Below are 55,462 nucleotides of genomic sequence, written 5' to 3'. Positions count from 1 at the left end.
GTCTCCTGACGCCGTCGTCCGTTCGATGCCTTCGAGGCCGGGAATGCCCTCGACACCCATCGATGCCAGTTCGCGTTTGAGTTCCTGTTCGTCCTCGACGTTCTGGGACAGTTCCATCGACTGCGCGAAGTTCTTCACCAGACCACAGTTCGGTCCCTCCGGCGTTTCGGACGGGCCGATACGTCCCCACTGGGTCGCGTGCAGGTCCCGCGCTTCGAAGTGTGGCTGCGACCGTGAGAGCGGACTCCGAAGTCGTCGCAGGTGGCTGAGCACACCCATGAAGTCGGTCCGATCCACTAGCTGGGAGACCCCGGAGCGACCTCCGACCCAGTTCCCCGTTGCGATCGGATGCTCGAGCCGTTCGGTGAGGACGTCCGAGCGGACGACCGTGTTCACCGAAAGCTGCCGATTGCGCATGTTCGCTCGCTCGAGCTGATACTTGACGTCCCGTGCGAGCTTATTCAGCGCAGTCCGGAACAGGTCTTTCATCAGGTCGCCGCTGACCTTCAGCCGCTTGTTCGCGTAGTGGTCCTTGTCGTCGGATTCGCGGCGGCCAAGCGCGAGTTCGAAACAGGCCTCCGCCATCCGACAGAGGTAATGGGCCTTGTTGATCCGAACGTCTTCCTCCTCGACACCGTCTTCGTGGAGGTGCGGAAGGAGATAGCGGTCGATGACGTAGTTGGCACGCTTGAGCTGGTAATTCTTCCCCTGGCCGGAGGCGACGCGCTTACCGAGCGCCTCGATGGCTTGCTCTTCGGTCTGGACGTCTGCTTCCTCCAGGTTCTCGAGCATGTACTTGACGACCTCGGGATCGTTCGAGACCTTGTGGACGATTTCTTCGTCGCTCTCGAGTCCGAGGGCACGAACCAGCGTCACGAAGTTGATCGAACCCGATACCGAGGGGAACGAAACTTCGAGCAGGCCGTCACGAGTGCGCTCACACAGCACCAGTGCGCGGTAGCCACGTCGTTGCGAGAAGGTCTTTGCGACCTGAATCTCGTCGCCGTATTTGGTGTCGTACTCCGCGAGGATCTTGTTCGGCGCGAGGTCCTCGCTGGTCATCAGTACTCGCTCCGAGCCGTTGACGATGAAGTAGCCGCCGGGATCGGCGGGGTCCTCGCCGATTTCGATCAGTTCCTCGTCTGAGAAGCCGGCGATGTTACACTTTTCGGAGCCGACCATGATCGGCATCCGGCCGATTTTCGTCTCCGTCGAGTCGACGACCCGCTGGTCGCCCTCCTCGCCTTTCACGATGGACATCTCCATGAAGACCGGCGCGGAGTAAGTGATGTTGCGAAGGCGGGCCTCCTGTGGATAGAGCAGTTCTTCGGAGCCGTCCGCTTCTCGAACTCGCGGGGTGACGACGCGGACGTCGCCCAGTTCGACATGGACCGGTTCTTCGCCTTCTTTGTCGCCGATGTCCGTGTCGATCGTTTCCTTCTCGTCGACGACTTCTTGCATTCCTCGATTGAGGAAGGCGTTGAACGAGCGGTAGTGGTGTTCGGCGATTCGTTCCTTCGAGAAGTATTCGCGCGAGATTTCTCGCCGTTCGTCGCGGTTCAGTTCCATTGCCATTTATTCTACCACGAGCCGGTATACGATTGCTTGATCAGTTGTACGTGAATCCCGGACGATCTTGATGACGTCGCCGATCTCAGCCTCGTCCGGGAGGGCGGGATCGTTGCGTTTGATCTTCGGTAAATCTGTACGGTCGATATCGTATTCCGCGAGCACGTCCGCGAGGACATCCTCCTCGAGAACGGTGTGCTCGGGAACCAGGTCGTGTTGGCTTACATCTACCATGGATTGGTGTGGGTGTGCGTGTTGGCTATCGGGAGAGAAGCGGCTGTCACGAGATACTACAGGCAGATAGCGGCGGCAGGCATTTAACGGTTACTAAGTCGGCGCACAAGCAGAGCTATCCGGCCGGGGCGAACCTGACCGGGACGAACGATCACACACGAGAGTATCCGGTTCTCAGTTATATTCCTTGTGGACCGTGCGAAATTGTACCACGATGGAGCAGGGGGCAGTGCTCGAGTCGAGTCCGTGTCCCGATTGACCGTACCACACGGGACCCGATTGAAAAGCCTTAATACTACCACCGGGCAACGATGAGTCGGAAGCCCGGGTGGTGTAGTGGCCCATCATACGACCCTGTCACGGTCGTGACGCGGGTTCAAATCCCGCCTCGGGCGCTTCTACGAATTTTGGTTCCGTGAGGGAACGCATTGTGTATCCCGGCCACGTCGAGACCGACGAGTGATGTGTCCGGAACTTGAAGAAGAAGATACCAAATGCAACGAGCAAGGTAACTGTAGTTCAAACCGCTTCAGTTGGTCTCTTTCGATTCGAAAGTAGACCGTTGACTACAGATATCAGAGACTGAGAGGCGAACACCACCAATGTGTGACTGGGCGGTGACGCTATTTGCGAGTAATTGCTACGGAGAACGTATTCTGTCACGGAAAAACACAATCGAAGAGGGAGCAAAACCCTTAATACCGTCACCCGGAAACGAGGAGTTGCGAGCCCGGGTGGTGTAGTGGCCCATCATACGACCCTGTCACGGTCGTGACGCGGGTTCAAATCCCGCCTCGGGCGTTTTCTGGACTCTGTACTTTCGAGCAGTTGCCGGCAGGTATTCCGATTTCGAAAAGCTACACAGAGTGGTTGGACAGAGGGTAAAACTCTGTATACCTCTGGTGAAAGCTCCGTGGACTCAGACGGGTTCGCGTTTCTATTTTCTCCAAGCACTGATCATTGGTAGTGAGAGGAAGGACATATAAAGACGGTTCCGAATGCATTCATGATAAGTCTATTTAAATGAATACTAAACAGGTCGGTGACGAAACCGAAGCGCGGATTATCACAGCACTCATCGCAGAGGGCTATTCCGTCTCGCTCCCGTTCGGTGACAACGATAAGTATGATCTCGTTTTAGATACTGGGAAGAGATTTCTTCGAGTACAGTGTAAAACTGGATGGGTAGAAGGTAACGTTGTTCGCTTCAAGACGGCTAGCAAAACGACTACCGATGGAGATATGACGATGGAAGACTACGATGGGGAGATTGACGCGTTCGCCGTACGATGCAAAGAAAACAACGAGCTGTACTGGGTACCGATTGAAGACTGTGGAAAGAAAAGTACGTACCTGCGATTGACCGAACCGAAGATTGACCATCCAAACGTCAACCATGCAGAGACGTACCGATTCGAGGTTCGGCTGCCGTAATCGTCTTCAAGGCGTCGGTTGAATATCGGCGTTCTACAGTATAGCAACTGTGAGAATCTATCTATGACCACAGTTCAAATATCGACTGTCTGGCGTTCCCTCGTATAAACAATTAGTGGATACAGGACATATATCCTAATATATTAGTACTATCGCGTTGTCAAGTTATATAAGCCGACGATCACGTGAACTGATGCCCGTCCCAAACAACGATTCGTCGGTTACGCGGACCATGGCACAACCGATAACCGTACTCGTCGTCGACAACGAACCGGATTTCGCCGCTCTCGCTGGAGAGATGCTCGAGCGCGAGCACAAGTCGATCGTCACCGTCGGGGCGACGGACGCCACGGAAGCGCTCGAGGTACTCGAGCGGCGGGAGGTCGATTGTATCGTCAGCGATTACGAGATGCCGGAGATGACCGGACTGGAGTTGCTCGAGGCGATCCGTGAGGATGATCCCGAATTCCCGTTTATTCTGTTTACGGGGCGCGGATCCGAAGAGATTGCTAGCGAAGCGATTGCAGCGGGGGTAACCCAGTATCTCCAGAAAGGGTCAGGGAAGGAGCAGTACGCACTGCTCGCGAATCAAATCACGAACGCCGTCTCCCAGTACCGCACGGAAACGGAACTGCGAGAGAGCGAGCGACGCTACGAGCGGACGCTCACGACGTTGCACGAGACGACTCGGGATCTCATGCGAGGAGAAACGAAAGAAGAGATCTATCGCTCCGCGGTCGAGACAGCGGGCGACATTCTCGACGTGGCAGTCGCCGCGGCCTACGCGTTCGAGCCGACGGCCGGGATGCTCGAGCACGTCTCGTCGACGCAGCAGTCCCCCAATCGGGTCGATCCGGAGATGACGTTCGATCGGGGAGAGGGGCTCGTCTGGGACGTGTTCTCGGAAGGCGAAAGCGTGTATTACGAGGACGTGACGCGAGAGGACAGCGAGGGGGTGGATAGCGCGCGAGCAGACGGCGAAGCCGTCGACGGCGTCGAAGCGACGGCGGGTGCAGTAAGCCGGTGTGAACTAATCGTCCCGCTCGGAACTCATGGCGTGCTGGTCGCAGGAACGGGCGACGTCGACGGGTTCGATGAGACGATGACGGAGCTGGTACACATTCTGGCGGCCAATACTGAGGCCGCACTGGATCGGGCCGAACGCGAGCAGTTGCTTCGGGATCACGACCGGACGCTTACACAACAAAACGAGGAATTGACCCGTCTCAACCACACAAACGAGATCGTTCGCGAGATCAACCACGGTGTTGCACAGGCGTCGACGCGCGAAGCGATCGAGGAAACAGTGTGCGAACGCCTCGCCGACACGGATCGATATCGGTTCGCATGGATCGCGGCAAGCGACGACGAACCGCCTGTACCGACTGCGTGGGCCGGAATCGATGCGGCCTACATCGACCGTATCCGCGAGGATAGTGGCCGCGCTCCCGAGGTCGAACTGGTTCGCGACATACTCGAGTCGGGGGATGTCGTGTTGATTCCCGACGTTCTCGAGGCAACGGAGTGGCAATCGCGGCGCAAAGAAGCATTGACATACGGATATCAAACGGTACTCGGCGTCCCGCTCGTTGCCGACGAGCGACAGTACGGTGTACTGGGTGTTCACGTCGCGGGAGCTGATTCGATGGGCGAAAGCGAGCGCGAAGTGCTCATAGAACTCGGGGAAACGATCGGCCACGCGATTCGATCCGTCGAACGAACTCGAGCCATGGTGACAGACAGCCGGATCGAGCTCGAACTCGCCGTCGGTGGCTCGCGACTGTTGCTCAATCGCCTCTCGGATTACATTACAGGAACCGATCCGATCACGCTCGAGGGGGTCGTCGATCGCGGAGAGGACGGAATCGTGCTGTTCGTGAGTGCGCCAACGACAGCGGATCTCACCTCGCTCGAGGCAGCGTGGGCCTCGATTCAGACGCTGTCGGTAGTTTCGGAAGGGGACGACGAAACGCTGTTCGAGTTGACTGTTGCGACGACGCCGTTTCTCGACGTTTTGCAAACATATGACGTGCAAGTCCGAATGGCGTCAGCCGAACGTGGCACGTCGACGCTCGTTCTCGAGGTCCCACAGCGTGTCGAAACGCGATCGTTAGTCGAAGCGATCAGGGAAGAATATCCGGAGACAGAACTGGTAGCAAAACGGGAGACGACCCATACGCGGACGGCGCGACAACTCGATACGTATCTCGCGGAGCAACTCACCGACAAGCAGTTCGAAGCCCTCCAGGCCGCACACTATAGCGGGTTCTTCGAATGGCCGCGAGAGAGTACCGGCGAGGACCTCGCAGACGCACTCGACGTCTCACCGCCGACGTATCACTATCACCTTCGGGCAGCAGAGCGAAAGCTCGTCGCACTGGCTTTCGACAGAGATCCTAATTAATTAGTATGGTATTGCGTCGCTATGTAACTGGTTAGAAGCTATACTTAATCAGTAACCATCCATACGTTTAGTTGGCGATCTGAAATAGACAGTCGCCACCCCCCCAATCCCCCACCCCCTTTCCTAGGAGTGTGCGTTGCACTGATAGAGTATGGTACGATCGTTCGGCTGGTGACATCCTCTCGCCGTAAACAGCGAAGGTTCCTCGAAGAGGACATCGAGATTGCGCATTTTCTCGGGAGCGAGGGACGCTTTCGCGTCCACCACATGGTCGCCATCCAATTATGACCGAGGACCTGCTTTGCAGCGCGTGGAGCCGTGTCAAAGCGGTCTCCCCACCCATCTGCAATAGGCGTTCCACCGGGACGGAATACTGACCGTCCCTCCGCGACACGGGAGTCAGCCTGCTGGGCACCACGGCAGGTCCAGTTTCGGCAACGTGTACGAGTCGAGTCCCCATCACCGTTCGTCACACGTGAACCGATTAATGCACCGCTTGCAGCCGATCCCGTACAACCGAGGGTGTTCCCTTGTTTCCGACAGGATCTCATATGCTAACATGCGCTGACTTTCGTGAAGGGGTATCGACATCGGTCGTAGCGGATAGACATTCAGTATCGCTATTGCGTCCTTCGATACTAATCATATAGAACATAACGGAGAGAATCACTAAACAATTATAGATCATATTTAACCAGCCGTGGCTCGTACCAGTAATTGGCGATCTGAGATAGATTGTCGCCACCCCCCCAATCCCCCCATCCCCCCTTTCAGTACTTCCCCCACCCCTTTCCGTACTTCACATTGTATAGGGGTGTTCGTCGAAAATCGGTAGTAGCCGCTTTTCCAGTCGTCACCGGCGGTGAAAAAGCAACGGCTCAACTCGACGAGAGGCGACCGTCTACGGAGGCGTGTGAGATGATACCTCTCGTACTCAGAACGCAACGCGTACCGGTGTGCGTACGGAGTTCGAATCCCCTCGCAACGCTGGAAACCGACAGAGTCGACCCAGGGAAGGGTGACTGGGACGGCCACACGGCCGTCTACCGTGAGCGGCTGCGCCGTGACTGCGGGTCCGTCGCCTCGTCCCACTCGATCCAGTGTTGTTCCCAACCGCGGTGAGATTCGGCGCGTCGCTGGGCTCGTTCCCGATCTTCTCGCGTCATCCGATTTCGTTCGACCGCACCCGACTGCTCGCCCTCGACCAGCAGCGGATCGAACGAAACGGCGTCGAACCGATCAGCCTCACCGTCGGCTGAGATAGCCTCGAGGTGCTGTTTCTGGGTGCCACGCGGCAGGACCAATCGACCGCCATCCGCTAACTGTTCGAGCAGCGCCCGAGGCGGCTCGACTGCTGCTGCCTCGAGCAGAATACGGTCGAATGGCGCGTACTCCGGGAATCCGTTTGCGCCGTCGCGACAATCGACGAGAACGCCGTCGTATCCGGCCTCTGCGAGGTTCTGTCGGGATTCGACGACCAGCGGCCGGGAGATGTCGACGGCGTGAACGTTCGTCTCACCGACGAGTTCGGCAATAACGGCAGCCGTATAGCCGACGCCGACGCCGACGATAAGAACGGATTCATCGTCCTCGAGGGCGAGCGCCTGTATCAAGCGAGCAACTGTCCGCGGAGCGAGGACGCGAGTGCCGAGCGCCTCGTGCTCGCGGTCCGCGTAGGCCGTTCGTTCGTCGTCGACAAACGCGTGACGGGGGACGTCACGCATCGCGACGGCCACGTTCTCGTCGACGAGAACGTTTTTCGGCGCGGACTCGAGGCCATCGACCATATCCTCGCGCAGTACCGCGGGGTCCATACGCCAGCTATCGCACCGGCCATTATCAATGGCGCGCTTGCGCGGTCAACCGTCAACCGACCCACGCATCTGAACGAAGCGAACGCCGCCACGATCGTTCCGGTCGAGCGAGCCGTCCGATCGCTTGGTTGCGTCGACGAGCGTCTGCCGGCCGGTTCCAACCGGAGCGAGCAACTGTCCGCCTGGTCGGAGCTGATCCACGACAGACGCTGGAAGCTCCGCCGTCCCACAGGTGACGTACGCAGCATCGTACGGTGCGTGCTCGGCCCAGCCCTCGCGACCGTCACCGGTACGAACGGAGACGCCGTCGTAGCTCAGTTTCGCAAGTCGATCGCGGGCTTGCTGGGCGAGGTCGGCGCTGTACTCGACGCTGTAGACGTTTTCGTCGCCGACCAGCTCAGCCGTAACCGCGGCATGATACCCACAGCCGGTACCGATCTCGAGGACGTCGTCGCCGGGTTCGGCGTCGAGCAGATCGACCATTATCGCTACCATGTGCGGGGCACTGATCGTCTGACCGTCGCCGATCGGAAGCGGTCGGTCGGCGTATGCGCTGTCCCGTCTGTCCGGCGGGATGAACTCGTGGCGCGGGACCGAAGCCAGCGCGTCGAGGACGCGGTCGTCATCGACGCGCGGTGAGACGGTCTCGACCATTCGCCGTCGTGATGGATCGTCGCTATCGAACACGGTTCGGGTTCGGTAACGCGCTCGAGTGTAGTAGAGAATGGGGTAGCGAATACTGGGCGATCATCGGTGCTCACGCCCGGTCCGTTACCAGGCAGACCAGGCGCTACTCTGCTCGTCGTACGCGTAGACGCGCTTTAGGTCCTTGGCGAATGCGGTATCGCCCTCGACTTCGAAGCGGTCTCGCTGGTATCCGGCGGCGTCGTCACGAACGACGAACGCGTCGATTTCGAACTCGTCGTCGCCGAATGACTCGATCGCGCCGACCTCGAACTCGTAGTCACCGGGAACGTGGACGGTAACGCTCCGACTGTCGTCTCGTGACCCGTCTTGTGGGTGGACGGTGACGTTGACCGCAACGTTGTCGACCTCGCGAGTCCAGACGGTTTGGATTTCGTCGGCGGGAGCTTCATCGACGCGCCGCTGGCCACCGAGTTCGACGCTCGTCACGCGAACGGTCGACAGCACTTCCTCGGTCTCGAGGATGAACTCGTCGCCCACCTCGATCGATTCGTCTTCGGGTGTGGTGACGTTCGCCGTGAAGGACTCGCCGCCCTGGGAAACCACCACGTCGAGGGTGACCTCGCGCTCGCTATCCGGCTGAATTTTGTGGACGTGACTACACTCGCTGCATCGAACGGTCACGGTGCCGCCGCCTGTCGTGAGCACCTCGTGGACCGTCTCGAGATCCGGCGAACAGGATGGACAGGGCGTCGGGACCCGATCCGGTGTCTCGGTCATAGAACACGGTATACGCTACGCACCTAAAAGGCGATTGAACCCGTCGGAGTCCCGATCCAGATATGGACTACCGGGCCGACGTGCGTACACTCGAGTACACTCGGCGCTCAGACTCCGGACGGAACGGGCGTCGTATCCATCCCGATTCGACTTACGCGCCTGGTCGCCGCCATCGATCGCCGTATCCGATGCTGCAAGAAGCGATGCTGGGAGATACTAATTGCCCTGAATCGCGTCGATCACCATCGCAGCCGCTACGATCGGCTCTTTTGGAACGGAACTGGCGTCGTCGATGGCGATTTCGTAGCGATCCCGCAGGGAAAACTGTCCGCTGATGGAACCGACGTGTGCGCTATCCTGATCAGAAATTTCGTACTTGTGTGGAATCCAGCCGCCGAACGGAACGACGTTCCGAGCCAACGTTATCATCGCACCTCGAGAGTTGATTTCCGCCAGTTTCACCTCGGAGGTCGCATCGCGGATCTTCCATGTGTCCTGGAAGATCGAATAATCGTTGTCCAAGATAACGAGATCCTCGCCGGTCTGGGCGTCCGATAGAACGTAATTCCCCGCAATATCAAGGACTCCGCCGGCATTTACCGTGAACACCGTGTTTCCCTCAGCATCGACGAAGGGAAACTCCTCTTTCATCTTGAATCGCTTCTGTTTCCCCCTGAGAACGACGTTTCCATCGGCGTCGAGCGCCCTGTACTTGCTCCGAATGAGCCCCTGTTCGACCGTGTAACGGTCGTCAGTGAGTTCGATCCCCTCGATATCGTATGATCGAGTAGCGGTCATCAGACATTATCTCACACGCCACGCACTTGAAACTAGTATGTGGATAAATGACAATAGAGGAGGAATCGCCCCGAGAATACGGATAACGCGAGTGTACTGGTACCGGCGGTCGACCCACGGTCGCGAAAACAGATGTTCCCAGCTCGACGTATCAGTCCGCTGTCGGAAGGTCGATCGGAGTGCCGTCGGCGAAGACAGTCGGCTCTCGGATGATCCCATCGAGATGGATCGGCGCATCCGTGTCACCGCCGATCCCCGCATCATCGCCGATCGCGATATGAACTGTCCCGGCGGCCTTCTCGTCTAGCAGAACCGAACCGACCAGTTCTGTGACCGCGACGTTCGTTCCGATACCGAGTTCGGCAAGGTTGTATGCAGCATCGCCGACTGCATCGGCTGCATCTTCGATCTCCTCACGAATGTCGTCGTCGGAGACGTCGGTGACGTATCCATCCTCGACCTCGAACGAGAGAGTTCGACCGTTCTCGAGCAGTCCGTGGGGCATCATCGTCCCATCGACGACGAACGTCCCGTCGGCAGTTTCCGGGCTAATGAACACCTCACCGGCGGGTAGGTTCGACATCGCGCCCGAGTCGTGGACGATTCCGGTATCCGAGAGCCACGATCGGCGGCCGAGGCCAAATGTGATGTCCGTTCCGGCCGCGGACGTCACGCGGATTTCGTCGGCCCCGTCGACCTGCTCGCGTACGGCCTCGCAGTGAGCCGCGATCGACTCGTAGTCGGTATCCAGCCCCGTCGTGAAGACGTCCTCGGTGATCCCGGGAAGCGTCGCAACTCGGGTCCCGGCCTCGTTTGCCTCGGTCCGGGCACGGGTATGACTCAGGCTCTTGGTCGTCGGCGCGAGGACGACGTCGGCACCAGCCATCGCCGCCGCAACGGGGTCGGGCGGTTCGCCGCCGTGGGTCTCGCCAGGCGGATACCTGACGATCACCGCAGCATCGGTGACCTCGCCGGCAACCGCGTACAATGCCTCGCCGATCGGTTCGCGCTCGTCGTCAGTGACGATCGCACACGACTCCCCCGGATCGAGACCGAGACACTGTTTGACAGCCGTCTCCGCCGCGGCTCGAAGTTCGGTCATACGTGACCGTGCGGAGAGCGAACCGATATGTCTTGCCTTCGGGTCGACTCGCGACCCCTCTTTCAATCTTTACCGCCTATCGAGTCGGTGCGGAGAGACGAACAGGATTATACGATAGGTGTGAACGAATAGCTAGACGGCCTCGAGAGGGATCGAAAACTCCGATTCGAGTAAAAATCGGCTGAAAGACCTCGAAACGATTATCCCGCTCGGTGGATCACTCCGAGTACATGCAACAGGTCGCCATCAACGGCTATGGCACGATCGGTAAACGCGTCGCGGACGCCGTCCGACAGCAACCCGATATGGAAGTGCTGGGCGTCGCGAAAACGCGGCCGAATTTCGAGGCCGAAACAGCGATCGAAAAGGGGTTTTCCCTCTACGCCGCCGTCGAAGACCGGGCCGACCAGTTCGGCGAAGCCGGCCTCGAGATCGCTGGCCCCGTCGAGGATCTCGTGGAGGCCGCCGACGTCGTCGTCGATGCAACGCCCTCGGGAATCGGCGCTCGAAACAAGGAACTATACGAGGAGTACGAGACGCCCGCGCTCTACCAGGGCGGCGAGGACGCAGACGTCGCCGACGTGAGCTTCAACGCACGCTCGAACTTCGAAAACGCCACCGACGCCGATCACGTGCGCGTCGTCTCCTGTAACACCACCGGCCTCTCCCGAGTTATCGCCCCGCTTCAGGAAGCCTACGGCGTCGAAAAGGTCCGCGCGACGCTCGTTCGACGCGGCGGCGACCCCGGTCAAACCGACCGCGGCCCGATCAACGACATCCTCCCGGATCCGGTGACGGTTCCGTCCCACCACGGTCCCGACGTCGAAACTATCTTCCCAGACCTCGATATCGATACCCTCGGGATGAAGGTGCCCGCTACGCTGATGCACATGCACAGTCTGAACGTCACCCTCGAGGAGGAAGTCGACCCATCGGACGTTCGCGAACTGTTCGCCGACGAGTCGCGTCTGTTCTTGATCCCCGAGCGGATGAACATCGACGGGAGCGGCAAGCTCAAGGAGTACGCGCTGGACGCGGGCCGACCCCGCGGCGATCTCTGGGAGAACTGCATCTGGGAAAAATCCGTCTCGACAGTGGGCACCGACCTCTATCTGTTCCAGGGCATTCACCAGGAGTCGGACGTGGTACCGGAGAACATCGATGCAATTCGAGCCGTGACCGGCGCCGCCGACGCGGAAGAGAGTATCGAGACGACCAACGAGACGTTAGGGATCGGCCTCTAGCGCCGTGACGGGGCGACAGACCGATACCGCGGTCGGAAGATCGTTCGTATAGTAACGACAGAAAGTTTTTGCCAGCGGATACCCTAAGTCCCCCCATGCGCCGAGACGACCGCGACGAACCCTTCGACGACCTGTTCCGCGAAATCGAGCGGATGATGAACGAGATGATGAACGGTGCCGACCCAAACGTCGATTTCGACTCCTCGAATTCTATCGACAGCGGGTTCGGGATGGACACGCACGTAGACATCCACGAAACCGACGACGAGGTCCGCGTCGTCGCCGACCTTCCGGGCGTCGAGAAGGACAACATCGAACTCGAATGCGACGGCAAAACCCTGACCATCTCCGCGGAGAGCGATCACCGCCAGTACGACGAGCGCGTCTCGCTGCCGACCCGCGTAAACGAACACACCGCCGCCGCGACCTACAACAACGGCGTCCTCGAGGTCGTCTTCGATCCCGCGGAGCAGTCCTCGGACATCAGTCTGGAGTGATCGATCAGTCGCGGTCGAACGAACTCGTTTTCAGTTTTCAGGATCGATCGGCGACCCGGCGGATCGCAGACGCGAGTCGATCGTAAAACCCAGGTTCGTACTTCGTTTCCTCGTCGATCGTCGGCCGCGCGTTCGTCTCGTTGACCACCAGCCTGTCGCCCGTCTCGAGCAGATCCACGCCCAGGAACGGAATCTCGAGTTCGGCGGCGACGGACTCGGCGAGGTCGCGCCAGGGTTCGGGAAGATCGACCCCGGTCGCTACGGCGCCGCGGTGAACGTTGTGTTTCCACTGGCCTTCGTGCACAGCCTCATCGGGCAATCGGCGCTCGACAGCGCCGACGTACTCCCCTTCCAGAACCATCACCCGATAGTCGGTCGCGTTCGGGAGGAACTCCTGAACCAGAAACGACTGGTCGTCGGTCGCCCGGTAGTCGTGGACCAGTGAAAGGTAGTCACAGATCCCCAGAAACGAATCGAGGTCGTGGGCCTTCGCGACGCCGACGCCTCGCGTCGTCGAGTTCGGTTTGACCACGACGGGCGGTTCGAAGCGGTCGAAGACCGCCGCCAGCTCGGCTTCTGAAACGTCGTTCGAGACGAACACGGAGTCGGGAACCGGGAGGGCTGCTCGATCGAGTCGCGCCAGCACTTCGGCTTTGTTCCGCGAGGTCAGGACGGCCTCGCGCCTGTTGAGCCACGGCACCTCGAGCAAAGTGTCGGCGACTCCGCCCTCCATCAGCCGGCCGGGATACACGTAGCCGACGTCGTACTCGTCGGGCACCCACGGCGGATCGCCCAGCGCAATCGTCCGCTCGCGCACGGGTACGTGATGGACCCGTATCCCACGTTCGGCCAGCGGTTCCTGCATCCGCCGGAACGTCTCCTGATCGTTCGCGACCGCGAGATCGATCATACGAGGGACTCGGAGCAGACAGGCAAAAAGGTGCTCGGGACCGATCGGTTCGGTCGCGTATCCGGAGTTCCGAAGCTTGGTCGAGCGGGCCGGCGACTGTGTGATGTGATACACAGTATCGAGCGGTCGGAGGCTGAGTCCCCCGAAACGAAGTGAACGAGAGCCCGGAAGTCCCACCGACACACCGGACTTTCAGTTCAGTTACTCGAAGCCGAGCAACAGGAAGTTCCGCTCAGAGACGAGAAAGTAGCGTGCTCTCGCACGACTGAACGACCCGTCGCTTCAGGCGATGAGTTGCGCTTCGCCTTTCTCGACGACGACTCGGCACGGCGGCGAGATCTTGTTGTACGCGCGTCGGAGCGCGTCCTTGGCGAAGTCGGCGTCGTCGATGTCACACCAGATGGTGAAGATGCGCTCGCCGGCATCCATGCGGGCGGCAGTGCCGACGATCTTCCCGAAGGCCTGGCGCATCCCGTCAGAGACACGGTCCGCTCCGGCACCGGTCGCCTGTTTGTTCTCCCGGATGACGTGATGGGGGAACTTTCGGAGGATCATCTTGTAGTTCCCCTCGCCGGCGTTTTTCAGCATGTGGCGGTTCGCAGACAGGCGCGAGGCTTCGAGTGAGCCGTGACGGATCTGGACTTCTTCTTCGGTGACGAGGCTGATCTGGACGGGGTAGTCCTCGGGGTCTGCCTTGACGTCGCCCATCTTGTGCTGTGCAATCTTCGAACCCGGGATCCCAGTAATGTATTCGCGGCGCGTGTAGGCCGGTTTACTGATTTCCCGATACATGGAGGCGGGTTTGTCGGACATGGTTGTGGTTACTTACGCAAACGCAGGCCCACCGCGCGGATAAAGGCTTCGAAGCGCCGCGTCGGCCGGTTTGACGAGCGAGCGTCTCGATCGGTTCGAACGAGGGATCGAGGAGTTGTCGTCTGCAACGCCCATCCAGGTGCCGACCGCGGTCCGAAACGGTGGGGCGATGAGTACTGGCCGGGGCCGCCGCCGAGATCAATTCGCGAGAACGTACTCAGCGTCGGTCTGCTCGATCAACCCGCGACCCGAGAGCGAGGCGAGCACGCTCAGGATCGAGAGTTTTCGCATGTTCAGCGTCCGATGAAGGTCCGCCACCGTCGCTCCGCCGGACGTCTCGAGGGCGAGGTACACGAGTTTTCCCTGCGGAGAGCCGATTTCGGCCGGAAGCGGACTGATTCGGTCGATCGGGTCGGTCTGTTCTAGCATCGTATGACGAGCGACTACGAGCCTGTGTATAAATCTATGCTGCATTGGATATAGACTAGTTAGTCAGTAATATCGTGACTATATCTGTATTAGGTTCACGGTGTTCGAAGCGAAAGGGGTATCGAAGCGGTAACGGCTGATGACAGTTCGTAATGATCGCTGACCATCCTGGCACATCACGCGCACGTGAACTACTAGTTGGCGGCGTACTTAAGGTTCCGCCGCCGAAACTAGTACACATGAGGAGTTTTCGGATCGGCTCGCTGTTTGGCATCCCGATTAAGCTCGACCTTACGTTCTTATTCGTCCTTCCGCTGTTCGCGTATCTCATCGGAACGCGGATCGGCCCCGTTTCGGAGATCCTGAACGACGTGCTCGGTGCGGGGATCGAGGTGAGCACGATCACCGGCGGGTCGATGCCGTGGATACTAGGACTAACTGCAGCACTCGGGTTGTTCGTCGGCGTCGTCCTTCACGAACTCGGCCACTCGCTGACCGCCCAGCGCTACGGATTTCCGATCGACTCGATTACGCTCTGGTTGTTTGGCGGGATCGCCGCCTTCTCCGAGATGCCCGAAGACTGGCGCCAGGAACTCAACATCGCCATCGCGGGGCCGATCGTCAGCGTACTCGTCGGCATCGGCTCGTACGCATTGTTCGCCGTCACACCGGAGAGCCTCAGCGGATTACGGTTCGTACTCGGGTATCTCTCCATTCTGAACGTTACGCTCGCCATCTTCAACATGCTCCCGGCGTTTCCGATGGACGGCGGACGGGTGCTACGCGCGTTGCTCGCACGCAGCAAACCCTACGCACAGGCGACCCAGCAAGCCGCCAGCGTCGGAAAACTGTTCGCGGTTTTCATGGGCCTGGTCGGCCTCTTGGGGGGCAACATCATCTTAATCGGCGTCGCTTTCTTCGTCTTCATCGCCGCCTCGAGCGAGGCCCAGCAGGTGACCATGAAGGCTGCCTTCCAGGACGTCACTGTCGGTGACATCATGACACCGGCAGACGAGCTCCACACGGTCGAACCGGAGACGACGGTCGCAGAGCTGGTCCAGCGGATGTTCACCGAACGACATACGGGATATCCGGTCGTCGACGGCAAGGCCTTCGAGGGAGAGCGACTCGTCGGCCTCGTCACGCTGACCGACGCCCGTGAAGTCCAGCCCGTCGAGCGCGACGCGTACACCGTTTCTGACGTAATGACGACCGACTTACAGACGATCACGCCGGATTCGGATGCGATGACCGCGATCGAACGCATGCAAGAACACGGGATCGGTCGACTTCTCGTCGTCGGTCGCGAGGATCGGTCCGCCGACTCACTGGCCGACCAAACGACGCGCGAAGACGGAAATCTCGTGGGGTTGATTTCACGCAGCGATGTGATGACAGCCCTCGATATCGTCCAGCAAAGCGGTTCTGTCTCACCCTCGAGCCGGGCGGGGACGGCAGATTGACGGCGAAGAGGGGCGGGGACGGCAGATTGACGGCGAAGAGGGGCAGGGACGGCGGATTGACGGCGAAGAGGGGCGCGGACGACTTCCTGCGAAGAGCCGTCCCGGCAAAAACGGGCGTTCTGCGTTGCGCAACCAATATTCTTAACCGCAATCGGGGCTGAGGCTGGGCCGATGCCACCGGCCATCGAGACTGTCGACCTCGTGAAGGAGTACGGCGATTTGCGCGCCCTGCAGGAACTGTCGCTGACCGTCGAAGAGGGCGAATTTTTCGGCCTGCTCGGTCCGAACGGGGCGGGCAAGACGACGTTTATCAACACGCTGGTCGGCCTGGTCCGGAAGACTGGCGGCGAAGCGCGAGTCTTCGGCTACGACGTCGAGGAAGACTACCAGCGGGCCCGCGATTCGATCGGACTCGCCCCCCAGGAATTTAATGTCGATCGCTTCTTCCCGATCAAGGAAGTCCTGATGCACAAGGCTGGCTACCACGGAATTCCCGAAGGTGAGGCCGCCAAGCGGGCCGACGAGGTTCTCAAACGCGTCGGCATCTACGACAAACGCAACGAACGCTTCGACTGGCTCTCCGGCGGGATGAAACGCCGGCTGCTACTCGCTCGAGCGCTGGTAACGGACCCAGACCTCCTGATCCTGGACGAACCCACCGCCGGCGTCGACGTCCAGTTGCGCCACGACCTCTGGGAGCTCGTCACCGAGCTCAACGACGAAGGGACGACGATCCTGCTTACAACCCACTACATCGAGGAAGCCGAGCGCCTCTGTGACCGCGTCGCGATCATGAACGAGGGTCGGAAGGTGACGGTCGCGACCCCGGACGAACTGAAACAACGGGGCACCGACACCATCGCCGTCGGACTCGAATCCGCTCCCATCAGTGCGCCCGACCTCGGGGTGTATGCACACGAAACGACGGTGTCCGGCGACCGCCTCGAGGTCCGCGTCGACGACGGCGGCTCGACCGCACCGCGACTGCTCAACGATCTCGAGGCGAAGGGCTACGAGATCGCCGATCTCGAGATCACCCGCACCTCGCTCGAAGAGATATTCGTCGATCTCACCGAACGCGACGACCGGACCGTAACCCGGTCCGAAGCGGAGGGTGAAGGCGACGGTGACGGACCACCAACGAACGATGAACGGAAGCGAACGCAAAAACAAGAGGGGGTCGTCTGATGCTCTCGGTCGGTTTTCGCGCGCTGTTCCGGCGCGAGATACTGCGGTTCGTCCGCCGGCCCAAGAACACCTTCATGCCGCCGGCGATCACGAACGTCCTCTACTTCGCCGTCTTCGGGGTCATCCTCGGAAACCGAATCGATGAGATTGCGACGTTCGACTACATCGTCTTCATCGTCCCGGGGCTCATCGTGCTGGGTGCGATTTCGAACGCCTTCGAAAACGCGTCGTTCTCGATCTTCCACGGCAGGTGGAACGAGTACATCCACGAAACGCTGACGTCGCCGCTGTCGTACATCGAGATGGTCGTCGCCTATGTCGGCGCCAGTGCGGTGCGGGGACTCGTCGTCGGCGTTATCATCGCCGTCATCGGGCGGTTGTTCGTTCCGATCAGCATGGAACACGGGCTGTACCTGGTCGCCACGATGGTCGTCATCACGTCGTTGTTCGCCGGACTCGGTATCATCGGCGGTCTCGTCGCACGGGATTTCGACGATCTGACGGTGATGAACCAGTTCATCCTCCGACCCCTGGTGTTCTTCGGCGCCGTCTTCTACTCGCTCGAGACGTTCGAGCATGCGTGGCAGGTGAACCTCTCGCTGGTGAACCCGATGGTCTACATGGTCGACAGCGTCCGATACGGACTGCTCGGCTACTCGGACCTGATCGAAGTCGGAATCTTGCCCGAACCCTACGGTGGCTTCGCGCCACTGATTTCGCTCGCAGTGCTTACGCTGGGATGCGGACTCGTCCTGGCGATAGACGTCTACCTGTTCAAGACCGGATACGGATTGACCGACTGACTGCGACCCCGGTCGACGCGACCGTTCGGACGAGAACGCCGATCGTCTCCGGCGGTCACTGTCGTGATCGGCGTTTCGACCGAGCCGCAGCCGTATCGGACCCAGAGGGCGAGCAGGTTCGGCAGGACGAAGACGCTCGCGAGGAGGGCGTACAAGTCCCGATCCCGAGGCTGATTCCGAACTGCTGAAGCGCAGGAGTCACGGCAACCGCCAGAACACCGAAGCCGGCCGCCGTCGTGACGGCGCTACTCAGAAGGGCACCGCCCGTCCCGACGACGGTCCGGTGCAGGGCCGTCGCCACGTCGGCTCCCGCCTCGGGTTCGTGACTGAACCGTTCGGTAACGGGGAGCGCGTCGTCGACCCCCAGGCCGAGCGAGATGCTGCCGACGAGCGCGGAAACCTGGCCAAGCGGTATCTCGAGGACGGCCAGCATCCCGAGCAATCAGATCACGGCACAGAGGATCGGCGCGAGCGTGACAGTGCCGAGCGAGGCGCTCGATCCGGTCGTTCGAAAGACGACGATGAGCAACGAGAGAATCACCGCCACGGTTTCCGAGGCTCTCAGTGAGGGCGCGGTGAGTTCTTCGGTAACTGCAGCGGTGACGATCGGCCCACCGGTTGCAGTCACCCGGCGCTCGTCGTCGTCAGTCTCGAGCGTCGACGCGACGGCGGTCACCTGACTCTCGACGGTCGACGGCTCCGCGGTGCCATCACCGCTCATGCGAAGCCTGAGCACATCGTACCCGCAGACGTCAGTGCGGTGAATATACCGGGTGGAGAGTTCCGGATTGGCGCGAAAAACGCGTCGTACACCGACTCGAGAGATCGGACCGGAATCGTGATCGACGTTCGGATCGACGAAATCGGAACTGCCCCCCGAGAGCTGCCCGGGCCGGAGCCGACAGTGAGCGACAGACAGGGCGAGCACTCGCGATTGCGCTGGAACTCGGCTATTCCGACCGGCCTCGAAGTGCTACCTGCGCGGACGTCGCCGCCGAACTCGGGAGTACATCGGCGACAGGGAGCGAACACGTGCAAAAAGCGGAGATGAAAGTCGTTCGCGCCGCGATGGGCGAGTTCGGTCCGCGGGCCTGGGCCGATCCGTCCCGGCGCAGCGTCGGAGTCAGACGACGACGTCAGCCGTCGTAGTCGGCGACCTTGACGAGTTGTTTCCCGATGTTCTCACCCTCGAAGAGCCCGAGGAATGCGTCGGGTGCGTTCTCGAAGCCCTCGACGACGTTCTCGCGGTAGCGGATTTCGTCCTCGTGGACGAACCGAGAGAGTCGCTCGAGCGCTTCGCCCCAGCGATCCTGATAGTCGCTGACGAGCAGTCCCTCGACTTTCGCGCGTTTCTCGATGAGCGTCGCGAGCTTTCGGGGACCGGTCGGAACATCCGTCTCGTTGTACAGCGCGATCTGGCCACAGATCGCGACCCGTGAGAACTCGTTCAGTCGGGGCCAGACGGCGTCCGTTATGGGGCCGCCAACGTTGTCGAAGTAGACGTCGATCCCGTTCGGGCAGGCCTCGGCCACTGCCCCGGAGAGATCGTCGGTCTCCTTGTAATTGATCGCGGCGTCGAAGCCCAACTCCTCCGTAAGCCACTCGATCTTCTCGTCGCTGCCGGCGGTACCGACGACGCGCGCACCGTTGATCTGGGCGAGCTGGCCGACGACCGAACCGACCGCCCCCGCGGCAGCCGAGACGAATACGGTGTCGCCGGGCTTGGGGTCGCCGACGTCGAGCAGGCCCCAGTAGGCGGTCACGCCGGGCATGCCGAGAACGCCCAGAGCCGTCGAGACCGGGCCGAGGTCCGGATTCACTCGTTGGAGTTCGTCCGCGTCGGCAACCGCGTGTTCCGCCCAGAGGAGGTCGCCGGTCACGACGTCGCCCGCCTCGAACTCGTCGGCATTCGACTCGATGACTTCGCCGACGACGCCGGCTTTCATCGGATCGCCGACGTCCCACGGTTCGGCGTAGGATTCGGCGTCGCGCATCCGCCCGCGCATATAGGGGTCGACCGACTGATACAGCGTCTCGACGAGTACTTCGTCGTGCCCGGGTTCGGGTCGGTCGACAGTGACGAGTTCGAAATTCTCCATGGACGGTTCACCGACGGGACGGCTGGCGAGTCGCCACTGCCTGGTTTCTGCCATACGTTTCAATGTTCCTATCCATAAATCAATGTTGGGCTCGCGGAACCTGCAAGAGTAGACGGAAACCGATCCGCAGTTGCGCGATTTGCACGCCCGTCCGAGCACTGATCGGACCGCACCCGGAGAGGACCGTCGCCATCGCGCCGAATCGAGACGGGTCGATAGCGTTTTGCGGTTTGGATCGAAAGACTGCAAACACCAATGCGAGAGTATCTCGAGTCCGATATCGGGTTCTACTACGCTGTCGGGGTATTCATGATCGCGGTCTACGTCGTCGGTATGGTGGCATTCGCCGTGATCAGTCCAGGGAGCGTGGGCACGGTGGAACTCGTCGGACTCTCGGGCGGGTTCTTGCTGTTCATGTTGGTCTACTTTATTTCGATTTCAGTACAGCGACTCGAGGACGGTGACGGTATCTAATCAATTAGAGATGAGAACGAATACCGGACTGTCAGGGACTGATACGGGCGAATTGGGCGGATATACCGAGTCGGAGGGTTTATGAGTTAGGGGCCGTTCTCTTTAGAAGCAATGGCGAAAGGAACCGTTGATTTCTTCAACGACACTGGCGGCTACGGATTCATCGAGACTGAGGACGCGGACGACGACGTGTTCTTCCACATGGAAGACATCGGCGGCCCGGACCTGGAAGAAGGACAGGAACTCGAGTTCGACATCGAGCAGGCCCCCAAGGGCCCGCGCGCAACGAACGTCGAGCGCCTGTAAGGCGAATTCGTTACGGTATCGGCACTTGACTGCAGTATTTTAACCGTCCAGCGGCAGCGCCAGCACAAGTGAGGCTGACGGAGCGCAGGCCAGGACTGGTTACTATACAGCTAAATTAGTCGCGACAGATCGTCGTTGAAACCGATATGTCTCCCCTCTCACTCGGTCCGCCTGAGCTTCTCGTTTTGCTTATCAACCTCTCACTCGTCGCCGGTGCTATCGGGGGCCTCTTGTATTTGATCGCCAGACTCCGACGGACACTGTGAGACGGACGGTGGTTCGGGCCGCGACCGGACGGACTCGCCCTGGACGCCGACCCGGACGGTTTTGTTCCTTCGGGTCCGATTTCCGATATGCCCGACTCCGTGTTGCGACGCGATGACGAAATCGAGTACGAACCGGTCGAGGCCACAGACGGTCTCTCGAAGGGCGTCCTGATCGCCGACGATCACGGCGCGCCGAACTTCGCGATCCGGCGATTCGTCCTCGAGGCCGGCGGCGAGGTCCCGAAACACACCAACGACGTGGAACACGAACAGTACGTTCTCGAGGGCGAGTACACGGTCGGAATCGATGGCGAGGAACACGACGTCGAACCGGGCGATTCGTTGTTCATTCCGGCCGGGACGACCCACTGGTATCGAAACGAAAGCGACGAACGAGGCGCGTTCCTCTGTGCCGTCCCGAACGGCGACGACGAGATTCAGTTACTCGAGTGACCGCACGAGCGGTCATCTACCGGGGTTGGAGGGTCGACCTTCCGGAAGTACGACTCCGAAGCGTCAGTTTGGCCTTCCTGAATCGCAACTACTAAGCGCTTTTTAGGCCTTCCTGAATCGCAACTACTAAGCGCTTTTTAGGTCCTCCTAAACTATGATGGCAGACGCCCAGTCGGTCGGGGGGCATTCGTCCGCTCGAGAGCGAGAGGGGTGGGTGACGGGGACCCTCGTCCTCTTTTGTCTGGCGAGTGCGATCGTCACCGTCGTCGCCGGACTCGTACAGATGAGTTTCGGCGAGTACTCGATGACGGTCGTCGAAACATGGCACGCGGTATTCAATCCCGCGGTCATGTTCAATCTCGACGCGTGGTCGTCGTTCCTGCTCGGGACGGAAACACCGGAGATGAGCACCGCGAGCGTCGTCGTCTGGGAGCTACGACTCCCGCGAGTATTGGTCGGGATCATCGCCGGTGCCACGCTGGCTATCTCCGGTGCGATATTCCAGGCCGTGACGCGCAACGAGTTGGCGAGTCCGTTCGTGCTTGGAGTGAGCTCCGGCGCAGGGTTCGCCGTGCTGGCGACGCTGATCGTCTTCAGCGGGCTCTCGCAATTGTTACCCCTGATCGCGACTGTGGGGGGCGCGGTGGCGTTTTTACTCGTCTATACGATCGCCTGGAAGGGTGGGACGAGCCCCGTCCGTCTGGTCCTCGCCGGCGTCATCGTGAACATGATCTTTCAATCCCTGCAACAGGGGCTGTTCTTTTTCGCGGACGACATCGGCGTCGTCCAGACCGCAATCGCCTGGCTAACTGGGTCGCTTACGGGAACGCGATGGGACCAGGTGCGGATCGCGCTCCTGCCGGCGCTGTTTGCGATCGCGATCGCGATCGGTGGAGCGCGACAGTTGAACGTCTTGATGCTCGGCGAGCGCACCGCTCAATCGCTTGGAATGCGGGTCGAGCGAACGCGCTTTCTCCTCTCGGTCTGTGCAATCCTGGCTGCGAGCGTCGCGATCGCCGTCGCCGGCATCGTCAGCTTCTTCGGCCTGGTCGTCCCGCACATCGTCCGAAACACCGTCGGCAGCGATTACCGGCGGCTGCTAGTCGGCTGTCTTTTCGCAGGTCCAGCGTTGATGGTCGTCGCGGACGTCGGCGCACGCCTCGCGCTTCCCGGCATCCAGTTGCCGGTCGGCGTCGTCACCGGGTTGGTCGGAGGCCCCTACTTCCTCTACCTGATGCGCAAGCAACAAACGATGGGTGAACTCTAATGGGACGTACACAGCAGGACGCGACCGGAGAATCGGATCGCATAACCGACGGGGACGGCGTCGCCGTCGAAAGCGCGCTCGTCGGCGACGACCTCGAGTTGAGTTACCCGACGAGCAAGGAACCGATCGTCGAGTGTGCACGCCTCGACGTTCCCGAGGAAGCGGTGACCGCCCTCGTCGGCCCGAACGGCTGCGGGAAGAGCACACTGCTGAAGTCACTCTCGAACCACCTCGAGCCAGATACCGGGACAGTCCGGATCCACGGCGAAGACCTCGACTCGTTTAGTCAAAAGGAACTGGCGCGGGAACTGGGAGTCCTCTCCCAGGAAAACGACTCGCTGGGTTCGATCACCGTCGAGGACCTCGTCTACCACGGCCGATATCCTCACCGGGGCTTCTTCGACAACGTCGACGATGCGGACCGCGATGCGGTCGATCGGGCGCTCGAACTGGCCGGAATCGAGCATCTGCGGAGCGCCGAACTCGGGCAGCTGAGCGGTGGACAGAAACAACTGGCCTGGATCGCCATGGTACTCGCACAGGATACGGATGTCCTCCTGCTCGACGAACCGACGACGTTTCTAGATGTCCACCACCAGTTCCGGGTTCTCGAGACGATCCGCCAGCTCAACGTACAGAAAGGAGTCACCGTTGCCGTCATCCTGCACGATATCTCGCAGGCGGCTCGCTTCGCGGATTACCTGATCGCGATGTGCGACGGGGAACTGTACGACTGGGGGCCGCCCGAGGAGGTCGTCACCGAACAGTTGCTCGCCGACGTCTTCGGCGTCGAGGCGACGGTCGAATACGAGCCGGAACTCCAGGTGCTGCCGAAGCGTGCGCTTCCGGATCGATGACGAATTCGGTCAGTTTCGGAAGAATTTAATACTTTTAGGTCGGCCTAAAAATATGAGCGACCGACGGCTACGGACGAGACGCAACGTGCTCCGGACCAGTGGAGTAATCGCCGGCATGGGCGCGATGGCCGGCTGCATCAGCGATACTGACAACGACGGCTCCGCGAACACTGACCCGTACACGGTCTCGATGCCGCCGGTCGGCGAGGTCGAATTCGACGGCATACCGGAAGCATGGGCCGCCAACAACGGCAGTTGGGCCGACATGGGGATCGCGCTGGGCCAGGGGCCGCCGAAAGGAGTCTATCTCGCCAACCGCTATCATACGCAGTACTACGACGAGATACCGGACGTAAGCGTCAACAAAAGCGATATGAAGTCGCTGTGGGGAGACGAATTAACCGCAGAGGAGTTCATGAACCTGAGCGAGGACGTGGACGTATTTGTAAACGATCCGAATTTCATCATCGGACGGACCGACAACTGGAAACAGGAGGATATCGATCGGATCGAATCGACCGGAACGCCCTTTTTCGGCAACAGTATCTTTTCGACCGGCTACGAGTGGCACGATTACAAGTATCTGACGTTGCTGGAGGCCTTCGAGAAGCTGTCGCAGGTATTCAAAGAAAAAGAGCGATACGAAGCCTTCGAGAGCCTCCACGAGGAGTTCCAATCGAACGTCGCCGATATCGTGCCGCCGGAAGGAGAGCGGCCGAGCGTCGCGATCATGTGGGCAAGCGCGGACGAAATGGGATCGTTCTCCCCGTACCTGATCGGCGAGGGGACGAGTTTCAAACAGTGGCGCGACCTCGAGGTCGTCGACGCGTTCGCCGAAACGGACGTGCGAGACTTCCACAGCACCCGCGGTTCGGTCGGGTACGAGACGCTCCTCGAGATCGATCCCGATATCATCCTGTTCCGCGGACAGGAAGCGAAGACCGTTTCGGAGTTTCAGGACGCCATCGTCTCACAAATGGAGTCCGACAGCGTCGCCAGCAAATTGACCGCCGTAAAGAACGGCGATGTCTACCGCGGCGGTCCGCTCTACCAGGGCCCGATCACGAACCTCGTCGTCACCGATCGAGCGGCCAAGCAGGTCTACGGCGTCGAGAAGAAACTCTACGACCGACAGCGGGTCGGCGACATCGTCAACGGCGACTTCTGATCGATGGACAGGACCGAAACGGAAGCCGGCGACGAAGGCGGCGTCAAAGAAACGCTCGAGCAGGCACGCCGGCTGATCGAGGAGCTCTCGGTTCCCAACGGCGAGTTCGCAGTCGTCTGCAAGGACACCGGCGTCGTTCCGGAGCCGGTCACGGACGCGAGCTTCAACTCGTACGAGGCGGCAGATTGCGCGTGCGAGGCCGCGCGTCAGTACCGGGAGGCACTCGGAACGCTCGACCGTTCGCTCACGCGGTACGACCTCGTCGCTTCCGAGCGGTTTACGGGTTCGCTCGAGAGTTCGACCGTGCGCGAGTCGATCGATCGACGTCGAGCGAACGGCCTCCCGCAAACGCGCCAGACCGTGACCGTGGCGGGCGATCGGAACGACGAATGGCTTCGAATCGAGAACTGCCCAGTCGTGCACCTGGCAGGGCCCGATTCGCTGCTGGACGATGAGTTCGTCTCGCGGCAACTCGATTCGAACGTGTCTTCTCGGAATACCCCACAGGAGTGACGCGAATCGTCGGTGCCCTGCGAGCGCCCCCGTCCGTGGTGGCTGGCGCCACCGGTGGGTGCAACAGCGAGCGAGGGGCGATCTGTCGAACCTGACGCTCGAAGGTGTCGAACGAAGCCCCGCTTCTCGCGCACGTGATCGCGCATCTTCCGTTACGCGGTCGCGTGCGTGGTGGATCGGCGTTCGAACGCTCACGACGGGGTCACCTCCGAGACGCAGACGAGCCCCGTGGGCGCTGACTCCGCGGCTATCGTGAGCCTGAACCGCCACGTCGACGTCGCAGCCCCCGGTCGAGTCGCATCGCCCGTGAAATCGTCAGGGCGGGGTCCGGGTGCCGTCGCAGCAGTTCGAGCACGAGCGACAGCGTGGCCAATCGGTCACCGGACCGGGCCACGGCGTACCCCGATAGGGTCACGTCCCACGATCGCGTGTCCGTTTCGAGGGCGGTCGAACGGGGAGCGAGCGTGTAGTCTTTGGTGATGGCGACCGAGCACAGGTGCGCCAACGTCGCCTCGAGCGGGTTCTCGGCCGCCCGTAGCGGCGACAGTCTGGACGCCGCCGCGACGAGAACGCGAGCCTGTTCCTCGGGAGACAGTCGCCGGTCGAGTTCCGTCGCCATACTCTCGAGGAGACGGAGACAGATCTCGTCCGGGCAGTCGATGGTCTCGGCGCATTCGAGGGACGTATCCATGATCGCCCCCTCCACGTCGTCGTGGGATGACTCGGCGATCGTCCCGAAAATCGCTCCTGCGACGGTGTGACAGTACTCGGTAAGCGACTGCCGACCGGCCGTTGACCCATCTTCGTCGACCGCCGAGTGCAGTTCATCGGAACGATCGTCGGACCAGTCGTCGCCGATGTGGGGATACGGCCGAGCCGTCGATCGCTCGGTCACGAACCGAATGGAGACGGAAACGTGGCCGGAGCCCGAGTCGAAGGGGCTGCGAAAGAGGGGGCCGTTCCGTCCGTCCGGCAGATCGCCTCCGACGGGTATCCGTCTTCAGGTACGTCCGCGATTACCACTCATAGTCAATCGGGATCTCCACCGAAGACCGCCGACCGGCCTCGATTTCCCGCGCCGCCTCGAGCACGATCTCGTCGTCGATGTGTTCGATGAGCCGCCGCTGGCCGCGTTCGGCCCTGCGTTCTCTCTCATCCGGGGGAATGTAGCTCGCGAGTCGGCGATCGATCTCCTGCTCGCGGAGTTCGGCGAGTCGATCCTCGGAACGGTCGTAATCGTCGGGAACCCGATCGTCGAAGTGCTCGCGCCAGCGGTCGCGGTCGCTCCACTCGTCGCCGAGTTCCGACTCCCGGCGCACCCAGTCGTAGCGATCCGTCAATGGTTCGGGATAGCCTCGGTCCCGTCGAGCCGCCTCCACGAGCGAGAGAGCGACCCGTGCACCGCGGCCAGCGGCGACGATCGCTTGGCGGTCGGCCTCTCGAGAGGGGGAGGCGACGAACAGACCCTCGATCGGCGTCGTCCCGTCGTGGTCGGCGTAGCGTCGGTCGAATCGAGACTGCTGGCCCCCGTCGTACTCGTGCGCCTCGAACATCGCCTCGTCGTCGAGCCCGCGCAGGTACTCGCCGCCGTACCGCGTGGCTGCAACGACTCGGCGAGCGGTGACGCGGCGCCCGTCTTGCGTCTCGACGGCGAATCCACCGTCTTCGCGCTCGAGCGATTCGACGAGATCGGAAACGATCTCACAGCCCGCCGCTGTCGCGTGATCGTGGAGCAATCCGTAGAACGTCTCGATGTCGATTCCGGCGGGGAATCCGGGGAAGTTCTCCAGAGACGCACACCGCTGGATCGAGGAGCGCCCCCGGTCGAATATCACCGTATCCAGGTCGTACCGGGCGGTGAAAACGCCCGCAGTGCATCCGGCGGGACCGCCCCCGACGATGACGACGTCGCGATCAAACGCCGAGCTCTCCTGTGAAGTAGGTGAACCGCTCATCGTCAGCTCGCTCCGTTGACGATGGACGTACCGAGTGCGACGCCCATGTCGTCGTAATCGCCAGTGTACGGGATCCACGTCTCCGGGACGCTGTCGAACTTGACCTCGCCGATCGGTTCCATCGTCACCGTGTACGAAGAATCCCCTCCCGCTCCACCGTCAGCCAGCGATGGTCCGGAGGTCCCACTGCCCGTACAGCCCGCGAGTACCGAGCCCACGACCGCGGACCCACCGTACGTCACGTACTCGCGACGCGTGGGCCCCTGGGCGTTCACAGAGTCCAATTGCATAGAATTTAGGCCTGCCTAAATAATAATAGAGGTTTCGATTTTTCGGCCGGCCTAAAATATAGCTCGATCGGTACACCACCCCGCATTGCCGACACATCGGCGGGCCACGCTCGAGGGCCTCGCACGTTGAGCCGCGAACCCCTTCGACGGGGACGATCCATCGTGAGTCTCGGTCGGTCGATCCGAAGCGGCGACTCCAGAGCGGTCCAGTTGGACGCTCGAGGGACCGTTGTCAGATCCGCCCGCGTGATCAGGGTGGATACATCAGTTCCCAGGAGACCGCTACCCGCCACAGTACGAGCAGAGGCCAGAATGACACACCGGTTGGGGCCTGACCGACGATATCGGCGGGCGGTTCCACGATCTGCAGACGTCATTTCCAGGCCGGAACAGGAGTTTTTCGACCAACCGACCCAGTCCGAATCGCTGAAATACCGTCCCCGCATACACTCGCGCGTGTCGAAGCAGGTCCCGCAGGTCGAAACGATCTTTTGTCACGAGACCGGTGACGACTATCTCGTCGTCGTCGAGCGCGACGGACAGCGGCTCTTTCGGGCCAAGCTCGGCCTTTCGGAAACGTCGGCCGGCCCCCGACCCGCGAAGTTCCGACTCAAGGAGGGCTCGAGCGAGGAACCCCGCCAGCCCGACGAGTTCGTCGAACTCGCCCGCCGAGCCGAGCGAATCCGCATCTCCGAGCAGACGTCGCCCGATGCTCGACGGGAGCTCACGGAGATGCTGGCGGGGTATCAACTCGAGGACAAGGCAAAGGCCGTCCGAACCTGTCGGTACTGCGCTTCCGCGGGCCGATACTCACCGATAACCACCGATACGGCCGTCAAGGACGATTCCGACTGGATCTGCCGGGACTGCGCCCGGCAGGAACTCGAGCGCCAACTCTCTTTCACCGGCGGCGGCGAGGTGACCGGCGCAGCGAAAGACCGGCTCGAGGATCTCATGCTCGAGGTTCAGGATCTCGAGCGCATCGTCAACCTACTGAAAGGCCAGCTCGATCCCGACCTGACGAAGTTCGATACGATTTCGGCAACCGTCGACGAGATCGATCCCGTCCGGACCGACTCGCTGAACCTGCATCCCGGACTGCAGGACCTGCTCGAGGACCGATTCGATTCCTTGCTGCCGGTCCAGAGCCTCTCGGTCGAGAACGGGTTGTTCGACGGTGAGGACCAGCTGGTCGTCTCGGCGACGGCGACTGGAAAGACCCTGGTTGGCGAGATGACCGGTATCAATCGCGTGCTGAACGGAAAGGGAACGATGCTCTTTCTCGTCCCGCTGGTGGCGCTTGCAAACCAGAAATACGAGGATTTCAAAGACGAGTACGGCCACCTCGTCGACGTCTCCATCCGCGTCGGTGCGAGCCGGATCGCCGACAACGGGAACCAGTTTAATCCGAACGCTGACGTGATCGTCGGCACCTACGAGGGGATCGACCACGCGCTGCGGACGGGCAAAGACATGGGCGACATCGGCACCGTCGTCATCGACGAGGTTCACACGCTCAAAGAAGACGAACGCGGCCATCGGCTGGACGGACTCATCTCGCGGCTCAAGTACACCTGCGAGCAGCGGGCGAAGCGACGCGACGACTACCAGGGGGCGCAGTGGGTCTACCTCTCGGCGACCGTGGGCAACCCCGAACAACTCGGCGACGCGCTCGAGTCGACCCTCATCGAGTTCGAGGAACGGCCGGTTCCCATCGAACGCCACGTCACCTTCGCGGACGGTCAGGAGAAAGTTCGGGTCGAGAACAAACTCGTCAGACGCGAGTTCGACACCGAATCCTCGAAGGGGTATCGCGGACAGACGATCATCTTCACCAACTCCCGGCGGCGGTGTCACGAGATCAGCCGTAAACTCGACTACTCCGCAGCACCGTACCACGCCGGTCTCGACTACAAACGCCGGAAAGAAGTCGAACGCAAGTTCGGCGAGCAAGAACTGTCCGCGGTCGTGACAACCGCCGCGCTGGCCGCCGGGGTCGACTTTCCCGCCTCGCAGGTGATCTTCGACTCGCTGGCGATGGGAATCGAGTGGCTTTCGGTACAGGAATTCCACCAGATGCTCGGGCGAGCAGGTCGTCCAGATTACCACGACAAGGGAAAAGTGTACGTTCTCGTCGAACCCGACTGTGCCTACCACAACTCGATGGAGATGACCGAAGACGAAGTCGCGTTCACGCTGCTCAAAGGCGAGATGGAGTCGGTGATGACTCACTACGACGAGAGCGCCGCTATCGAGGAGACGCTCGCAAACATTACTGTCGGTGGAAAGACTGCGAAAGCTCTCAACGATCGGATGCTCGGCGACGTCCCCACGAAACATGCCATCGGCAAACTGTTACAGTACGATTTCATCGACGGCTTCGAACCGACGCCGCTCGGGCGTGTCGTCACCGAACACTTTCTCGCACCCGGGGAAGCGTTCACACTCGTGGACGGCATCCGAAAAGACGCCCACCCGTACGCACTCGTCGCCGATCTCGAGCTCCGCGACGAAGACCTGTAATCTGGGAGTAATACGTATCGGTAACTACCGTTAACGCTCCAGAGAGAGCCCGAAAGTGCCATATCGATGTGTCGGCGGCCGGAACGATAAAGGGCGCGAGGAAACAACGAACTGCTAACGAGGGAATAGAGTCCCGATTACTGACACTATGGATCCGCTTACGCCAGCCGCGATCGATCCACCGGCGAACGTCCTGCTCGTGCATCCAAAGCGGACCGAACCGGACGCCTGCGAGGAACTGTGCCACGACACCGCCACCACAGCACGCCTCTCCGTCACCTTCGGAGACAAAGAGCCCAACTGTCCGGACGAGGCCACGGTCGACGGCAAGTTCGGACAGATTACGGTTGGGAACGTACTGACCGGCGACAGTGACGACTCGATGCCAGATTATACCCAAACGGTCGTCACCGACTCGGTGACCGATCCGACGGACCTCTCAGAAATCGGCGTCGCAATCAGTCGATTCTGCAAACACTGGTCCGAATCGAGCAACGACATTACGGTCTGTTTCGACTCGCTCGACGCGCTTCTTCGTCACACCTCGCCGAAAGAGGTTTTCCAGTTTACGCACGTCGTTACGAATCGGCTCTCCGGCGTCGATGCATACGCTCACTTCCACTTCGATCCCACGCGCCACGATGATCGTGTCGTGTCGACGTTCGGAACGATCTTCGACGCTGTCGTCGCCGACGATCATACCGACGAAACGCTCCCCGAAGCGACCGACGAAGAGGTCGCCTCCACCCTCGCCGAGTGGGAAGAAGAGCCGGCGATCGACCTCGAGCCGGACGCGAGTACCGAAGCGACCGACGAAGAAGTCGCACAGATTCTCGGAAAATAAGCCCACTCGCGACGGTTCGACTCACGTTCTGGCAGATCGGTTTACGGCACGAAGGCAACACCGAACAGGGACAACAGGATCACGAGCAGCGCGCCCGGAACGCCACCGATCGCGACGAGAGCGATCACGATCGGCGTCACCGCCACCGCGACGCCGAAGATCACCTGTGCGAGATACAACACCACGAGCCCGGCCACCGCGTTGACGATGAACGGCCGTGCCGTCTGGACGAGCTGTGCGGCACCCAGCACGAAGATGAGAACGAGAACGAGAAGCAAAATCTCGAAGCCTGTCATACCGGGCGGTATCACGGCATCGGGCAAAACCGTTCGGTCAACAGTCGTCGGCTACCGAACGGCGAGGCGACTCATCAGGACGATTAGTGCAACTCCTCGTCTCAGTTTTCGCCGAGGGATAACGAAACGCTTTATGATGTCGGGACGGAAGCGGATGTACGGGATCGTGGGTTAGCTTGGTATACTTCGGGCCTTGGGTGCCCGTGACCCCGGTTCAAATCCGGGCGATCCCATATTGCTGCTGCGAGTAAACCCGCGAGCAGCAGGAATCTGATAGAGACCGGATTTGGGGTAGACCGAGGTTCTGCGCTCCGCGCAGGTTCTCGGGCATAGTTCAAATCCGTGCGACTCCATTCTCATATAAGCCGTAACGCTATTGAATATAGGCCAGCAGCGGCTATCTATCGCGTTAGCGCGGGGTGGTCGCGGTGAGCCGCACCGTCGAACTCTCGCCGTGGCCACTGTAGATCAACGTACCGGCGTATTTGCGGATCTTGAACACCAGCGGTCCCATCCATTTCCTCAAGAGATAAGCGTTTTCACCAGTTCCGCTCGCAACGCTCGAGAATTCTTCTGACAGAAAATCATCCACTAGCTATATTATGAGACTAGTATTGTGATTATTGTATACTATCCAGATTTATATAAGAGAACATGGCACCACTTTCCATGACTCAGGGGGCAGGAGTTAGTGTCAAAGTAGTTGACGAAGTCGCTGATCGAGAGGGAGTTGATCCGGGAAATCTTCAGCCGCCGCTTCACAAAGTTATAGATACGGAAGCGCTAGATGCTTTGTTTCAATCTACTTCCAGTACAGCTAGAACGGATGGAACGGTTGAGTTCCAATATAAAGGGTACCAGGTTCGAGTGAAAAGCTCAGAAGAGGTTGAAATAGGACAAACGGTATCATTCGAGGAACAATCCAATTCACATCTGCAATCAGCCAAAGACCCAATTGGGGACTGACGTAGCCAGCGCCTTCTACTGTTTTTAGGAGAATGTTGACAGAGGTCAGCATCGATCTCCTGAACCCAATGTTACTTGTCAACAATATAGGTGCCAACAAGGAACTAGATGCGTTGAAAAAGGCATCGGAAGGGTAAAAGTAGCTCCTCACAACGGTTAGGACTTATCACAATCGCCTTATTCTGACCCATGATCCTGGTTTTAGTGAATAAACCCTGAATTCGCTAATCAGTTCTTCCACATCTTTATCAGTACAACCATGCTAGTATTAAATATTAAGAAACAACTGGAGTTGGCTCAGTAACACTTTTTACACTCTTAGGTGAACATATCCCATGGCAATCACTCACAAATCTGGGTCTGATGATGTGGCAGAGCGTTGGGATCGGGCGTTCAATATCCTCTCGCAAGAACCACGACGTGAATTAGTGATCTCGCTCGCAGGTAAGTCAGCCTCTGATTGGGTACCGCTCCCCGATGCTGCACATTCGCCTCACTTCGAAGGAACTAGCGAGGACCTTCGACTGGACCTCTATCACAAGCATCTCCCAAAATTAGCGAACCATGGGTTTGTGATCTGGGAGGAATCCCCGTTCGAAGCCAGACAGGGCCCAAACTTTAGGGAAGTTGAAGCCATCATCCAGGCGATGACGGCGGCAGCCGATGCTCTTCCCGAACAAATGATAACCAACTGTCGGACGCTCAAGCCATACGCTAACCAGTGATAAACTTACCAATATATATCCTTCCATTACAATACAATAATGATGGGAGAAGATTCGAACGTATACGCACCTATGGTCAACTCCGAGACATACCCTCGTTACCTCGAAATCACCTAAGGGATGGGCAGTTCCAACCCCGACCCCCAGTTGGCGTTTTCTCAAGGTGAAGTCTCTTGAGGATGACTACTGAGACCAAATTTGTTTGGGACAATGGTACTACCAATCCGGGTTAAAGATTGGAATGCGGCAAGGATCACCCACCAGATTACTCACTGCACGCTCCCCACTTGCGCGTGTTACCCTCCTTCCTGCTGCCACCCATCACTCACCCTCCAGCGCAGACAGTGGTCTACGAGATGATGGAATCCCGTTCGAGGAACCGGTCCGGCCCGGTCAGACCTTGTACTTGAGGAACGGAATAGGTGCTTGGACTCGCTATACGGTCGGGATCAAGACGCCTATACGATATATACTAGCGAAGAGGGACCGGACTATAGCGGTAGTGACCACTCATGGTCGCAATCCGAGCAGATGAAGTCCGCTATCGCAGACCCGTCGGACACGTACGTTCTACGTTGTTTCCCAGTCCCTCATTACAGTTCGGACGTCGAGCCCTCATCTTGCAGAGGAACCTTAAAAGCTCGAGAGAGGGCATCTACTGCCTCACTATAGTGGGAACGAGTGGACGATTGATTGACTATTGCGAGGAAAAAGGGCGACCGCGAATGGGAAGACCGGAGCGATTCACCCGAGCGCGCGGAAGTTCTCACACCCACAGGAACAGCAGTCTGTTCCGATAGGGCGGATCCGACCATTCAATAGCTCTTTCGCCGCGTACGCCGACTCGCAGCGAACGCACACGGCCACAACGCGGTTGTGGTCGCGCAAGGCGATCACCCCACTCCACGCAGGGCATGGAATCAACTTCCACCCCTATGAGGTCTCACATATAGTTCGTTCCAGAGTGATATTCACTCCCGGGGGTACACAATCGACTGAGACTGACCACGTGGATGAGGGTTCGCAACGAGCCGGCTCGACGAATTCGACGATTTGAACGATGCGGCGATCGGATCGACGCGCTTCGCCAGCTCTGGCTCGACCGTACACGCGCCATTCGTGGTGCGCGGGAGAGATCGCTATGGGGTCTCGAGCGCCACCGCTCGAGAGAACAGAAGTAAGCGGCAACGCAATCGGGGACGATATCGGAAGACCGCCGCCGACCGCGAGTACGTCGGCGATGGGCAGGCGGTCGCTCGACCCCATCGAGAGAATAGACAGGGATATCATTTGAAGGCGGCCTCGAGCGAGACGAGGTCGTATTGCGTTACGACGTTGACGAGGAAAGTTCCGGGAGTACTTCCCTGCTGTAGAGTTCGAGTTGTCCGATGCGTTCGGAAGGCGGTCCAGCCGGCATCAGAACGAACTTGGTACAGCCGGCGTCAACGTATTTTTGTATCGTTTCGACGCAGTCCACAGGGGTTCCGAACGCCGAACATTCCTCGAATTTGGACGAAGAACCGACGAGGCCTCGGCGCTCGAGAACGCGCGCTTTGATTTCGCGGGCTCGGTCCGGATCCCGAGCGACGTAAGATGGCAGAATCACGCCGGCTTCGTCACGCTCGACCTCACGTCCGACCTCGTCACAGAACGCCATCAACCGGTCCAGTTTCGTATTGAACTCTTGGGGCGACATCAAAGCCGGGAACCAGCCGTCCCCGTACCGTGCGACTCTCTTCAGGGCCGCGTCACTATTCCCTCCAATCCAGATATCGAGAGTCCCCTGCGCGGGCTTGGGGGTTACCGTCACTCCGTTTAGCTGATAGTGCTCTCCGTCATAGTCCACGCTGTCCTCGGTCCAGAGACGCCTCATGAGTTCGATTGCCTCTCGAAGACGTTCGGGGCGCTGAGCCGACGAAATACCAAGAACGTCACAGAGTCGGGGATCGGCTCCGAGACCGACTGCCATAATCACCCGGCCGCGCCCTCCTGTGAGATAGTCCAGATTCGCGTAGGTGTTCGCTACCGCTACCGGGTTTCGAGCCGGTAGCGTCAGGACACTAGGGCCCATTTTAATGTCCCTGGTCCGCGCGGCGATTACGGACATCAGGACAGTGGTGTCCAGTTCCGGACGCTCAGAGATAACGTGATCGGGCAGCCAGATCGAGTCGATCCCTAATTCATCGGCCCGTTCGACGTACCGAAACAGCTCCTCGGGCTCGGGAAGTCCGTCGTGAAATTGCCCCAGCCCAACACCGATAGCGATATCGCCCATGTCAACCACTGCCAATGAATTCGTGAATAGGCATAAACGTTGGCTCGAAGACGGGGCTGTATACCGCTGCCAAGAGCGATTGACCTGCGAAGTGCATCGAACTCCGAGCCGATCCGATCGGTCGCATCGCCCACCACGCCACAGGCCGACATCCGTCCGTAACGGGCCCGTCGATCGGCCACTCGAGAGTGACTAGAATCGACTACAGTACATCCACCCGGTCGATCCATGACCAAGTGGAACAACGCACCGTCCGACGATTACGAATCGTTCGTTACGCCTCGTTCGGGAATTGGGCGTCCGAACAGTGGGAAAACGACGCCGACGGCAGAGAGGAACGGAATCGTGCCTATCGAAGAGTACTGACCGCGTTGATGATCGACGCGGTGAGCGGAGTGGTCCGACTCAGCGGGCGAGAAATCGTCGGGTGAGCAGACGCGGCGCGGAATTCCGGCGCCGTCCAGTAGCACGATTTCTGTTCTCCTCGAGTAGCGGGAAGTTCGATGGACGATACCGTTCTAGCGACGGTAAATGTCAGGCATCGGTATCGTCTGCTGTAGTATCCGGCGCTTCCTGGTCGTTGGTAGCCCCATCTACACCATTACTACTGGTATCATCGTGGGTACCACCATCACCACTGGTATCATCGTGGGTACCACCATCACCACTGGTATCATCGTGGGTACCACCATCACCACTGGTATCATCGTGGGTACCACCATCACCACTGGTATCATCGTGGGTACCACCATCACCACTGGTATCATCGTGGGTACCACCATCACTGGTAGCGTCGATATCCCCGGTTTCGTCCTTGCAGTCAGTAGTATCGCCGTCGTCGGTTTCTTTGGCCGTATTGGCGGGATCGTCTCCGAGCGAGTCGGCCCAGTCGGGGACGAACTGGTACCTGACGTCGTCGTCGAGAACGACGTACGTGTGCGTCTCGCTATCGACGACGACACGACGATCGGCATCGATCGCGACGTCGACGAGATCCTCGAGCGAGTCGATTTCGACGATCATTCGGTCGTCGTCGTTCACCGTCCCTGTGCTGATCCAGTCGTCGAATTCCGAACGGACCTTTTCGCGCTGGGCCACAGCACGGGCTTCGGAGGAGACCGTGAACCAGTCGTTTTCGCGACCGTAATAGAGACATCCCAGAGCGGCCAACGGTGCGAAGAACAGCGTCAATGAGCCGAGAACGGCGAACGTACTAGGTGTGTCGGTCACCGTTCGTTGACCCATGACGTTGTATTGCTCGTCATCTTTCTTCGGTGGAAGGACGACATAGTAGCCATCTGTACTATTGATCGGAAGCGTGTAGGTGTACGTCTGTTCGACAGGTTGGTTAGCGACGGTCCCCTCGACAGTCACGTCGATATCGACAGCCGTTCGGACGTCACCTTGCTTCACAGTCGACTCGTGGACTGACTCGATTCTGTTGATGCCGTCACGAATCGCGCCGACGTCGACGGTGAAGTTAGAGGAAACCGGTTCGCCCGCCTGCACCTGTTCTTTCTTCGAACCGATCGACGCTTCCGTTTCCCACAGACGAGTCTTCAATCCCTCGTGGTAGGCGTAGTTAACGAGTGTCGACTCGGTCGTGACCGTCGCGTTGCCGGGTGCACCACCGAATTGGAACGCAAATGTTCCGGCGAGGGCTGGTGTCCCCTCCGTAAGGTAGACCGTCTCGTTGACGTGTACGTTACCCTCCCTCAATAGCGGTGTATCCCTCTGGACCGTTGCGCTGTGATTGAACTCACCGGTAGCCTGCCACGATCCCTTGACGTACCGCTCTTCTGTCGTGCCCGGAGCAGCCACTGTCGTGTAGGACACCCAACCGCCGACGGCTGCGACTAGCACGAACGTGAGTACGAGTACCGTGAAATATTCATCTACCGTTACTTTCAATCGTGTTTTCTGGTGTGGATCAACCATGGTATCACCCGAATGACCTCTTAATGCGCTGGAAAAGCGATCGACGAGAGCGAGGACGAATCCGTCCGCGGCCGATAATTGCCAGTGTACCGGCAAAAACGAGACTGAACACTAACACATCGATCACGAGTATCGGGAGCCACGGATGCAGTCGATAGAGGGCGTGGATTACCGACTGGGGGAGGATTCGGATATATCGATACTCGGTAACATAACGATTGTAATACCCGGTCGATTCAGGGACGGAAAGTTCTACGACGACCGTCTCGCGGTCGCCGGGGCCGACGCGGAGTTGCTTGTCCGGAGTCTCGACACCCTTGCTCGCCGGGTCGACGTAGGCAACGATCGGGAGAACACCATCGTTGGGAACGGTGTACTCGATCGTATCCGACCCACCCGACTCGATGACGGTCGGACTTTGCGAGGGAGACTCGGCGCTGACGACGCCAAATTCGTGGGTACCACCGGCAAGAACCATCGTCATCGTCAACGATGTGATAAGTACTCCGGCGAGCGTGGCAGCGACTATCCACGTCGGGATCCCGCGAGGGAACAGGCCAGTTCGACGGTTTCTGGATCGTCGGGCCTTCGGACCGTTTCGGCGTTCCGTAACAGTGCTTCCGACGAAAAGCAGACAGCCAACTCCGAACAGGAGATATGCGAGTCCGTTCGATCCCTGTAGTGATCGGATTCCGAACGTCGTCGCAAGTGTTCGCTGTGTGTTTTGGACGCCGCCACGAATCAGACCGAGCGCGCTACCGAGATGTGGAATAACGATCGGATCATCGCCGATCTGAACCGCTTTGCCCACGATCTGGGCCTCTTTTACTGGCGGCTCATCGTTGGATTGATCGGTAAAGGGGTTCGCATCACCCTTCGTAACGTATCCTTCATCCGTCCGTTCGGCCACCCGATGGGTCGTGAGTCCGCCGTCGTTCTCGAGCGTCTTCGACTCGAAGACGATGATATCTCCCTCTTCAGGTGGTCCGGAGAGAGCAGCCGGAACGACGAGATAGCCGTCACCCTCCGAAATCGTCGGTTCCATGCTGTCGCTGATGACATACGAAAGGAGAACGGGCTGTCCGATGACGTGTCCGAGCGCAACGGCAACGATAGCGAGGACGACGAACAGGTACACTGCTGATTTGACGCGTCCCCACATATAATTTAAATTATATGTATTGTTTCTGATTGTCTCTCGATTCCGTTTCGGTTCCCCATCGCCCGGGCCGATCGGATCCTGATTTCCGGACGATGACGACACGGCTGTACCATTCCGATCGGTCGAGAAGGATACCGATCGCTCCGATCGATGGCCGGCTTACGCTTCCCGGCCTCCAGGACCGTAACTGCTCCGTCACCGTGCTCGAAATCATCGATGGAGTGGGAATGGGAATGGGAACTCCGGCGGTTCACCAGGCTCAGACGGTTCGTTCGAGTCAGTTGATGAGTCGTCTGATTCCGGCGGTTCCGGAACGTCACACGTTATTTCGACAGTCTCCGTCGTCGAGACCTCGGTATCCGAACCTGATGCCTCAATGTCGACCGAGACCAACTCGACCTCCTGGGTTCCGCTCTCACAGCGGACGGTCGCATTTATATCGGTGGACTTCCCCGGCTTGAGCCACCGAGTAGATGGGTACACCTCCTGAACGACCGAGTCCGCGACATCGGTACTCCAGATATCGACCGTCATGACCTCGTCGACAAAATTGTTCGTTATCGATCCAACAGAGACAGCGGTTTCGCCAGCAGACGTCACTCTCGCCTCGTCAGTCTCGAGTTCGAGATAGGCGTTCGAGTTGTCAGCGACGGCGATAGCGGCGCCCCTATCAGCGGAGGTGGTACTATACGATCCCGTCGGAAACGCAACGAACCCCGCGCTACCGGCCATCAGTCCCAGTCCGATCATTTTTCGTCGTTTCATAGCTCAGACTCCGGGAGCGTGTCGTGTGGGTCGTTTGGCAGTTTGTTCGACCGGTACGTGTGGACCGCCGCGGAGGCAGTAAACAAGAATCCGATGAGTGCCGCCCAGCCGAGGTCTGGAGCCGATTCGAACGGAGATTGCACAACCGCCATGAGACCGACCCACGTACAACTGACGATGCCCAGACCGAGATAGTACGTACTCCACGGAATGTCGCGTTTCGGAACGACCTCGAGATAGACATCGAGTTCTTGCATCCGATCGGTGACCTCGACCGTGCCACGGTTTCGGTCGAAGTCGACGACACCCGCCTTATCGAGCCTCGGAACATGACGCTGCTGTAGTGCCGTGTACGCGCGTTTGCGCTGTTGCGAGGACACCCGATCGGTGGACGTTTCGTTTTCCCACGCGGCGATCTGTTCCGCAAGGTCCCCGATATCCGCTCTCCCACCGCGCTGTTTGAGATAGCGGATGGTCCACCGACGTCGCCGGCTCTCGAGCAGGTGAAACAGCGTATCTTTCGTCAGTTCGTCCCCCTCGTTTTCACTCGTCTCTATTGCGGAAACCATACATTCAGTCATCAACGTTTGCGCGTGAGTGTGGTTTGAACGCGCCTGAAGCCCTGTGCCATTGTCGATCCCCCCACTATTCGTCCGTATGTACTATACTTTAACCTTTCTGATTAAGTAATTAAGAAGGGTAGTATTCGGTATTAATTTCAAAATCGCATGACTGAGCTACGCTCGAGCGCAAGCGACTCCGTTTCTAACTGGTGAATAATCGATCCCAGTTTCTAAAAGTGGCATTCACGGCTTCCGTGAGTCGGTTCACGGTGTTGAATACAATGGTGTAGTAGCTGAATGTATCAACCCAACCCCGCAGCGGACGGCGCTTGCGGGACAGAACACGAGATCAATCATGTACGTCCCACGAGGCAAACTCCTGGCACTGGTCGCGTTCATCCTCGCAGCGTCGATGGTCACTGCGACGGGCGCGTTCACGAGTGTCAAAGCGGATCGAACGGCAGAGGTCAAAGTCACAGGCGACGAGGATGCATTCCTCGGTCTCGAAGCAAACGAAGAAAAAGGCTACGCGAAAAACGAAGGCGGCACACTCGGGCTCTACCTGAGCGAGAATGCCGACATCAAAGGCAGCGGCCAGGGTGTCAACCCGGAGGCTGTCACCACGATAGACAACGTCTTCACGATCACTAATCAGGGCGCTCAGGAAGTATCCGTCCGGCTCGATTACCAATCAGCCGGCGACACCGTCACCTTCTACGACAGCGACTCCGGGAAGCCGATCAATGGAAACAGCATCAGCCCCGGTGAGGAAATCAACGTCGGCATCGAAGTCGACACCACCGGATACGAGTACAGCGGCAACGGGGCCGAGAGCCTCATCAAAGGTAACGACGGCGGCGAAGTGACGGTCATCGCCGAATCCGACGAAAAAGCCGCTGGCGGCCCAGACAGCGGCTCGAGCGGTAACGGTGGCTCAAGCAGCGGTGAATAACCACACGCGATGAGCCAGTTGCGTGGTCGTCGGACGGCGACAGGTCCCCGCAGGCGCGGCCCTCACAGCGGCACACAACGCAAGCGCCAGCGACGGCCACGCGACGCGCGCGTTCGACCGTATTTCATACATCCGTTCGGATTTCGGGACTTTCCGATACGAAACGGCTACCAGCCAGTCCGTCACCGATCGACGGGCCGAGTCGGGATCCAACCACAGACTGAGACGAGAATTCAGCCGCAGGCACACCTCACGCGACGAAGACACCAATGAACCGGACGAAACAACTCGGCATCGTGTTAATTACGGTCGCAGTCGTCAGCAGCGCTGTTTTCGGCCCAGGCGCATTCTCGAGTCTCACCGCAGACCGGGATGCCAACGTCGACGTCGTCGGCGACGCGAACGCGTTCATCGGCCTCGAGCCGTCAGACGGACCCAACGGCGAGTATGCCACAACGAAGAACGGTGAATTACAGCTCGCGTTGGACGAATCAGTCAAGAAAGGGGGCGGCGGCGGTATCAATCGCGGCGCAAAGACCGGTATTCGAGACGTGTTTACGATCACGAATCAGGGCGATCAGCCGATCGGAATCTGGCTGGACGAAGTCCACGAAGACGTCACGTTCACAGTGAAATCGGGCCACCCAATCGAACGCAAAGCGAACGCCATCTCTCTGAAGCCTGGACAAAGCGTCAGTGTAGGGCTCACGATCGACGTCAGCGAGTACGACGAGTCGAAGGTGATTGAATCGATAACGGTGAACGCAGATTCCGACGTGTCAGGAACGCCTGTTTCCGAACTGAATGGACGGGAAGGTGGAACGCCGGTAAACACGGGCTCAGGTGGCGACGGTGGCTCGGGTGGCAGCAGTGACTCGGGTGACAGCAGTGACTCGGGTGGCGACGACGAGAATTGTAAAGTGCTGAGTGTGGGGACATGGGGCACCTGTAAAGACAAGGGGGTAGCCTACGGGAAAGGTAAGGCAAAGGGTGCCGGAGAATTTGCTGGTGAGCAGATCAATGGTGGAAAAGAGTACGTCGGTGGGAAAATCAATGGCGGCACGGAATTTGCGGGAGACGTCGTTACTGGTGGAAAAAATGGAGTAGACAATTTCATGGATGATCCGGGAGGAACTATTGCAAAACACACGGTGTTCGATGAAGATCTCCCGACACCAGGGAGTATGCTGCGGGGGGATCTCAATGGAAACGGGAAAGCAATCTGGGAACATTCGCCTGAGGCTATTATTGGGAGAATGACGATGGCTGGACCGATCCCAGGCCCGCAAAATCTGTTTATGTCTGGAGGCGACTTCCAGTTCTATACGAATTCTATAAAAGGAGCAGCTTTGGGTTCATGGGGTAATCCGGGTTACAGTGCGTACGATCCTACTTGTGATCCGTATGATCCATCGTGCGTAGCACCGAATCAAGCAGCATCTGCATCGTATCAAGTCGGACATCTAGGGGGAAGTTTCATTCCATATTATGGGAGTGCCAGGGATCTATTAGATGCAGAAGCACACTATAGACATGGCAACCACGCTCAGGCGGGTATCTCGGCCCTCGGGGCGGTCCCAGTGCTTGGCGATAGCGCCCGAGCAACGAAGAAATTTGGCAAGATCAAGAAAGCACTGAAGGGAAGTTCGAAAGCAGACAATGCTGGAATAGTGGCAAAGAATCTCGGAAAGAGCCCAGCGAATGCCAAAACACTTGATCAGTATACCAATGGTAGAGCGACCAAACTAACTGGTAAGCACGGTTCAGACTGGAGAAATGTCCGTGATTGGGCCGCAAAGAGAGGAAACCTGAAAAAGATGGAGGGCCTGAAAAAGAGAGGGGTATCAGAAGCGGATATGAGATATCTGCTGGAAGAAGACATTCACGGTGAAGTAGCAATCCAATTGCTGGATAAGACAGCAACAAAACCTTCAAACTTGCAGCGGACGCTAAAAATCCTGGACAACCTCCCGGATACATACAATGTATTAGATAAAGGTAAAACCATTGAAAAATACAGAACTCTCGAAGAAGAGTGTGGAAGCCAGGAAGTTTCCGAAGACGTTGAGCAATTGTGCAAGGACTTGCCAGAGTCCCAGACTGGATAACGTAATATAGATCGTGAGAACGATGTGTCAAAATCCTACATCGGATAGAGAGGATAAACTGTACTCGCATGCTTGGCAAAAAAGCCAACCGTTATGGTTAGTATCGAGGCAGAATAATGCATCGTATGGAAGTAGATTGATTGGTTGAATATTGATTAGATAATAAAGGGACTCAATATGGGGAAAGAAATCCTAGAAAATGTGAAACGTGTTATGGAGAAGAATTCAATATTTATTGAAATGGCGATAATTGCAGTTTTGGTTGCTATCGCATTCACCCATTATATTCATCCGGCATTACAGCGTATTCACCCAATGTTTGACTATTCATATTCTGGTGTGTACGGTCTATACACTAACGAGACACAGATAGCTAGCGCGATCCTACTGTGCATCATATATTACCTGTACTTTGCCCACATAAGACCAGCATTATCTGAATATATTGATTTTTGAGACGGTTTTCTTTACTGACCAAGTCACTTGACCGTCTCATGTTTAACCCAGGTTGACGTGAGTTATTGAAATGGGTACCAGAGGCCGACGAACTTCCTGGCAAATATCTCTTCCCAGATCCTTGTGACGCCATTGCATATGCTATTTTGTTACTAGTGTACTCTTTCCATTTCAATGGAGTTCGTCCCTCGAGTTTCCCCTAGTGTCTATCCTCACATTCTTCGCAGCTGTTATATTTCACATCCTGCATTCAGTAAATTACTTACGGCTCGAGAGATAGTATAACGTATGATTAGGGAGGCAGTTTCCTATCCATTCAAGGGGGATGAATGGTACGTGGAAGGGTTGATTGGGGGAGGATTGCTGTTACTATATCCGATTTTCATAATTATCGACTTAACGATAGATCCGAGATCATATTCCATTATATATCTCACAACACCTGCGCTGACAATATTCGTGACAGGTTTTTACCTGCGTGTTGCGAGAGCTGCTGGGGCTGATATAGATAGCAGACCAAAATTCAACAACGGGAAGGAATTGTTTATCGATGGGGTCAAGACATTACTCATCGGTGTAATTTTCTTTCTTCCCAGCGTATCGATATGGCTCGGTGGCGCTTATTTTAGGATATATGTTATTTCTGGATTTGGTATTCTTTTGTTCCTGATTACATCGTACGTGGCACCTATCGCATTAACTAACTTTGCGATAGAAGATCAATTCTCTTCTGGATTTGATTTCAAAGCGATAAAAAATGCAGGGATTTCAAAGCGGTATGTTAAGGCATTCATCCCATACAGCATATTGGTGTACACGCTCGGGAGATTCTTCCCTTTAATCGATGTCCGTTTACTGATCGACCCCCAGCTCATGCTGGTCGTATTAGCCATAATTAATTTTTACATGTACTATATCGCGACATACCTCATTGCGAGCGGGTGTGGGCCGCAGCTTACCGCAGTGGCAGACAGTTGATGGTATCTGCGTTCTTCCCAGGATTGTCTAGATTATTTATATTTGTGAATGGTTTCATTCGTTTCTATATTTACTTTGCTGCTAGCTATCTCGTTGGAAGGGGATGTGGTCCGCAACTCGCATCAAAGCCTGAGGGAGTGGCCGAGGCGGAATGACGAGTATTCGAACGACGAGGTCCTGATTTGGTCGCCGTCTCAAATGCGCTTCGTGATGGAGCCATGATCTCGAGCACCCGGAACGAGCACCAACGGTCCGGTCTATTCGTGAACGTGGCAGTACCACGCAGCGCAGAAGGCAGTGATAAGCGAGGAAGACAGCACCCGATCAGTTTCACCGAGGGATACGACCATTTATACCGGATGCCGGTCCTAGAACGGTGCAATGGCGCAAGCGGGAAATTCCGAACTCGTCGACTCCTTCGAGCAGTTCTTCCGCAACTACTACGACAACGAGATCAAACAGCTTGCCCAGCAGTACCCGAACGAACAGCGCTCACTGCACGTCGACTGGCAGGACCTCTACCGATTCGATCCCGACCTTGCAGACGACTATATCGCACAGCCCGAACAACTGCAGCGCTACGGGGAAGAAGCACTGCGACTGTACGACCTGCCGATCGACGTGAGTCTCGGACAGGCCCACGTCCGAGTTCGAAACCTCCCCGAGACGGAATCGCCCGAGATCAGGGAGATTCGCGCGCGGGACATGAACTCCCTCGTTCAGGTCCGTGGAATCGTCCGGAAAGCCACCGATGTCCGCCCCAAAATCGAGGAAGCTGCCTTCGAATGCCAGCTCTGTGGCACCCTCACTCGAGTTCCCCAGTCGAGCGGCGACTTCCAGGAACCCCACGAATGTCAGGGCTGTGAACGGCAGGGACCATTCCGCGTCAACTTCGATCAATCGGAGTTCGTCGACTCGCAGAAGCTTCGCATTCAGGAAAGTCCCGAAGGGCTCCGGGGTGGTGAAACGCCACAGTCGCTCGACATCCACGTCGAAGACGATATCACGGGCGAAGTAACCCCCGGTGATCACGTCTCCGCGACCGGCGTCCTCCGGCTCGAGCAACAGGGCGACCAGCAGGAGAAATCTCCCGTCTTCGACTTCTACATGGAGGGCATGTCCGTCGATATCGACGAAGAGCAGTTCGAGGACATGGACATCACCGAGGAGGACAAGAAGGCAATCTACGAGATTTCGAATCGAGACGACATCTACGAGCACATGATCGCCTCGATCGCGCCCTCCATCTACGGCTACGAGCAGGAGAAACTCGCGATGATCCTGCAGTTATTCTCGGGCGTCACGAAGCAGTTGCCCGACGGCTCGAGAATCCGGGGGGACCTGCACATGTTGCTGATCGGTGACCCGGGAACTGGTAAATCGCAGATGCTGAGCTACATTCAGAACATCGCACCTCGAGCCGTCTACACCTCTGGGAAAGGGTCGTCCTCGGCCGGACTTACTGCGGCTGCCGTTCGCGACGACTTCGGAGACGGCCAGCAGTGGACCCTCGAGGCTGGTGCGCTCGTCCTCGCCGATCAAGGGATCGCCGCCATCGACGAACTCGATAAAATGCGCGCGGAAGACCGGAGCGCCATGCATGAGGCGTTGGAGCAACAGAAGATATCGGTTTCCAAAGCGGGTATCAACGCCACGCTCAAGTCCCGATGTTCGCTGCTTGGCGCAGCTAACCCCAAGTACGGCCGATTCGACCAGTACGAGCCAATCAGCGAGCAGATCGACCTCGAACCAGCACTGATTTCACGGTTCGACCTGATATTCACCGTCACCGACACGCCGGACGAAGAGAAAGATCGGAATCTCGCAGAACACATCATCACGACGAACTACGCCGGCGAGTTGACCACTCAGCGCGAACAACTGTCCTCGCTCGAGGTGACCACCGAGGAAATCGACGAGATGACGGCGCAAGTCGATCCGGAAATCGACGCCGAACTCCTGCGCAAGTACATCGCCTACGCCAAACAAAACTGCCACCCGCGGATGACCGAGGAGGCCCGCGAGGCCATCCGTGAGTTCTACGTCGATCTGCGCTCGAAGGGAACCGACGAAGATGCCGCCGTACCCGTCACGGCACGAAAGCTCGAGGCGCTGGTTCGCCTCTCGGAGGCGAGTGCTCGCGTTCGGCTGTCGGACACGGTCGAACAGTCGGACGCCGAGCAGGTCATCGAAATCGTTCGCTCGTGTCTCCAGGACGTCGGGGTCGATCCCGAGACCGGCGAGTTCGACGCGGACATCGTCGAAGCCGGCACCTCGAAGTCCCAGCGCGACCGAATCAAGAACCTCAAACAGCTCATTAGCGATATCGAAGAGGAGTACGACGACGGTGCGCCGGTCGACATCGTTTTAGAGCGTGCCGAGGAAGTCGGTATGGACCACTCCAAGGCCGAACACGAGATAGACAAGCTCAAACAGAAGGGCGAGGTCTACGAGCCAAGTACGGACACTCTTCGAACGACGTAGTGGCAAGGAATCACCCCCGTTAGCGGACGTCGTACTCACCGATCGTCGCCGAGGTCGTCGATTGCAGCGACCGTCGAACGGATAGTCACCGGTGCGACGTCGGCGACATCTGCCGCCGCGGCTTGGGTGACCGAGGGCCATTCGTCGCGTTCACCGGCAGCCCCTGTACAGGCAAGCCGCGGCAACGCCGCTCGGGTTACGGCCGCCGATTTTTCTCGCTTCGAGCAGTGCATCGATATGTTCGCGTGCTCGACGCTCGACGGCCGTCCCGAGGTCGAGTTTCGAGGCGTAGCGGGGAAGGTACTGAGCGGGATCGATCGGCCCCGTTGGAAGACCAAGTTCCCGGTTCAGGGCAGTGTACGCAGCCGAGAGTTCGTCGCTGTCGGCGCGCGACAGCCGCAATCTCGTCGGTCGTCCGGGCGATCGAACGCGTCCTGCAGGTCGCATAGATCGCGGCAGCAGCGAATCCTTCGAGTGACCGTCCGTGGAACAGTCCTTCGGACTGTGCAGATTCAAAGAGGGTGCAGGCCTGCTCTCGTGCTGAGTCTGGGAGCGAAAGCAAGGCGGTCATCCGTCTGATTTCCGTGAACCCGTAGACCTGGTTGCGCTCCGCTTTCGACGCGATCCGGGCACGGTTGTGTTCTCGGCGCAAACGTGCGATCTGTCGTCGCTTGCGCCCGGTTACTCGTGAGCTATACCCCGAATATGAACCGGAACCGTACCCAATTTCCGTCGAGAGCCCGTGATCGTGTCTTGAACGGGTCAGCGGTGCGCCGGTTCGTCGACGGTCGGTCTCTTCGTCGTCGAACGAACGCCACTCCGGACCACGATCGATCGCGTCTTCGGCGACAACGAGTCCGCATTCTTCACAGACAACTTCAGTACCCCTTCTCCGTAATCTGCCGTTGCATTCGGGGCAGACCGCAGACGAATCGGTCTCTGCCATTAGTTATTGTGACTCCCTATGACCGATAGCTCCCCCTTCGTATTTAAATTGTTGGAAAACCTGAACGAAGAGGAGAAAAACTGCAAGCGAGGCGGAGGAGCCTATCGGGCGAAGATCTGGGCCAGGAGAGAGCGCGAGCGAGACGGTGACTCGGAGCGGTGTCGGTCACTCACATCGTTGCGATCTGCGAGAAGGCGTTCGTACTGCTGAATTACGGCCTGCCGACGGTTCTCGCTCGTCTCGAGTGCGCGTTCGAGGACGGCGATTCGAATTCGGAGTCGGGTTTGTTCGATCCGGTACGAAAGCGGCGGTTCAGGGGGGCTCGGGCCGACAGCGGACTGGTGGTTCGGACTGACACAGTGGTGGATCGGTTCGTCGGTCGAATCCGACTGACGGGTTCGAATCCGTTCGTCAGCGGGGGTGGTGAAGTCGGGGCTTCGTTGCTCGGCGGACATGGGCCACGTACGGCTTCCACGCTGCTTCGGAAAAAGGTCAGTCAGTCGGGCGTCAGACGCGTCCGACGTCAGTCGTGCAGTCGGCCGATGTTACGCTCGAAGGTGCGCGAGGATACCTTCGGTGTCGGCCGGAACGGGTTCCGGTTCTCGACCGGCGGCGGCCGCAGCGTCGGGATCTTTGAGCAAGTGTCCCGTGGTGAGACAGGCAACGCGTTCGTCGTCGGCGACGATGCCTTCGTCGCGAAGTTTTCGCAGACCGGCGACGGAGGCAGCGGAGGCGGGTTCGACGCCGATCCCTTCGCCCGCGAGGTCGCGCTGAGCATCGGTGATTTGCTCGTCGGAGACCGCGACCGCAGTGCCCCCGGTCTCGCGGATTCCGGGCAGGGCCTTCGGCGCGTTGACAGGGTTGCCGATCCGAATCGCGGTCGCACGCGTCTCCACGTTGTCCCAGCGGCGGACCTCATCGGCACCGTTTTCGATCGCTTCGACCATCGGCGCAGCGCCCGCGGCCTGGACCCCGGTCAGTTTCGGGACGTCGCTCTCGGCGAGCGCGCCGGCCTGGACGAGTTCGCGGAAGGCTTTGTACAGCGCAGACGTGTTCCCAGCGTTCCCGACGGGGAGCACGATACGGTCGGGAACGGCGTCGTAATCTGCGAGGAAACCTTCGAGAATCTCGAGGCCGATCGTCTTCTGGCCTTCGAGGCGGAACGGATTCAGCGAATTCAGCAGGTAGGCCTCCCCCTTTCCGGCGAGTTCCTGAACGATGTCGAGACAGGCGTCGAAATTGCCGTCGACCTCGAGGATGCGCGCGCCGTGGAGGCTCGCCTGAGCGATTTTGCCCGCCGCGACCTTCCCGGCGGGGAGGAGAACGAGCGTTTCCATCCCGCCGCGGGAGCCGTAGGCGGCCAGGGCGGCACTGGTGTTACCCGTCGAGGCACAGGCCAATCGATCGACACCGAGCTCTCTTGCGACCCTGACGCCGACGGTCATTCCGCGGTCCTTGAACGACCCCGTCGGATTCATTCCCTCGTGTTTGATCCGCAAGGCCTCGACACCGATCGATTCCTTCAGTCGCGGGACTTCGTACAGCGGCGTCGCCCCCTCTTGAATCGAGACGCCCGCCTCGAACGGGAGGGCGTCCGCGTAGCGCCAGACGCCCTCGCCTTCGAAGTCGTCGAACGTCGGTACGTCGGCGTATCGGACCTCGAGAAGACCGTTGCAGTCGTCACACGTGTACCGAACGTCCGCGAAAGGTGCGAACGTCTCGCCGCACTCGATGCATTCGAGCCAGACGCCCTCGTCGGCGTCGGCGGGCACTGTCGGCCGATCAGCGGAGAGGCTGAGACTCATTGTCGGTCGAGAAGGTGGCGAGGGGGAAAAAGTGAGTGGATTCGGGTGTGGTGTCGCTTACCTGGTTTGGCCGTCGAACTCGTCGATTACGTCGTGAACCGTGGCCGTCCAGGTGTCCAAGGCATCGTGCAGCAGGGCTTTCGCCTCCGGAAGCGCAATTGCGGTGTACTGGTAGACGTAGCCGCCACCGTCCAGCAGACGTCGGTCCCGCCGAGCGAGCCCCCGGTCGCGTAACGTCGATAGTGAGCGATTGACCGTACTTCGGTCGCGCTCCATCGTCGCGGCCAGTTCGTCGATCGTGCTCCCGGGTTGATCGCATAACACGAGATACGTCCACGTTTCGTGGTTTTCGATGCCGAACACGCAGCTCATCACTTCCTCGAACGGCGGATTCGATTCCTCCATCAGTTCCCCGAGACGGTGCTGCGGAGGTTCGGACATACCGGGTAATACGCGCGACGGGATGAAAACGATGCCGTTGGTATCTGTCCCGCTGGGACGATATTATTCGTCGTGGGCCTCCGATCCGTATCCCATTTTCCGGATGCAAGCCCGCATCGCTCGCTCGCTCTCGTGACGATGGAGTCGCGTCGGCGTATCGCAGTAATACACCGAGCCGTCGTATCGAAGCGTTACCTCGTAATCCGTCTCCACTGCGGTGGTCGTAATAACGACTCGTCGTCCGTCCTGAATCGCCTCTATGATCGCGTCTGTTTCGAGTTCGCCTGCTGAAATACGGAGGGGCTCCGCCATCGGGTGAAACTGCGTGTTCGGATCTAAAGAAGGTTCGCGTCGGCCGTTCCACCCCGTTGTACCCACCCCTATCGACAGTCCAGTACCCATCAAACATATACGAAGTATGCCACGAAAACCATAGAGTCGCGTCGAATCGTCCGACCGGAGACGGATGTGAACGAGTGACACCAGACCGAGATACCGCTACACTGGATCAGGTCGTACCTCGCACCATGGCATCGGAAACGTCAATACGAAGAAGCGAACGAACCGGAACTGCACTCGAGCCCTGGCAAGCAGGGACCGTCGGCGGCATCGCCGGTGCCATCGTGTTCGGCGCGATGATGGCGATGCAAATGCCGGGCGTCCTCGACGGGGCGATTCCGGCGATGTACGGTCTCGAGGGCGGCACCGTCGGCATGGCCATCCACGTGGCACACGGAGCCGTCATCGGCGTCGGTTTCGCAGCGGTGCTCGTGGCTGCCAATCGGACCAATCCCAGCCTCGCGACCGGTGGAATACTCGGCATAACGTACGGTCTCGTCATCTGGGCAATCCTCGCGGCTATCGTTATGCCGATATGGCTTTCGGCGGTCGGCTTCGAAATGGCGCCCGCCGTGCCGAACATCGCCGTCGAAAGCATCGTCGGCCACGCAGCCTACGGACTCGTCCTCGGCGTGACGTACGCACTGCTCGAGCGAACCTGAACCGAATCCGCAGAGGGAGGTGTCCTCCTGCTGGTCGGTCGCCGATACCCCCTCACCCGTCGTTACAGCACGTACACCACGACCAGAGCCACCGGTCCAAGGACCATGAGTAACGTGGCGAGTAGCAATCTGAGTGACATGGCTCGACTTTAACCAGATCATCCACTGATATAAATACCACAGTTTGTTCAAAAACATTGGTTATAATAGGATTTGACTAAAGGAGAAAATGTCAAATATCTATTCTATTTTTCGAATCGACAGCTGGTCGACGCGTTCTGAGTGGTAGTCGACTCGCCCATTTACCCTCTCGTGTACTAATTGACATCCTCGCCGCCCTATAGGGCGGGGCGTTCTCCTCGCACTTCCCTACTGTCAGCACACACTTCGAAGAGAAACCAGACCGAAACCGTTCGCTCGCGCGATCGGGGTCAACCGACTACTCGAGCAACCAGCTCAACAGCGCCTTCTGTGCGTGCAGTCGATTTTCCGCCTGATCGAAGATGATCGAGCGATCGCCCTCGATGACGGCATCGGTGATTTCCTCGCCGCGATGGGCCGGAAGACAGTGCATAACCGATGCATCGGGGGCGTGTTCGAGCAAGTCTGAACAGACCTGGAACCCTTCGAAGTCGTCCATTCGGACGTCACGTTCGTCCTCTTGGCCCATACTGATCCAGACGTCGGTGTAAATGATATCGGCGTCGGTCACCGCGTCGACGGGGTCAGTCGAGATCGTCGGATCGCCGCCGAGGGCGCGGGCGCGCTCGAGGACTTCGTCGTCGATATCGTACCCATCGGGCGTCGCCACCGTCAGATCGATGTCGGTCAGTGCACAGCCGAGCGCAAACGACTGGGCGACGTTGTTACCGTCGCCGACCCAGGCCGCCGAGACGCCGTCGAACCCGTCCTCGTGTTCGCGGATCGTCAGTAGATCCGCGAGCGTCTGGCACGGGTGGGCGTCGTCGGTGAGACCGTTAACCACCGGGACCGACGAGTACTCCGCGAGCACCTCGATGTTTTCGTGTTTGAACACCCGGGCCATCACCGCGTCGACGTACCGTGAAAGCGTCCGTGAGGTGTCTTTCAGTGGCTCTCCCCGGCCCAGCTGGATGTCGTCTTCGCCGAGAAACACGGCGTGACCGCCTAGCTGGGTCATTCCCGTCTCGAACGAGACGCGGGTCCGCGTACTCGGCTTCTGAAAGATCATTCCGAGCGTCCGATCCTCGAGGGCGGCGTGGTCGTCACCCGCCCGCTGGGCGCGTTTGTATTCGCTCGCCCGGTCGAGAATCGTCAGTAGTTCGTCGCGCGAGACGTCGTCGATATCGAGAAAGTGTGTCGGATTGGAATCGGTCATCATAGAGGATCACCGCCTGTCCGCGTTCGGACGTCTACTAGTGGGAACATCGTCGTCATCAGTCGTCTCCTCCGCGGAGCGTCGTCGCGACCCGCTCTAAGACCGCAACTGATTGGTCGAACTCCGGCAGCGAGAGCCGTTCGTCGGGTGCGTGGTCCAACGCCGAGTTACCGGGTCCGTAGGTGACCATCGGACAACTCCAGGCGTCGGCGTAGAGGTTCATATCGCTGGTCCCGGTCTTCCGGAGGAGACGCGGATCGCTGCCTTCCGCACGGATGGCGGCACGGAACGCCCGCGCGACCTCCGTCCGCGGGCTCTCCATCACCGGCGGAATTGGCTCGTCCCATGAGACAGTGCCGATCTCGAGTTTGGCTTCGGCTGTCTCGCGAACCGACTCGACGTCCAGTGACGGGGGGACCCGCAACTGCGCCTCGAGGGTTGCCTCGACGGAGAGTCCGTCGTCGCTGATCCCGCCGTCGATGTCGACGGGTTTAGCGGTCACCCGCTCGAAGACGGGCGTGTACTCGTCCTGTTCGAACGCGTCCTCGACGCCCGTCCACCAGTTGGTCGCGTGCTGAATCGCGTTGGGTCCCGGTCTGGACGTGTGACCGGATTCGCTGGTCGCAACGTAGGTTCCGGCCAGAAAGCCTCGATAGCCGAGCGTGATGCCCGTCGAACCGCTCGGTTCGCCGTTGATCACGGCGTCCGGTTCGGTCTCGCGATCCGCGACGAGGTGGCGGGCACCCAGCGAACTCGTCTCTTCCTGGACGACGCCGACGAAGGAAACGCCGGTTCGAATGGCTGCGACGGCCATCGCCACCAGCGGGCCGGTCGCGTCGACGCTTCCTCGTCCCCAGAGGACGTCGTCACCGACCGCGGCGACGTCTGCGTTTTCGTCTTCTTCGTCCGCGGTCGTGACTTGGACCGGAATCTCCCCGGGGACGGTGTCGACGTGGGACGTCAATAGAACGGCATCGTCCGCCGGTGCGCGTACGTTGCCGACCTCGTCGATCCGGGCCTCGCGGCCGTAGCTGTCGAAAAATTGGACCAGGTGCTCGGCGGCCGCGTCCTCTTCACCCGAGGGTGAGGGAATCGAAACGAGGTCGGTCAAGAGGTCGCGGGCTGCCTCGAGCGAGACGTCAGCGGTGTCTTCCATGGATGCGCTCATGATTCGGACTCGGTTTCGGGTGCGAGGATCTCGGTCAGCGCGTCCACGAGCCGGTCCGCCTCCGACTCGCCGATCACGAGCGGCGGAAGTAATCGCAGCACGGTCCGGCCCGCCGGCAGCGCCAGGATCTGGTGTTCGAGCGCCAGATCGCGGGCGACGCGGTTCGCGCCGCGTTTCAACTCGACGCCGACGAGCAGCCCGTCGCCGCGAACCTCGCGGACCTCGTCGCCCAGCGCCGCGTCCAGTTCGGAGACGAGGTAGTCGCCGATTTCAGCGGCGTGAGCGGGCCACTCCTCTTCGACCAGCGTCGAGACGGTCGCGTGGACCGCCGCGGCGACGACGGGGCCGCCGCTGAACGTCGCGTTGTGCGAGGCCGCGCCGTCAGCGATCCAGTCCCGTACCGCGACCGCGCCGACGGGCAGGCCGTTGCCCAGGCCCTTCGCCGTCGTCAGCACGTCCGGCGTGACGCCCGCGTTCTGGCAGGCCCACATCCGGCCGGTGCGGCCCATCCCGGTCTGGACCTCGTCGAAGACGAGCGCCGCGCCGGCCTCGTCGGTCAGTTCACGGGCGGTCTCGAGGTATCCTGCGGGTGGGACGTTGATACCGCCTTCACCCTGGATCGGTTCGAGGATTACCGCCGCGGTTTCGTCGTCCACGGCGGCAGCGAGTTCCTCGGCGTCGCCGTAGGGGACGAACTCCACGTCGCCGGCCAGGGGTTCGTACGGTTTCTTGTACTTGTCCTTCCAGGTCGCCGCGAGCGATCCCATCGTCCGCCCGTGGAACGAGCGGGTCGCGGCGACGATCTTCGACTCGCCGGTCGCCGACCGGGCGAATTTTAGCGCGGCCTCGTTTGCCTCGGTCCCGGAATTGCAAAACCAGGCTCCCTCGAGCCCGTCGGGTGCGGCCGCGACGAGCGAGGCGTAGGCGTCCTCGCGCGCCTGGACGGGATAGGAGGAGTCGACGAACGTCAACTCGCCGACCTGCTCCTGAACCGCGTCGACGACCGCAGGGTGGCAGTGGCCCAGTGGCGTGCAGGCATAACTTGCCCCGGCGTCTAGGTACTCCGTTCCGTCGGTGCCGTAGAGGAACGGCCCATCGCCGGTCTCGATGCCGATGGGTTTGCCGCCGGAGACGAAATCCAGGTCACTCATTGTGCAGTCTCCCCCGTTTCGGTGTCTGCTTCGTCCGCGAGCACGCTTGGCTCGAGGGTCGTTCCGTCGCCCGAGAGCGCGCTCGTGATCGGTTCGTCGGCGTTCGCAGTCGCGACCGTCACCGACGCTGCACCGCCTTCGAGGGCCTCTTCCGCTGCCATGACCTTCTTGGTCATGAATCCCGCCGCGGCGTCTTTGACCGCGTCGAACGCCGCGGGCGTGGCGGCCGAGTCGATTCTCGTCGACTCGTCGTCGGGGTCCTCGTAGATCCCCGATACGTCCGTGAGGACGACCAGATCCGCCTCGAGTGCGCCGGCGATCGCGGCCGCTGCGCGGTCGGCGTCGGCGTTGACCGCGGTGTAGCCACCTTCCTTCTCGCGGCCGAGTACCGGAACGGAGACGACGGGCGTGTAACCGTTCGACAGCAGCGTCTCGAGCAGATCAGCGTTGACTGACTCGATCGTTCCCGAGTGGTCGCCGCGCTTGATCTTCTTCTTGCCGTCTTCTTTGACGCGGACGGCGGACTTCCGCTTCCCCTCCAGAAGCTTGCCGTCCGTGCCCGAGAGGCCGACCGCGTCGACGCCCTCGTTGTGCAGGCTCTCCACCAGATCGGTGTTGAGCTTGCCCGGCATCACCATCTTGAAGACGTCCATCGTGCGCTCGTCGGTGAACCGACCGACCACGCCGCCGGGAGTCTCGACGTAGACCGGTTCCTCGCCGAGTTCCTCGAGCGTCTCGTCGACCGCCGTAGAACCACCGTGGGTGAGGACGACATCCTCGTCG

55 protein-coding genes, 3 tRNA genes and 1 pseudogene (2 of these 59 cut by a window edge) are annotated in these 55,462 nt (G+C 59.4%); 28 read left to right on the top strand and 31 right to left on the bottom strand.

Annotation, left to right across the window (positions count from 1 at the left end):
* Both HYG82_RS36175 and HYG82_RS36170 read right to left on the bottom strand, forming a co-directional pair.
* Positions 1 to 1,575, bottom strand: partial view of a DNA-directed RNA polymerase subunit B'' gene (locus HYG82_RS36175; protein WP_179262301.1) — the 5' portion only. The gene continues 6 nt to the left of window position 1, outside the view; only the first 1,575 of its 1,581 coding nucleotides appear in the window; its start codon is at positions 1,573 to 1,575; its stop codon lies beyond the left edge, outside the window.
* Positions 1,576 to 1,803 carry a DNA-directed RNA polymerase subunit H gene (locus HYG82_RS36170; RefSeq protein WP_179262299.1) on the bottom strand — a complete coding sequence of 76 codons (228 nt, stop codon included), beginning with the start codon at positions 1,801 to 1,803 and terminating at the stop codon, positions 1,576 to 1,578. It abuts the gene before it with no gap.
* A 322-nt stretch (positions 1,804 to 2,125) separates the two neighbouring features.
* Between HYG82_RS36170 and HYG82_RS36165 the strand changes: the two genes are divergently transcribed.
* The 4 genes from HYG82_RS36165 to HYG82_RS36150 all read left to right on the top strand — a co-directional run bounded on the left by HYG82_RS36165 (position 2,126) and on the right by HYG82_RS36150 (position 5,641).
* Positions 2,126 to 2,198: transfer RNA gene (locus tag HYG82_RS36165), tRNA-Asp, on the top strand.
* Positions 2,199 to 2,531: 333 nt separating this feature from the next.
* A tRNA-Asp gene (locus HYG82_RS36160) sits at positions 2,532 to 2,604 on the top strand.
* A gap of 222 nt (positions 2,605 to 2,826) precedes the next feature.
* Positions 2,827 to 3,237, top strand: a complete 411-nt coding sequence (locus HYG82_RS36155) for a group I intron-associated PD-(D/E)XK endonuclease (protein ID WP_179262297.1) — start codon at positions 2,827 to 2,829, stop codon at positions 3,235 to 3,237.
* 232 nt (positions 3,238 to 3,469) lie between these two features.
* On the top strand, positions 3,470 to 5,641 hold the full coding sequence (locus HYG82_RS36150; protein WP_179264564.1) for a bacterio-opsin activator domain-containing protein: 2,172 nt from the start codon (positions 3,470 to 3,472) through the stop codon (positions 5,639 to 5,641).
* A gap of 1,043 nt (positions 5,642 to 6,684) precedes the next feature.
* Here HYG82_RS36150 and HYG82_RS36145 read toward each other — a convergent pair.
* From HYG82_RS36145 to HYG82_RS36125, 5 genes are all read right to left on the bottom strand, one after another.
* Positions 6,685 to 7,455 (bottom strand): protein-L-isoaspartate O-methyltransferase family protein, encoded by a 771-nt coding sequence (locus HYG82_RS36145; protein ID WP_179262295.1) that lies wholly within the window; start codon positions 7,453 to 7,455, stop codon positions 6,685 to 6,687.
* A gap of 45 nt (positions 7,456 to 7,500) precedes the next feature.
* A complete protein-coding gene (locus HYG82_RS36140) occupies positions 7,501 to 8,109 on the bottom strand; it encodes a protein-L-isoaspartate(D-aspartate) O-methyltransferase (RefSeq protein ID WP_179262293.1) in 609 nt (202 codons plus the stop codon).
* Positions 8,110 to 8,226: 117 nt separating this feature from the next.
* Entirely contained in the window at positions 8,227 to 8,880 is a 654-nt protein-coding gene (locus tag HYG82_RS36135) for an HVO_0476 family zinc finger protein (RefSeq protein ID WP_179262291.1), read from the bottom strand.
* Positions 8,881 to 9,096: 216 nt separating this feature from the next.
* The gene (locus tag HYG82_RS36130; RefSeq protein ID WP_179262289.1) at positions 9,097 to 9,678 is read right to left on the bottom strand and encodes an LURP-one-related/scramblase family protein; all 582 of its coding nucleotides are present in this window, start codon (positions 9,676 to 9,678) and stop codon (positions 9,097 to 9,099) included.
* Between the two features lie 151 nt (positions 9,679 to 9,829).
* A complete protein-coding gene (locus HYG82_RS36125; RefSeq protein WP_179262288.1) occupies positions 9,830 to 10,780 on the bottom strand; it encodes an aminopeptidase in 951 nt (316 codons plus the stop codon).
* Positions 10,781 to 11,010: 230 nt separating this feature from the next.
* Between HYG82_RS36125 and HYG82_RS36120 the strand changes: the two genes are divergently transcribed.
* Positions 11,011 to 12,024 (top strand): type II glyceraldehyde-3-phosphate dehydrogenase, encoded by a 1,014-nt coding sequence (locus tag HYG82_RS36120; protein ID WP_179262286.1) that lies wholly within the window; start codon positions 11,011 to 11,013, stop codon positions 12,022 to 12,024.
* Between the two features lie 95 nt (positions 12,025 to 12,119).
* On the top strand, positions 12,120 to 12,521 hold the full coding sequence (locus HYG82_RS36115; protein ID WP_179262284.1) for an Hsp20/alpha crystallin family protein: 402 nt from the start codon (positions 12,120 to 12,122) through the stop codon (positions 12,519 to 12,521).
* Between the two features lie 37 nt (positions 12,522 to 12,558).
* Here the strand turns inward: HYG82_RS36115 and HYG82_RS36110 are convergent, their stop codons facing one another.
* The 3 genes from HYG82_RS36110 to HYG82_RS36100 all read right to left on the bottom strand — a co-directional run bounded on the left by HYG82_RS36110 (position 12,559) and on the right by HYG82_RS36100 (position 14,673).
* Positions 12,559 to 13,431 carry an ATP-grasp domain-containing protein gene (locus HYG82_RS36110; RefSeq protein ID WP_179262282.1) on the bottom strand — a complete coding sequence of 291 codons (873 nt, stop codon included), beginning with the start codon at positions 13,429 to 13,431 and terminating at the stop codon, positions 12,559 to 12,561.
* Between the two features lie 282 nt (positions 13,432 to 13,713).
* Positions 13,714 to 14,244, bottom strand: a complete 531-nt coding sequence (locus tag HYG82_RS36105; protein ID WP_179262280.1) for a 50S ribosomal protein L16 — start codon at positions 14,242 to 14,244, stop codon at positions 13,714 to 13,716.
* A 198-nt stretch (positions 14,245 to 14,442) separates the two neighbouring features.
* On the bottom strand, positions 14,443 to 14,673 hold the full coding sequence (locus tag HYG82_RS36100; RefSeq protein WP_179262278.1) for a helix-turn-helix domain-containing protein: 231 nt from the start codon (positions 14,671 to 14,673) through the stop codon (positions 14,443 to 14,445).
* A gap of 239 nt (positions 14,674 to 14,912) precedes the next feature.
* On the opposite strand from HYG82_RS36100, the gene HYG82_RS36095 reads away from it, so the two are divergent.
* From HYG82_RS36095 to HYG82_RS36085, 3 genes are all read left to right on the top strand, one after another.
* Positions 14,913 to 16,136, top strand: coding sequence for a CBS domain-containing protein (locus HYG82_RS36095; protein WP_179262276.1), 1,224 nt, complete (start codon positions 14,913 to 14,915; stop codon positions 16,134 to 16,136).
* Positions 16,137 to 16,307: 171 nt separating this feature from the next.
* Complete coding sequence (locus HYG82_RS36090; RefSeq protein ID WP_179262274.1) at positions 16,308 to 17,324, top strand: ABC transporter ATP-binding protein; 1,017 nt, start codon at positions 16,308 to 16,310, stop codon at positions 17,322 to 17,324.
* Positions 17,324 to 18,127 (top strand): ABC transporter permease, encoded by an 804-nt coding sequence (locus tag HYG82_RS36085; RefSeq protein ID WP_179262272.1) that lies wholly within the window; start codon positions 17,324 to 17,326, stop codon positions 18,125 to 18,127. Before HYG82_RS36090 ends, HYG82_RS36085 begins: the two co-directional genes overlap by 1 nt.
* Positions 18,128 to 18,182: 55 nt before the next feature.
* Here HYG82_RS36085 and HYG82_RS36080 read toward each other — a convergent pair whose 3' ends face one another.
* The gene (locus tag HYG82_RS36080; protein WP_235217905.1) at positions 18,183 to 18,560 is read right to left on the bottom strand and encodes an MMPL family transporter; all 378 of its coding nucleotides are present in this window, start codon (positions 18,558 to 18,560) and stop codon (positions 18,183 to 18,185) included.
* A gap of 9 nt (positions 18,561 to 18,569) precedes the next feature.
* The gene (locus tag HYG82_RS36075) at positions 18,570 to 18,848 is read right to left on the bottom strand and encodes a hypothetical protein (RefSeq protein ID WP_179262268.1); all 279 of its coding nucleotides are present in this window, start codon (positions 18,846 to 18,848) and stop codon (positions 18,570 to 18,572) included.
* Positions 18,849 to 19,060: 212 nt separating this feature from the next.
* On the opposite strand from HYG82_RS36075, the gene HYG82_RS44675 reads away from it, so the two are divergent.
* Complete coding sequence (locus tag HYG82_RS44675) at positions 19,061 to 19,276, top strand: helix-turn-helix domain-containing protein (protein ID WP_218834220.1); 216 nt, start codon at positions 19,061 to 19,063, stop codon at positions 19,274 to 19,276.
* Here HYG82_RS44675 and HYG82_RS36070 read toward each other — a convergent pair.
* Positions 19,264 to 20,280, bottom strand: a complete 1,017-nt coding sequence (locus HYG82_RS36070) for an NADP-dependent oxidoreductase (RefSeq protein ID WP_179262266.1) — start codon at positions 20,278 to 20,280, stop codon at positions 19,264 to 19,266. The two genes, HYG82_RS44675 and HYG82_RS36070, sit on opposite strands and share 13 nt — an antisense overlap.
* A gap of 201 nt (positions 20,281 to 20,481) precedes the next feature.
* Between HYG82_RS36070 and HYG82_RS36065 the strand changes: the two genes are divergently transcribed.
* The 7 genes from HYG82_RS36065 (at position 20,482) to HYG82_RS36035 (ending at position 25,530) form a co-directional block, all read left to right on the top strand.
* Entirely contained in the window at positions 20,482 to 20,700 is a 219-nt protein-coding gene (locus tag HYG82_RS36065) for a hypothetical protein (protein ID WP_179262264.1), read from the top strand.
* A 111-nt stretch (positions 20,701 to 20,811) separates the two neighbouring features.
* Positions 20,812 to 21,006 (top strand): cold-shock protein, encoded by a 195-nt coding sequence (locus HYG82_RS36060; protein ID WP_005554588.1) that lies wholly within the window; start codon positions 20,812 to 20,814, stop codon positions 21,004 to 21,006.
* Positions 21,007 to 21,359: 353 nt separating this feature from the next.
* Positions 21,360 to 21,725: a cupin domain-containing protein gene (locus HYG82_RS36055; RefSeq protein WP_179262262.1), complete on the top strand. Its 366-nt coding sequence runs from the start codon at positions 21,360 to 21,362 to the stop codon at positions 21,723 to 21,725.
* 157 nt (positions 21,726 to 21,882) lie between these two features.
* Positions 21,883 to 22,992, top strand: a complete 1,110-nt coding sequence (locus HYG82_RS36050) for a FecCD family ABC transporter permease (protein ID WP_179262260.1) — start codon at positions 21,883 to 21,885, stop codon at positions 22,990 to 22,992.
* A complete protein-coding gene (locus HYG82_RS36045; protein WP_179262258.1) occupies positions 22,992 to 23,849 on the top strand; it encodes an ABC transporter ATP-binding protein in 858 nt (285 codons plus the stop codon). The genes HYG82_RS36050 and HYG82_RS36045 overlap by 1 nt, the downstream gene beginning before the upstream one ends.
* Positions 23,850 to 23,901: 52 nt before the next feature.
* Complete coding sequence (locus HYG82_RS36040) at positions 23,902 to 25,017, top strand: ABC transporter substrate-binding protein (RefSeq protein WP_179262255.1); 1,116 nt, start codon at positions 23,902 to 23,904, stop codon at positions 25,015 to 25,017.
* Between the two features lie 3 nt (positions 25,018 to 25,020).
* A complete protein-coding gene (locus tag HYG82_RS36035) occupies positions 25,021 to 25,530 on the top strand; it encodes a DUF7552 domain-containing protein (protein ID WP_179262254.1) in 510 nt (169 codons plus the stop codon).
* Between the two features lie 247 nt (positions 25,531 to 25,777).
* Here HYG82_RS36035 and HYG82_RS36030 read toward each other — a convergent pair whose 3' ends face one another.
* The 3 genes from HYG82_RS36030 to HYG82_RS36020 all read right to left on the bottom strand — a co-directional run bounded on the left by HYG82_RS36030 (position 25,778) and on the right by HYG82_RS36020 (position 27,775).
* Positions 25,778 to 26,425, bottom strand: coding sequence for a DUF7551 domain-containing protein (locus tag HYG82_RS36030; RefSeq protein WP_179262252.1), 648 nt, complete (start codon positions 26,423 to 26,425; stop codon positions 25,778 to 25,780).
* 121 nt (positions 26,426 to 26,546) lie between these two features.
* Positions 26,547 to 27,485 (bottom strand): NAD(P)/FAD-dependent oxidoreductase, encoded by a 939-nt coding sequence (locus tag HYG82_RS36025; RefSeq protein WP_179262250.1) that lies wholly within the window; start codon positions 27,483 to 27,485, stop codon positions 26,547 to 26,549.
* A 2-nt stretch (positions 27,486 to 27,487) separates the two neighbouring features.
* Positions 27,488 to 27,775, bottom strand: a complete 288-nt coding sequence (locus HYG82_RS36020; RefSeq protein ID WP_179262248.1) for a hypothetical protein — start codon at positions 27,773 to 27,775, stop codon at positions 27,488 to 27,490.
* 456 nt (positions 27,776 to 28,231) lie between these two features.
* Here HYG82_RS36020 and HYG82_RS36015 point away from each other — a divergent pair, with 456 nt between their 5' ends.
* Both HYG82_RS36015 and HYG82_RS36010 read left to right on the top strand, forming a co-directional pair.
* Positions 28,232 to 30,298: a DEAD/DEAH box helicase gene (locus HYG82_RS36015; protein ID WP_179262246.1), complete on the top strand. Its 2,067-nt coding sequence runs from the start codon at positions 28,232 to 28,234 to the stop codon at positions 30,296 to 30,298.
* Between the two features lie 148 nt (positions 30,299 to 30,446).
* A complete protein-coding gene (locus HYG82_RS36010) occupies positions 30,447 to 31,142 on the top strand; it encodes a DUF7504 family protein (protein WP_179262244.1) in 696 nt (231 codons plus the stop codon).
* A 41-nt stretch (positions 31,143 to 31,183) separates the two neighbouring features.
* Here the strand turns inward: HYG82_RS36010 and HYG82_RS36005 are convergent, their stop codons facing one another.
* Positions 31,184 to 31,438 carry a pro-sigmaK processing inhibitor BofA family protein gene (locus HYG82_RS36005; protein ID WP_179262242.1) on the bottom strand — a complete coding sequence of 85 codons (255 nt, stop codon included), beginning with the start codon at positions 31,436 to 31,438 and terminating at the stop codon, positions 31,184 to 31,186.
* 160 nt (positions 31,439 to 31,598) lie between these two features.
* On the opposite strand from HYG82_RS36005, the gene HYG82_RS36000 reads away from it, so the two are divergent.
* The 3 genes from HYG82_RS36000 (at position 31,599) to HYG82_RS35990 (ending at position 33,129) form a co-directional block, all read left to right on the top strand.
* Positions 31,599 to 31,671 (top strand) — tRNA-Pro (locus HYG82_RS36000).
* 436 nt (positions 31,672 to 32,107) lie between these two features.
* On the top strand, positions 32,108 to 32,404 hold the full coding sequence (gene ddfA, locus HYG82_RS35995; RefSeq protein WP_179262240.1) for a DdfA family disk-determining factor: 297 nt from the start codon (positions 32,108 to 32,110) through the stop codon (positions 32,402 to 32,404).
* Between the two features lie 335 nt (positions 32,405 to 32,739).
* Positions 32,740 to 33,129: a hypothetical protein gene (locus HYG82_RS35990; RefSeq protein WP_179262238.1), complete on the top strand. Its 390-nt coding sequence runs from the start codon at positions 32,740 to 32,742 to the stop codon at positions 33,127 to 33,129.
* A gap of 1,327 nt (positions 33,130 to 34,456) precedes the next feature.
* Here the strand turns inward: HYG82_RS35990 and HYG82_RS35985 are convergent.
* The 5 genes from HYG82_RS35985 to HYG82_RS35965 all read right to left on the bottom strand — a co-directional run bounded on the left by HYG82_RS35985 (position 34,457) and on the right by HYG82_RS35965 (position 39,838).
* A complete protein-coding gene (locus tag HYG82_RS35985; RefSeq protein ID WP_179262236.1) occupies positions 34,457 to 35,404 on the bottom strand; it encodes an LLM class flavin-dependent oxidoreductase in 948 nt (315 codons plus the stop codon).
* Between the two features lie 534 nt (positions 35,405 to 35,938).
* Positions 35,939 to 37,342: a DUF5305 domain-containing protein gene (locus HYG82_RS35980; RefSeq protein WP_179262234.1), complete on the bottom strand. Its 1,404-nt coding sequence runs from the start codon at positions 37,340 to 37,342 to the stop codon at positions 35,939 to 35,941.
* A gap of 4 nt (positions 37,343 to 37,346) precedes the next feature.
* On the bottom strand, positions 37,347 to 38,504 hold the full coding sequence (locus HYG82_RS35975; protein ID WP_179262232.1) for a signal peptidase I: 1,158 nt from the start codon (positions 38,502 to 38,504) through the stop codon (positions 37,347 to 37,349).
* Positions 38,505 to 38,714: 210 nt separating this feature from the next.
* Entirely contained in the window at positions 38,715 to 39,269 is a 555-nt protein-coding gene (locus HYG82_RS35970; RefSeq protein ID WP_179262230.1) for a hypothetical protein, read from the bottom strand.
* On the bottom strand, positions 39,266 to 39,838 hold the full coding sequence (locus HYG82_RS35965; protein WP_179262228.1) for a DUF7344 domain-containing protein: 573 nt from the start codon (positions 39,836 to 39,838) through the stop codon (positions 39,266 to 39,268). The genes HYG82_RS35970 and HYG82_RS35965 overlap by 4 nt, the downstream gene beginning before the upstream one ends.
* A 349-nt stretch (positions 39,839 to 40,187) precedes the next feature.
* Between HYG82_RS35965 and HYG82_RS35960 the strand changes: the two genes are divergently transcribed.
* The 5 genes from HYG82_RS35960 (at position 40,188) to HYG82_RS35940 (ending at position 46,810) form a co-directional block, all read left to right on the top strand.
* Complete coding sequence (locus HYG82_RS35960; RefSeq protein ID WP_179262226.1) at positions 40,188 to 40,784, top strand: DUF1102 domain-containing protein; 597 nt, start codon at positions 40,188 to 40,190, stop codon at positions 40,782 to 40,784.
* Positions 40,785 to 41,053: 269 nt separating this feature from the next.
* Positions 41,054 to 42,892 carry a hypothetical protein gene (locus tag HYG82_RS35955; protein ID WP_179262224.1) on the top strand — a complete coding sequence of 613 codons (1,839 nt, stop codon included), beginning with the start codon at positions 41,054 to 41,056 and terminating at the stop codon, positions 42,890 to 42,892.
* A gap of 177 nt (positions 42,893 to 43,069) precedes the next feature.
* Complete coding sequence (locus HYG82_RS35950) at positions 43,070 to 43,348, top strand: hypothetical protein (protein WP_235217719.1); 279 nt, start codon at positions 43,070 to 43,072, stop codon at positions 43,346 to 43,348.
* 288 nt (positions 43,349 to 43,636) lie between these two features.
* The gene (locus HYG82_RS35945) at positions 43,637 to 44,326 is read left to right on the top strand and encodes a DUF4013 domain-containing protein (RefSeq protein ID WP_179262222.1); all 690 of its coding nucleotides are present in this window, start codon (positions 43,637 to 43,639) and stop codon (positions 44,324 to 44,326) included.
* A gap of 381 nt (positions 44,327 to 44,707) precedes the next feature.
* Positions 44,708 to 46,810 (top strand): minichromosome maintenance protein MCM, encoded by a 2,103-nt coding sequence (locus HYG82_RS35940; RefSeq protein WP_179262221.1) that lies wholly within the window; start codon positions 44,708 to 44,710, stop codon positions 46,808 to 46,810.
* A 35-nt stretch (positions 46,811 to 46,845) separates the two neighbouring features.
* Here the strand turns inward: HYG82_RS35940 and HYG82_RS35935 are convergent.
* The 5 genes and pseudogenes from HYG82_RS35935 to HYG82_RS35915 all read right to left on the bottom strand — a co-directional run bounded on the left by HYG82_RS35935 (position 46,846) and on the right by HYG82_RS35915 (position 50,314).
* Positions 46,846 to 47,756 (bottom strand): annotated as a pseudogene (locus HYG82_RS35935) (transcription initiation factor IIB).
* Positions 47,757 to 47,857: 101 nt separating this feature from the next.
* On the bottom strand, positions 47,858 to 48,211 hold the full coding sequence (locus tag HYG82_RS35930; RefSeq protein ID WP_179262219.1) for a hypothetical protein: 354 nt from the start codon (positions 48,209 to 48,211) through the stop codon (positions 47,858 to 47,860).
* 90 nt (positions 48,212 to 48,301) lie between these two features.
* Complete coding sequence (thrC, locus tag HYG82_RS35925) at positions 48,302 to 49,561, bottom strand: threonine synthase (protein ID WP_179262217.1); 1,260 nt, start codon at positions 49,559 to 49,561, stop codon at positions 48,302 to 48,304.
* Between the two features lie 57 nt (positions 49,562 to 49,618).
* Positions 49,619 to 50,002 (bottom strand): helix-turn-helix domain-containing protein, encoded by a 384-nt coding sequence (locus tag HYG82_RS35920; RefSeq protein WP_179262215.1) that lies wholly within the window; start codon positions 50,000 to 50,002, stop codon positions 49,619 to 49,621.
* 63 nt (positions 50,003 to 50,065) lie between these two features.
* Positions 50,066 to 50,314, bottom strand: coding sequence for a DUF8001 family protein (locus HYG82_RS35915; protein ID WP_179262213.1), 249 nt, complete (start codon positions 50,312 to 50,314; stop codon positions 50,066 to 50,068).
* Between the two features lie 215 nt (positions 50,315 to 50,529).
* Here HYG82_RS35915 and HYG82_RS35910 point away from each other — a divergent pair, with 215 nt between their 5' ends.
* Entirely contained in the window at positions 50,530 to 51,003 is a 474-nt protein-coding gene (locus HYG82_RS35910) for a histidine kinase (RefSeq protein ID WP_179262211.1), read from the top strand.
* A gap of 439 nt (positions 51,004 to 51,442) precedes the next feature.
* Here HYG82_RS35910 and argF read toward each other — a convergent pair whose 3' ends face one another.
* The 4 genes in view from argF to HYG82_RS35890 are tightly spaced (at most 55 nt apart) and all read right to left on the bottom strand, a layout consistent with a single transcriptional unit that may run on beyond the window.
* Entirely contained in the window at positions 51,443 to 52,363 is a 921-nt protein-coding gene (gene argF / locus HYG82_RS35905) for an ornithine carbamoyltransferase (protein ID WP_179262209.1), read from the bottom strand.
* A 55-nt stretch (positions 52,364 to 52,418) separates the two neighbouring features.
* Positions 52,419 to 53,528 (bottom strand): [LysW]-lysine hydrolase, encoded by a 1,110-nt coding sequence (locus tag HYG82_RS35900; RefSeq protein WP_179262207.1) that lies wholly within the window; start codon positions 53,526 to 53,528, stop codon positions 52,419 to 52,421.
* On the bottom strand, positions 53,525 to 54,679 hold the full coding sequence (locus HYG82_RS35895) for an aspartate aminotransferase family protein (RefSeq protein WP_179262205.1): 1,155 nt from the start codon (positions 54,677 to 54,679) through the stop codon (positions 53,525 to 53,527). The genes HYG82_RS35900 and HYG82_RS35895 overlap by 4 nt, the downstream gene beginning before the upstream one ends.
* Positions 54,676 to 55,462 carry the 3' portion of an acetylglutamate/acetylaminoadipate kinase gene (locus HYG82_RS35890; RefSeq protein WP_179262203.1) on the bottom strand. 83 nt of this gene lie beyond the right edge of the window, so 787 of the gene's 870 nt are visible here — the last part of the coding sequence; its start codon lies off the right edge, out of view; it ends in the stop codon at positions 54,676 to 54,678. The genes HYG82_RS35895 and HYG82_RS35890 overlap by 4 nt, the downstream gene beginning before the upstream one ends.

The sequence above is a fragment of the Natrinema halophilum genome (assembly GCF_013402815.2).
Taxonomy (GTDB): Archaea; Halobacteriota; Halobacteria; order Halobacteriales; family Natrialbaceae; genus Natrinema; species Natrinema halophilum.
The sequence above is the reverse complement of the archived record's forward strand: the minus strand, read 5'-3'. Positions and strand labels throughout refer to the sequence as shown.

What these genes read in the sequence shown, in the direction of transcription:
- HYG82_RS35945 (WP_179262222.1), top strand. Translation starts at nt 43,637, where the DNA reads ATGATTAGGGAGGCAGTTTCCTATCCATTCAAGGGGGATGAATGGTAC.
- HYG82_RS36075 (WP_179262268.1), bottom strand. Translation starts at nt 18,848, where the DNA reads ATGAGCGGTGATGGCACCGCGGAGCCGTCGACCGTCGAGAGTCAGGTG.
- HYG82_RS35930 (WP_179262219.1), bottom strand. Translation starts at nt 48,211, where the DNA reads ATGTCCGCCGAGCAACGAAGCCCCGACTTCACCACCCCCGCTGACGAA.
- HYG82_RS35950 (WP_235217719.1), top strand. Translation starts at nt 43,070, where the DNA reads ATGGGGAAAGAAATCCTAGAAAATGTGAAACGTGTTATGGAGAAGAAT.
- HYG82_RS36050 (WP_179262260.1), top strand. Translation starts at nt 21,883, where the DNA reads ATGGCAGACGCCCAGTCGGTCGGGGGGCATTCGTCCGCTCGAGAGCGA.
- HYG82_RS35910 (WP_179262211.1), top strand. Translation starts at nt 50,530, where the DNA reads ATGGCATCGGAAACGTCAATACGAAGAAGCGAACGAACCGGAACTGCA.
- HYG82_RS36090 (WP_179262274.1), top strand. Translation starts at nt 16,308, where the DNA reads ATGCCACCGGCCATCGAGACTGTCGACCTCGTGAAGGAGTACGGCGAT.
- HYG82_RS35990 (WP_179262238.1), top strand. Translation starts at nt 32,740, where the DNA reads ATGGCAATCACTCACAAATCTGGGTCTGATGATGTGGCAGAGCGTTGG.
- HYG82_RS36150 (WP_179264564.1), top strand. Translation starts at nt 3,470, where the DNA reads ATGGCACAACCGATAACCGTACTCGTCGTCGACAACGAACCGGATTTC.
- HYG82_RS36035 (WP_179262254.1), top strand. Translation starts at nt 25,021, where the DNA reads ATGGACAGGACCGAAACGGAAGCCGGCGACGAAGGCGGCGTCAAAGAA.
- HYG82_RS36145 (WP_179262295.1), bottom strand. Translation starts at nt 7,455, where the DNA reads ATGGACCCCGCGGTACTGCGCGAGGATATGGTCGATGGCCTCGAGTCC.
- HYG82_RS36010 (WP_179262244.1), top strand. Translation starts at nt 30,447, where the DNA reads ATGGATCCGCTTACGCCAGCCGCGATCGATCCACCGGCGAACGTCCTG.
- HYG82_RS36095 (WP_179262276.1), top strand. Translation starts at nt 14,913, where the DNA reads ATGAGGAGTTTTCGGATCGGCTCGCTGTTTGGCATCCCGATTAAGCTC.
- ddfA (WP_179262240.1), top strand. Translation starts at nt 32,108, where the DNA reads ATGACTCAGGGGGCAGGAGTTAGTGTCAAAGTAGTTGACGAAGTCGCT.
- HYG82_RS36105 (WP_179262280.1), bottom strand. Translation starts at nt 14,244, where the DNA reads ATGTCCGACAAACCCGCCTCCATGTATCGGGAAATCAGTAAACCGGCC.
- HYG82_RS35940 (WP_179262221.1), top strand. Translation starts at nt 44,708, where the DNA reads ATGGCGCAAGCGGGAAATTCCGAACTCGTCGACTCCTTCGAGCAGTTC.
- HYG82_RS35965 (WP_179262228.1), bottom strand. Translation starts at nt 39,838, where the DNA reads ATGGTTTCCGCAATAGAGACGAGTGAAAACGAGGGGGACGAACTGACG.
- HYG82_RS36045 (WP_179262258.1), top strand. Translation starts at nt 22,992, where the DNA reads ATGGGACGTACACAGCAGGACGCGACCGGAGAATCGGATCGCATAACC.
- HYG82_RS36080 (WP_235217905.1), bottom strand. Translation starts at nt 18,560, where the DNA reads ATGCTGGCCGTCCTCGAGATACCGCTTGGCCAGGTTTCCGCGCTCGTC.
- argF (WP_179262209.1), bottom strand. Translation starts at nt 52,363, where the DNA reads ATGATGACCGATTCCAATCCGACACACTTTCTCGATATCGACGACGTC.
- HYG82_RS36130 (WP_179262289.1), bottom strand. Translation starts at nt 9,678, where the DNA reads ATGACCGCTACTCGATCATACGATATCGAGGGGATCGAACTCACTGAC.
- HYG82_RS35920 (WP_179262215.1), bottom strand. Translation starts at nt 50,002, where the DNA reads ATGTCCGAACCTCCGCAGCACCGTCTCGGGGAACTGATGGAGGAATCG.
- HYG82_RS36065 (WP_179262264.1), top strand. Translation starts at nt 20,482, where the DNA reads ATGCGAGAGTATCTCGAGTCCGATATCGGGTTCTACTACGCTGTCGGG.
- HYG82_RS36060 (WP_005554588.1), top strand. Translation starts at nt 20,812, where the DNA reads ATGGCGAAAGGAACCGTTGATTTCTTCAACGACACTGGCGGCTACGGA.
- HYG82_RS35960 (WP_179262226.1), top strand. Translation starts at nt 40,188, where the DNA reads ATGTACGTCCCACGAGGCAAACTCCTGGCACTGGTCGCGTTCATCCTC.
- thrC (WP_179262217.1), bottom strand. Translation starts at nt 49,561, where the DNA reads ATGAGTCTCAGCCTCTCCGCTGATCGGCCGACAGTGCCCGCCGACGCC.
- HYG82_RS36125 (WP_179262288.1), bottom strand. Translation starts at nt 10,780, where the DNA reads ATGACCGAACTTCGAGCCGCGGCGGAGACGGCTGTCAAACAGTGTCTC.
- HYG82_RS36170 (WP_179262299.1), bottom strand. Translation starts at nt 1,803, where the DNA reads ATGGTAGATGTAAGCCAACACGACCTGGTTCCCGAGCACACCGTTCTC.
- HYG82_RS36085 (WP_179262272.1), top strand. Translation starts at nt 17,324, where the DNA reads ATGCTCTCGGTCGGTTTTCGCGCGCTGTTCCGGCGCGAGATACTGCGG.
- HYG82_RS36120 (WP_179262286.1), top strand. Translation starts at nt 11,011, where the DNA reads ATGCAACAGGTCGCCATCAACGGCTATGGCACGATCGGTAAACGCGTC.
- HYG82_RS36115 (WP_179262284.1), top strand. Translation starts at nt 12,120, where the DNA reads ATGCGCCGAGACGACCGCGACGAACCCTTCGACGACCTGTTCCGCGAA.
- HYG82_RS36110 (WP_179262282.1), bottom strand. Translation starts at nt 13,431, where the DNA reads ATGATCGATCTCGCGGTCGCGAACGATCAGGAGACGTTCCGGCGGATG.
- HYG82_RS35980 (WP_179262234.1), bottom strand. Translation starts at nt 37,342, where the DNA reads ATGGTTGATCCACACCAGAAAACACGATTGAAAGTAACGGTAGATGAA.
- HYG82_RS35915 (WP_179262213.1), bottom strand. Translation starts at nt 50,314, where the DNA reads ATGGCGGAGCCCCTCCGTATTTCAGCAGGCGAACTCGAAACAGACGCG.
- HYG82_RS36155 (WP_179262297.1), top strand. Translation starts at nt 2,827, where the DNA reads ATGAATACTAAACAGGTCGGTGACGAAACCGAAGCGCGGATTATCACA.
- HYG82_RS36025 (WP_179262250.1), bottom strand. Translation starts at nt 27,485, where the DNA reads ATGAGCGGTTCACCTACTTCACAGGAGAGCTCGGCGTTTGATCGCGAC.
- HYG82_RS36100 (WP_179262278.1), bottom strand. Translation starts at nt 14,673, where the DNA reads ATGCTAGAACAGACCGACCCGATCGACCGAATCAGTCCGCTTCCGGCC.
- HYG82_RS36135 (WP_179262291.1), bottom strand. Translation starts at nt 8,880, where the DNA reads ATGACCGAGACACCGGATCGGGTCCCGACGCCCTGTCCATCCTGTTCG.
- HYG82_RS36020 (WP_179262248.1), bottom strand. Translation starts at nt 27,775, where the DNA reads ATGCAATTGGACTCTGTGAACGCCCAGGGGCCCACGCGTCGCGAGTAC.
- HYG82_RS36140 (WP_179262293.1), bottom strand. Translation starts at nt 8,109, where the DNA reads ATGGTCGAGACCGTCTCACCGCGCGTCGATGACGACCGCGTCCTCGAC.
- HYG82_RS35895 (WP_179262205.1), bottom strand. Translation starts at nt 54,679, where the DNA reads ATGAGTGACCTGGATTTCGTCTCCGGCGGCAAACCCATCGGCATCGAG.
- HYG82_RS36070 (WP_179262266.1), bottom strand. Translation starts at nt 20,280, where the DNA reads ATGGCAGAAACCAGGCAGTGGCGACTCGCCAGCCGTCCCGTCGGTGAA.
- HYG82_RS36005 (WP_179262242.1), bottom strand. Translation starts at nt 31,438, where the DNA reads ATGACAGGCTTCGAGATTTTGCTTCTCGTTCTCGTTCTCATCTTCGTG.
- HYG82_RS35970 (WP_179262230.1), bottom strand. Translation starts at nt 39,269, where the DNA reads ATGAAACGACGAAAAATGATCGGACTGGGACTGATGGCCGGTAGCGCG.
- HYG82_RS36055 (WP_179262262.1), top strand. Translation starts at nt 21,360, where the DNA reads ATGCCCGACTCCGTGTTGCGACGCGATGACGAAATCGAGTACGAACCG.
- HYG82_RS35955 (WP_179262224.1), top strand. Translation starts at nt 41,054, where the DNA reads ATGAACCGGACGAAACAACTCGGCATCGTGTTAATTACGGTCGCAGTC.
- HYG82_RS35900 (WP_179262207.1), bottom strand. Translation starts at nt 53,528, where the DNA reads ATGAGCGCATCCATGGAAGACACCGCTGACGTCTCGCTCGAGGCAGCC.
- HYG82_RS36040 (WP_179262255.1), top strand. Translation starts at nt 23,902, where the DNA reads ATGAGCGACCGACGGCTACGGACGAGACGCAACGTGCTCCGGACCAGT.
- HYG82_RS35975 (WP_179262232.1), bottom strand. Translation starts at nt 38,504, where the DNA reads ATGTGGGGACGCGTCAAATCAGCAGTGTACCTGTTCGTCGTCCTCGCT.
- HYG82_RS35985 (WP_179262236.1), bottom strand. Translation starts at nt 35,404, where the DNA reads ATGGGCGATATCGCTATCGGTGTTGGGCTGGGGCAATTTCACGACGGA.